Origin of the sequence: Bombella sp. ESL0378 (assembly GCF_009725845.1) — a bacterium.
Classification (GTDB): Bacteria; Pseudomonadota; Alphaproteobacteria; order Acetobacterales; family Acetobacteraceae; genus Bombella; species Bombella pollinis.
In genome coordinates this window covers 1-57,671 of record NZ_WNIF01000001.1, presented here as the reverse complement: position 1 = coordinate 57,671, position 57,671 = coordinate 1, and the positions used below count along the sequence as shown (strand labels likewise).

Genomic DNA, 57,671 nt, shown 5'->3' with positions numbered 1-57,671 from the left:
TCCCTCTGCCCCAGCAATTTCCGCGCCCAAGACCAGCGTCTTGCAACTAGCTTGGAAATGTTATGGCACATGATTGGCGCAGGAGAAGGTTTCTCCCTCATACCGCGCCTTGCTCTTAATAATCGGCATGAGTTTGAGGGGCTTGTTACGATTCGTGAACTTAACGAGGCTGAAGCCCGGCGGACAATTAGCCTTGTCTGGCGTCCATCCGACCCACGAGCAACCTCCTTCCGTGAGTTAGCCAACTTCCTCCGCGTTGCCACGCCAGAAGGATGCCTCCCCCTGCCCAAAACAAAAATCCCTACCACCTAAAAGCAGAACAGGACATATCATCATAAAAAGGGGGGAAAGAGCCATGGCTTCTTCCCCCCTTTTTCTTATCCATACCCTGCATATAGCACGAAGAAGGCCGGGTGGATTATGATTCACCCGGCCTTCTTCATCTATAAAGCGGAAGCCCCTCTTAGCTCAGAGCCATCAGCTCCGCATTACCACCAGCAGCCGCCGTATTAACGCTCACTAGCTTCTCTTGCACCAAAGCTTCCGGCTGAAGGGTGGAGCCATCTGCCCAATAGACCAACGGTACAGGGGCATCAGGGTTTTTGAGCTGGTCCGCCACAATCTGCCACAGCCCCTCATGCGCACTCTCAGCAAGAATGACAGAGCATGCCTCAACATCTTCTAACGAATCAGCAGGATGAATTGCCTCCCGTAGGACATCTGGCATGGTCTCCAACGTCTTAATCACCGCAGGAGCAGCAAGAGCGATGACCTCATTGCCACAGCTAATGGCATAGCTGATCATGCGCTTTAGGCCCTGCTCCGTCTCTGCCACAGCGAGGACGCGGCCCCGTGGCTCCAACGTGTAAGTATTGCTCTCCCCAACCGGGGATGGCAGCGCAAGCTTGCAGGAAAGCAAGCCATGATCCATCCAAGGTGTGACCTCATGGGCTAGGTCGCGATCATTCGTGCCCAGCCATAGCAACCATGAGCGTGCCATAGCCGGCATTGCCCCCGGTTGTGCGAGTGGCGTCCGTGGAGCATCTGCCAACTGGCGGCGCAAGGCCAGCGGACCCCCAGCCTTTGGCCCCGTGCCAGAGAGACCATGCCCACCAAAGGGTTGCACACCTACAATCGCCCCAACAATATTGCGATTAACGTAGATATTCCCTGCTTCCACCCGCTCCACAAGGAAGTCAATGCGAGAGGCAACACGGCTATGCACACCAAAGGTGAGGCCATACCCCCCTGCATTGCTGCGTGTGATAAGGGCTTCTAGCTCATCACGTTTATAGCGTAGGACATGCAGCACAGGGCCGAAAATCTCCCCGCCAACATCAGCGATGGAACTCACCTCAATCAAGGTTGGTGGCACAAACGTCCCCCCTTGTGTTTCCTCCTCCACGGTTGGAGCTTGGAAGACAGGGTGATTCCGGCGGCGTAGAGCCTCGATGTGATCGTTAATCCCTTTGCGAGCGACCTCACTAATGACAGGCCCAACATCAGTTGGCAACTTGGCGGGAATCCCAATCCGTAACTCCTCCATCGCGCCTTTCAGCAAGGAGATGATACGATCCGCAGCATCTTCCTGCACGCATAGCACGCGCAGAGCCGAACAGCGTTGCCCCGCACTATCAAAAGCGGAGGAGACGATATCCTTCACCACCTGCTCTGGCAAAGCGGAGGAATCGACAATCATCGCATTCAACCCGCCAGTTTCCGCCACAAGTGGAACAGGCTGACCATTGCGGCCTAAACGGCCATTCAACTGACGTGCAATAATCTGCGCAACAATGGTAGAGCCCGTAAACATCACACCACCGATGCGCTGGTCTGCCACCATGGCCTCCCCGACATCCCCTTCACCGGGAAGGAACTGCACAACCTCCTCTGGTACACCTGCCTCATGCAGAAGCTTTACAGCTTCCATAGCAATCAATGGGGTTTCCTCAGCCGGTTTGGCGATGACGGTATTCCCCGCAGCCAAAGCAGCGGACACCTGACCAAGGAAGATCGCTAACGGGAAGTTCCACGGGCTAATGCACACCACAGTGCCTAGGGGGCGGTGCGTCTCATTATTAAACTCCCGCCGGACTGCCCCGCCATAATAACGCAAGAAGTCGATCGCCTCACGGACCTCAGCCACAGCATTGGGGTAGGACTTCCCTGCCTCACGCACGGCCAACCCCATATAGGCAATGTAGCGTTCCTCCAGCAAATCAGCAGCGCGCTCCAAAATCGCACCACGTTCCTCGGCTGGACGTGCGGCCCAGCCTGCAAAAGCTGCTTCTGCAACATCTACAGCGTGGCGAATATCCTCAGGCACCGCAAAGGTCACTTGGCCGACCTGATCCTTACGCTCCGCAGGGTTTGTAACGGGATGAACCGGACGCGTCGCCTCACCCAAACCGGGCACTAGCGGATACGCCTCATACTGCTCTGGCAGGCTGTAAAGCACCTCGCCAAGATGGCTCAAAACAGGCTCATGGTTCAGGTCCATACCCTTAGAGTTTTGCCGCTCTGGCGCGAACATATCGAGCGGTTTTTTAATCTCAGGGTGAGGGGCTCCCACAGGGCTGTAAGAGCGCGTAACCTTAACAGGGTCCTCCACCAATTTTTCTAGCGGAATGTTGGGGTCACCAAGCAGATTGATGAAGGAGGAGTTCGCTCCGTTCTCCAATAGGCGGCGGACGAGATAGGCCAACAGCGTGTCATATGTCCCCACCGGGGCGTAAATCCGACAAGGCCGGTTAAGGTTCTTTGCCCCCACAACGCGCTCAAAAAGGGCCTCACCCATGCCATGCAGACATTGGAACTCAAATTGCCCCGGTTGGAAGTCCTGACCAGCCATTGCGTAAATCGTGGCCACTGTCCGCGCATTATGTGTCGCAAATTGTGGGAAAATCGCATCCATTGCCCCTAAGAGCTTACGCGCACATGCAATATAGCTAACATCCGTATGGCATTTACGCGTAAAGACGGGGAAGTCCGAAACACCATCAATTTGAGCCTTCTTCAGCTCGCTATCCCAATACGCCCCTTTTACGAGGCGAATCATCACACGGTGATGCGTCTCACGGCCAAGGGCGATAATGTAATCCAACACAGCTGAAGCGCGCCGCCCATAAGCCTGCACAACAAAGCCGATGCCATCCCAATCCGCCAACTCTGGGTCGCGGCACAAAGCTTCCAGAATATCGAGCGAAATATCCAGCCGTTCGCTTTCTTCAGCATCAATATTCAAGCCGATATTGTAATGCTTCGCCCGCACAGCGAGGGCTTTTACAGTTGGCAGCAGCTCCTCCAACACGCGCTCACGCTTTGCCCGCTCATAACGCGGATGCAGGGCAGAAAGCTTAATGGATAGGCCGGGACGCTCATAGACATTCTCACCCTTAGCCCGGCTACCGATAGCCTCCAACGCTGCATGGTAAGACGCCTGATACCGCTCGGCATCGGCATGGTCCAACGCAGCCTCACCCAGCATATCGTAGGAATAGGTAAAGCCTTGTGCCTCACGCTTGCGGGAATCCTTCAATGCGCCTTCAATAGTCTGGCCAAGGACGAATTGCTGGCCCATCATCTGCATTGCAAATTGCACAGCCCGGCGGACAATCGGCTCCCCACGATCACGCAGCAGACGATGAATCACGCCCATACGCCGCTTAGGCGCAACGAGACGGCCGGTAATGTCCAATCCCCATGAGGCTGCATTGATGATCAAGCCACGATCACGCCCCATATGAGAGAGCCAGTCCCCCACACCAACTTGGTCCCGAATCAACGCATCACGCGTGGCATGGTCTGGTGTACGCAGCAAAGCCTCGGCCATGCTCATCAGAGCCACACCCTCCGATGAGGCAAGGCTGAACTCTTGCACCAAGGTCTCAACAAGGCCTGGCTGGCGATGATCGCGCAGCGCACGCGCTAGAGAAAGCCCAACTTTGCTGGCGATTGCTTCCTCATCAACGCTCATCTCAGCGGCTGGAATCAAAGCCTCAACGCAGGCTTGCTCTGGGTACCGGATTTTCTCGGCAATGGCCTTCCGCAGAGCGGAACGTTCCGGTAATGAACCAAAATGACGTACAAAATAAGCCATACCAAACCCTCAAGCTGATAGCGTGATAATCACTTCCCGTTGTTGGTGGAGAAAGAACTTCTCTACCTCCAGCCAGACCATGAAACATAGGGGGTTGTCCATATCCAAAAGGAAGATTTGTGCAAAATATATTTTAAAATCGAAACATTCCTAAAGCGTGGCCCCCTCTAAGAGGCCAAATAACACCTTCAGAGCCCACTTTTGCGCCCCTCTTTCGCAAAAGCGACTCTTTTCCTCCCATAAAATCAATAAGATGTGATTCATATAGAGAGCGTTTAGGCGAGAATAAACCCACCACCCAGAACACGCTCCCCCTCATACATCACACATGCTTGCCCCGGTGCGGGCAAAGCGGGCTCTTCGAGCTGAACCTCTGCCCGATTCCCCTCTAAGGGGCGTATAAGGGCTTGACGCAACCCCTCACGCGCGCGTAGCTGCACTCCGCAGCGCACGCCGTCTGCTGGGGCATCAATCAGCCAATTCATATCCCTTAGCTGGACGATGCGGCGGCTCTCATCATGAATGACCTTCTGACGCGGGCCAACAATAATGCGGCGGGAAGGCACATCAATCGCCGTGACCATCTGACGTTCCCCCGTACCGGTATGAATATCCCCCAACCGGCGGCTCTGCCCCACAGTGTAACGCGCAATCCCCTCATGCTGGCCCAGCACATTGCCGTGCTCATCTACAATATCGCCCGGCCCACCAATCTCTGGTCGCATCTTCTCCACCAATGTGGCGTAAGAGCCATTCGTCACAAAGCAAATATCCTGACTATCGCGCTTTGTCGCCACATCCAGCCCTAGCTCCTCCGCTAAGGCACGGACATGAGCTTTATCGGGCATCTCACCAAGGGGGAAGCGGAGGAACTCCAACTGTTCCCGCGTTGTGGCAAAGAGAAACCAACTTTGGTCTCTATCCCGATCCACAGGGCGGTGCATCTCCACCCCAGTAGGGCCCTCAACCCGGCGGACATAATGGCCAGTCGCCATAGCCTCGCAGCCTAAATCCCGCGCCATTGTCAGGAGGTCCGTAAACTTAACGCCCTGATTACAAGCCACACAAGGGACAGGGGTTTCTCCCCGGGCGTAAGAATCGGCAAAACTCTCAATAACGCTATCGCGGAAGCGGCTCTCCGCATCAATAACGTAATGAGGAAAACCGATTTTCTCCGCCACTAAACGCGCATCCATAATGTCCCGCCCTGCACAGCAAGCCCCCGGCTTGGCGGGGCCGCTATGGTCGTAAAGCTGTAAGGTGGCCCCGATGACCTCGTGGCCTTGCTGCTTGAGCAACGCTGCCACAACAGAACTATCGACCCCACCAGACATAGCTACAAGGATGCGCATAACGCTTACCTTACCCCGCTTTGGGAAGATGAACGACAAGGCCATCCAGCTCATCTGTCATGATGATTTGGCAGCCAAGGCGCGATGTTTTCTCCAGCCCAAAGGCGAGGTCGAGCATATCTTCTTCATCATCGGTTGGGCTGGTGAGTTTATCGGCCCATGCTGGGTCCACGATAACATGGCATGTCGCACATGCTAGGGAGCCCTCACAGGCTCCTTCAAGGTCGATATTATGCTCATGGGCAATCTCCAAGACGGAGAGACCTGCCTGTGCCTCCACCTCATGGCGGCTACCATCACGCTCAACAAAAACCATCCGTGGCATAAACCCTCACTCCCTCTGAAATCCACGCAGGCGTGGTTAACCACCTGTTAAAACCTGCCTAAATTGAGCCACTGCGCGCTCCACGTCATCTGCTGAGGTAAAGCGTCCGACCGAAAGACGCAAGCTCCTGCGTGCTTCTCTATCGGTCAAGCCCATTGCCTGCAATACATAAGACGGCGCACCAGACGCTGCCGAACATGCTGAACCAGCCGAAAAAGCCAGCCCCGGCAGGGATTTCATCAAGTCTTGAGCCTCCGGCCCATCAGGTAAGCAGCAATTCAGTACACCCGGCAGATGCGGAGCTTGGCCGCCATTAAGCCGCGCTGTTGGGCAAAGCCTCTGCATAGCCTGCCAAAGCTGGCCGCGCAATGCCATAAGGCGCGGCACCTCCTCCGGCTGGGCGGCTAGGGCAAGACGTGCAGCGACAGCCATCCCCACAATGAGCGGGACAGGCAATGTGCCAGAGCGCATACCACGCTCCTGCCCTCCACCAGAGATTAAAGGCAATAGCCGCACACGAGGCCGCCGCCTTATATATAACGCTCCGACCCCTTTAGGGCCGTATAGCTTATGGGCCGAGAATGAGGCGAGGTCGATCCCCTCTAAACTGCATGGTAATTTACCGAACATCTGCGCCATATCAACATGCAGCAACGTCCCTGCTTGCTTGATAAGCGGCATAAGCTGGGGGATGTCGTGGACGATACCTGTCTCGTTATTCGCCGCCATGAGGCTTACAAGCGCAGTTGGTGTTTTTAAGGCCTCGGCTAATCGATTTGGCTCTACACGCCCATCAGGCCCTACGGGGAGGATAATAGGCTCAAACCCTTCATCTGCGAGGGAGCGCACAGCCTCCAACACGCATTTATGTTCCGTTGCGGCTGTAATAACACGCCGTCTTGTATCGCCCTGCGTCTTTAAGAACCGCACCGCCCCTTTAATGGCCAGATTATTGGATTCAGTCGCCCCCGAGGTCCATATCACCTCATGAGGGCTCACCTGCAAAAGCTGCGCCATCTCTTGGCGGGCCTCCTCTACGGCCTCCTCCGCCGCACGGCCAAGCTGATGCACACTCCCAGCATTACCAAAGGACGCCGTAAAATAGGGCAGCATGGCCTCTATAACACGCGGGTCACAGGGGGTTGTCGCGAGGTAATCTAAATAGATAACCTCCTGCTTATCCGCCTTCATGACGTAGTACGATTATTTTGTAAGAGGCCACGCTCGGCAAATCGCTGCGCCATACGGCTATAAGCCTGCCCAAAGGCACGCACATGCTCTGCTTGCACATTCCATGGCAGAGAGATGCGAATCGCCTGCCCCGCGCCTTCGCCTTGCCCCATAGCTTCCAACACATGAGAGCGCGCCACTTTGCCGGACGAACAGGCCGAGCCAGCAGAGACGCAATAACCCTCAATATCCAAGGCCATAAGCTGCACCTGCGCCGCTACACCGGGTAGAAGGGCACTCACCGTATTCGGCAAGCGCGGGACGTCACGGCCCATAATGACCGCCCCTGCATGGCAGCAGATGGCCTCTAGCTCATCACGCAATATCTGCAGGCGACTCCATTCTTGCTGCTGGCTTTCCACCAACGCAGCGGCCATGCTGAGATGCGCTGCAAGGGCGGGGGTACCCCCGCGCCGTCCACGCTCTTGCCCCCCACCGGGAAGAAGGGGGGGTAAGGGCCGGTCCTCTGGCAGAAGAAGAGCCCCCGCCCCCATTACCCCACCCATCTTATGGGCAGATAAAGCAAGGCTCGCCCCTACTAACGCCCCTGACGCCACGGCTTGAGAGAAAGGGTCTGTCCCGCTCATCCGCCCCGCTGCTTGCACCGCATCAATATGCAAATGCGCTCCGTATTGGCGGCATAAAGCGGCAATATCCTCCAACGGTGCATACACACCCGTCTCATTATTCGCCGCCATAATACATACGAGCGCACCTGCCTCTGCTGCATGGGAGGCAAGCTGTGTTTCCAAAGCTGCACATTCTATGAGACCATTTTGATCCACCGGAATCACGCATGCTCCCGGCGCGGCTTTACGAATGGCGTCATGCTCGGTCGCACCGATGAGGATAGGCCGCCCTATCGCATGGCCAAAACCATGCACGGCAAGCGTATTCGCCTCCGTCCCGCCGGAGGTGAACACAAAGCTATCCGCCTCTCGCCCAAAAGCTCCGGCAAGCTGTTTGCGTGCTTGCTCTAACATCACACGGGCCTTACGCCCTGCTGTATGCACAGAGGCAGGATTACCCAGCTGGGCAAGCCCCTCATTCAACGCCTGTTGGGCTATGGGGCGTAACGGCTCTGTCGCATTAGCATCCAAATAAAGCGGGTTATGCTGTGAAGGCGGGGCATGAAGCATGGAGACTCCTCCTCTTTCTGCTGCCTCTGATAAACCTGACCCCTATAAAGAGACAAACATAATCTAATTTACTTTTTTGAAAAAACCGGCATGTGAGAGTCGATTTTACTAGAAATTAGTAAAGCAAAACCGATATACAACGCCGATATACCTCTCCCGGCTTGGTGTCCATCCATCTGCGAGGGGCGCAAAATCATGCCCGGTCCCACAAAGGCCGGGCATAATCGGTTCGTACATCACCTTACCCTCCATATTTTAGGGATGGTCAGGGTGGACAATAAAGATGAGAGACGCATGCCTGAAGTCATGTTCGCTGGCCCTGATGGGCGGCTCGAAGGCCATTATCACCATTCCGAAGACCCTAACGCTCCTCTCGCCCTTGTCATCCACCCCCACCCGCTCCATGGCGGGACGATGAACAACCGCATCACTTACACCATGTATCGGCGTTTTCAGATGATGGGGTTTTCCGTCCTGCGTTATAATTCCCGCGGGGTTGGTCGCTCTCAAGGCCGTTATGATGGCGGTATTGGGGAAATCTCCGATGCAGCAGCTGCTCTGGACTGGATGCAGATGATTAACCCCAACTCCTCGGAGTTGTGGATTGCTGGATATTCCTTCGGGGCCTTTGTAGGGATGCAGCTGCTGATGCGCCGGCCAGAAATCCGCGGTTGGATTAGCGTTGCCCCCCCTGCTGATGATTATGACTTCAACTTCCTCGCCCCCTGCCCCTGTAGCGGGTTAATGATTGCTGGTGGGCGAGATAACATGGCCCCAGAGCCTGTCATCCGTAAACTGGTTGAGAAGCTCAACACACAAAAGAATGTGACGGTGGATTATCGCCTCTTCCCAGAGGCAGACCACATCTTCTCCCAGCAAGCGGAGCTGATTGCCGATGCGTTGGAGGACCATGTCACCACCCGGCAGAAAAACCTCTTTGCACCAGAGCCTGCCTCTATCGCCGCCCCCGCGCTAGAACATGATGCAGAGCCAGAGCATGAGGCAGAAGCCATCGGCTAAGCGATCCCCCTTGCTATAGACTTCAGAAAAGAGCTTTTCCATGACCGACATCACACTTAAAAGCCCCTTCCTGCAAGAAGCTCAGGCCCGTGGGATGATTTTCCAATGCACTGATTATGAGGCGTTGGATGCTCTTATGCAGGAAGGCCCCATTACGGCTTATATCGGCTTTGACCCTACAGCTGATTCCCTGCATGTGGGTAATGCGATGTCGATTATGATGTTGCGGCTCTTACAAAAGCACGGCCATCACCCTATTGCGCTCATCGGTGGGGGGACGGCGAAAATTGGTGACCCGTCCTTCCGCGATGAAGCCCGCTCGCTGATGAGCAACGAGACCATCACCCATAATCTCGCAGGGTTGCGCGCCTCACTGGGGCAATTTTTGGATTTTGATGATGGTAAATGTCGCCTCGTCAATAATGCGGATTGGTTGGATAAGCTCTCTTACATCAGCCTATTGCAAGATGTTGGGGTGCAATTCTCTGTCAGTCGGATGCTCTCTTTTGAGAGTGTGAAGCAACGTCTTGAGCGTGAGCAGGGGCTGACCTTCTTAGAATTCAACTACTCCATTCTTCAAGCATTCGACTTCCGGGAGCTCTATCGCCGTCATGGGGCCATCCTTCAGATGGGGGGCTCTGACCAATGGGGCAATATCGTCTCCGGCATTGACCTCGCTCGCCGTACCGATGGAGCGCGGCTATTTGGGCTGACAACACCGCTTGTTACCACCTCCTCCGGGGCTAAGATGGGCAAGTCCGCCAATGGGGCGGTGTGGGTCCGCAAGGAGCGGCGGCCTGTATTTGATTACTGGCAGTTCTGGCGCAATACGGAAGATGCGGATGTAGGCCGCTTCCTCAAAATGTTTACCGACCTCCCCGTGAAGGAATGTGAACGCCTCGGCGCGCTGGAAGGAGCAGAGATTAACGAAGCTAAGAAGATTCTGGCTACAGAGGCCACAGCCATCTGCCACGGCCGTGCTGCCGCTGAGGAAGCCGCTGCAACTGCCCGCACCGTGTTTGAGCAAGGCAGCACACAAGCCGCCCTGCCAGAAGTCACCCTGCCTGCTAGCCTATTTGCCGAGGGTGTGCCTGCCTTTAAGCTCTTTGCAGAGGCAGGCTTAGCCGCCAGCGGGGGCGAGGCACGCCGCCTCATCCGCGGAGGTGGTGCCCGGCTGAATGATGTCGTCATCAAAGATGAGAATCAAATCATCACATCTGCCGACCTAACAGACGGCACGCTAAAGCTCTCCTCTGGCAAGAAGAAGCATATCCTCATCCGGGTAGGGTAGCAGGGTAGCCCCTAAAGGGGCACATATTCCAGCACCCATTCCACCTTTTGCTGGCGGCGGGGGCGTGTCTCGGCCCCCTCCTTCTCCGTTGTAGGTGACGTTAACGTCCGACCGGGACGGGAATAAACGACAATCTGGCGCGTTTCCTCCGGTGTGCCGCGGCCCATATAAAGGTCGTCCTCCACGGCTATCTCTCCACCTGTTTGATGAAAACGCCATATCTCGGAGGCTGTATGGAGGATAATCTCCTCATCCTCGCGCTCTACCCGCACATCAGGATGAATATGGAAGCGCAACGCAAAAGGCACATCACGCTCCCCTTCCACACGCTCGCAGCCGCGTAACTCCTCCCCTGAAGGGTCTAAGAAGAGCGATCGGGACCATATCACCCCATGAGAGGGATAATAGCCATTATGAGAGAGATGCACGGCGTCTGCTCGGCCCTCTCGCTCTTGCTGGCAGCGCACTTGTGAAGGCCGATGTGTTATATGACCACCCGCCCCAAACCCTGATGAGGACTCTCCTTCAACAATCAGGGCTGTATGGGCAGCAGACGAGCGCAAGGCGCGTTGCCATCCCCCGCCCATAGCAGAACCACAATTTACAAATAATCGCTGCCGATGATGGGAGAACTCAAAAGACAATGTCCCCGCATGGGCCATACGGTCCAACCCGCGCGGTGGGGGTGGGGCTGCATCCACCAATAAAAGGGCCCGCCCTGCTGTAAGCCGCACAAAACCACCTTGGCTCAAACTCGAGGCAACAATGCGGTAACGTTCAGCTTGCTCTAACAAAGCGGTAATGGCTTTTGCGCCATGTTCCTGCGCGCCATTAAAGAGAGCTAGCCCCCCATCGCCATGGCAGAAAGCCCGCAATACTGCACAAGCCCGCCCTAGAGCGACAGAGACGCACTCCGGTGGCAACCATTGCAAAACACCGAACATCCCTTGAATCGCAGTAAGTTCCTGCACACAGCGATATTGGGCCTCCGGGCTGCGCTCTGCCGCAATACCCTCCTCCCCCAACAGGCGGGCCAACACATGGGGGAGTTGTTCCTCAAAGCGTTTGAGAAAGCCATCATAATCAGGCACCGCCATATAGACAGCTAACAACCCACGCAGAGCCGCAAGCTCCTCCCAGCCTAATGAGGAAAGAGGCAACATTGCCGAGAGCCGCCGTCCATCTTTAACCGCAGCCTCTAACACAATATGCTGTGTGTTCGCTGTAGCGGTGGAGAGGCAGAACTCATAATGCCCAAACCAATTTGCTAAACGGCGGCCTATCACCCCACCTTCCCGCGCGATGGGGTCATTAGGAGGACGGTCTGCCCATGAAGTGACCATGGAGCGCGCTAATAACCGCCCTCCATTTGTGCCGAATGTACGAAGGTCTTTCAGCCACTCAAAGCTATACACCCACCGGCGTACATCTTCAGGCCAATTATTCTTTTGCCAAACATCCCGCATTGGCAAGCGATAGGTCTTTTGTGCAAAACGGAACACACCACCCGTCAATAAAGCGGCTTGGTCAATGTCCCCTTCTTCACGGTCTTGATACAAACAAACAGGGCCAACTTCGTCCCGCTGACGGGCTGGCAGAGAGGCACATAATAGCCGAATATACCGCCAGCAGGACCTAAACAAGCCGCTCCCCTTCCATCAAGCGCGGCGTGCGGGGCGGGCTACAGCGCGCATCCCCTCTATAGCGGCTTTGCGGTCACCCTTACCAAAAATAGCAGAGCCTGCCACGAGCATAGTCGCCCCGGCCTCCGTCACCAACGGGGTTGTGGTTTCATCAATCCCACCATCAACGCCTAGTGTAATATCCCGCCCGCTCCTACGGATCATCTCTGCAAGGGTGCGGATTTTAGCAGGCTGACCATGCAGGAACTTCTGCCCCCCAAAACCGGGATTAACCGTCATAACCAAAATAATATCAACCAAATCCATCACTTCGGACAAAGCCTCTGGTGGGGTTGCGGGACAAATCGCCACCCCTGCTTTACAGCCTAAGGCATGAATGGTTTGCAACGTCCGATGCAGGTGAGCATTCCCCTCCACATGCACCGTAATATGGTCTGCTCCCGCTTTGGCTGTGGCTTCTAAATACGGGTCCACAGGGTCAATCATCAAATGAACATCAAACTTGGCCTGACTATGTGGCCGCAAGGCTTTAATGACGGGCATCCCAAAAGAGATATTAGGCACAAAATGCCCATCCATCACATCAAGATGCAACCACGGGGCCTCCACCACCGCGCTCATTTCCTGACGCAGATTAGAGAAATCAGCAGCAAGCAGGCTCGGTGCAATTATGGGCATAAGACCCCCATTATAAAAAGGACAAAACGCATAGGCTTGATATTGGCAGAAATAGGCATTTTTACAAGAGAGCCTTGCACTTGAACAAAAGGGCCTTTCTCTGCTAACGAAGAGCACATGTTCCGAGGGGTGCCTTCATCTGCAAGGCTGAGAGGATGGGTAAGGCCATCCAACCCTTTGAACCTGATCCGGTTCGTACCGGCGAAGGGACAGGAAAATAGCATGGATGGAACACCCCCATCTTCCCCTGAACTAACGCCAGCCCAGCGAACCTTCCCCATCGACCTCTCGAAGGTGAAGATTCTATGCGCTTATCTTTTTCTGGCTTGCGGGCCCTCCTCTTACTCCCCTTATGTTGCCCCAGCTTAGCCTTGGCTGAGGAGCAAACAAAAGGCCAACAGACGCACACGCACACACCAACACATCCCACCTCACACCCCACCACCTCACATCCCCATGATGTGCAGGCAAAAGAGGTGGAATATATCACCACCCATGCCACAACGGAGGTCACCCAACGCGGTGGGGGGTTAATCCGCCCTCAACATGGCACGCAATCCATCAGTGAGGTGGGCCGTAGCTATATGGATGTACAAGCCCCTACGGCTTCGGCTTTTCAGCTTGTCTCCATTTTACCCGGTGCAAATGTTGCTACCTCCGACCCTTTTGGCATTTCCCCTAATACGAATATCAGTGTCCGTGGGCTAAATGGAGATGCTATTGGCTATGTCTTAGAGGGTATGCCCCTCAATGATATTGCCTCTTATGGTGGGTATCCCAACCAATTTGCTGATACAGAGAATTACAGCACCGTTGGGCTGCAACAAGGCTCCTCCGACCTGGATAGCCCCGTCCTCAATGCCGCTGGTGGGTTGATGAAGCTCTCCTTCCTAGACCCGGCCTTTAAACCCGGCGGGTTTGCCTCTTTCTCATATGGCTCTTTTAACACGCGGCGCGGCTTCCTCCGGCTTGAGACAGGCGAGATTGGTCATAGTGGCGTCCGCGGCTTTGCCTCTTACTCCAACACCCATACTGATAATTGGCGCAGCGGCGGGTACGATACCCGCCAGCATATTGACTTCAAGCTCCTTAAAGAATGGGGGCAGGACAATCGCGCAAGCCTTGTTGGGTCATGGAACAGGGCCATCACCAGCTATTATCCCTTCACGTCCCTCAAGGATTGGAAAACATACGGCACCCATAGCGGTGCCCTCACCCATCATTATGAACCCGGCGATAATAGCTATAATTACTGGCGGCTTTCCCGCGACCCAGAGGAAACGCTCTATGTCGGTGCGCCTGTGCATCTGCGCTTTAACCAGCGTTATAGTTTTGACATCACCCCTTATGCTCAAAGTGCTTATGGTAACTTCCCGTACGGCTCCCAGCTCTCTGGTACAGGGAATTATTATGGCACCCAGCCTGTCTCCTCCCTCCCTTTAACCGATAATCAAACCGTCCGTTCCGAATACACGCAGCGTAGCTATCGCGCTGGGGTGAATATGGCCTTCCATGCCCGGTATAAATGGAATGATTTCGTTATGGGGTATTGGTATGACTACTCCGATGATAACCAACGCCAACCCTTTACCACCGTTAATGATGATGGAAGTTCGGCCAATATTTGGGGCGATAAACGGCGTGACCGTGTGCTAATGCCCAATGGTAACCCTTACCTTGCGGGGGCCTTTCATACTATGTCGCAGGTCAATGCGCTGTATATAGGCGACCATATCTCCCTCATGCAGGATAGATTAGCGATGGATATTGGCTTTAAAGAGGTCATGATGCATCGTTGGGGAACAAATGATGTCCCCGGCCCTCAGCGGACCATCTCTAGTAATAAAGCCGAACCACTGCCACGCTTTGGCATGAGGTGGAACTTTACCAAGCAGGACCAGCTCTTCCTCAACGTCAACACCAATTTCCGCGCCCCAACAGCCTCCAGCTATTACAACCAATATGCTGGGACAGATGCGAATGGCAACGCCAATGGCTCCCTCAGCAAAGCGGGGACAAACCATCTTAAAAATGAATATTCCATCGCAGAGGAGTTCGGCTATCGCCGTACGGGGGAATGGATTACTGCGAGCGTGACCTTCTTTAACTACAATTTCCGCAATCGGCAGATTAAAACAGGGGAGCCCAATAACCCCAATATCTCCACCTCCATCAATGCGGGGAAGCAAACCTCACGCGGGGTAGATGTAGAGATTGGCACACGCCCTTGGCATCATCTCAGCCCCTATGCCTCTTTTGAATATCTCCATGCCACCATCGATAGTAACATTGCCGCTAGGGGGGACCTCCTCCCTACAGCAGGCAAAACGGCTATCCGTAGCCCTCATTTCCAAGCGGGAGCGGGGTTACGCTATGATGATGGACACTTCTTCAGCATGGTGACGATGCATTATATGAGCCACCAATATGCCACCTTTATGAATGATGAGCGCATCCCTGCCATCATGACAGCAGACCTTGCTTTGGGGTACCGCTTTAACAATATCGGCGTACTCCAAAAACCCACCTTGCGCCTGAACCTGAGCAATTTAAGCAATCAACGTTACCTCTCTGGTATTAACAGCACCGCTTTTAACGCTCATACGACAACCGGCCTGCATGGGACGCGCATTAAAGGCTCCAGCCCTGATTACTTCATCGGCAGTCCCTTTGCCGCCCTTGCAAGCTTTACAGCGGGGTTTTGAGTATGTCTGCACGCCCCCTTGGCTTAGAGAGCGGCTATAATAGCTGTGTGTGGCCCGCCCTTACGCGCGCTGATGTAGCAACTCTCTTGCCTCATTGGGGCATGCATCCCGCTAACGATCCTATCCTCTGGCATAGCCAGCGGCCCTTTTCTGCCTCGGCCATCATCGCGTTGCAGGATGGCCAGCATATCTTCCTCAAACGGCATGGGCGGGCTTTGCGCTCCGCCCGCACAGTGACAGAGGAACATCGCTTTGCCCAACATCTCGCAGCGCAAGGGCTAGCCGTATGCGCCCCACTCCCTATGGAGGATGGCACCACCGCCAAAGCAGAAGGGCATTATATTTATGAGGCCTTTCCCCTCTTTGCCGAGCACGATGCTTATCGCGGGCTTGAATCATGGCGGCCTTATAAAAGCACGCCCCAAGCGGCCTCTAGCGGGCGGCTCCTTGCCCAATTACATCACGCTAGTGCGGGGTATGATGCGCCCCCGCGCCATAATCCCCCCCTCACCTCCATCCGCCATCCCCTGCTCGGGCCATCCTTAGACGATACACTCCTCCCTTGGGCAGCACAGCAAAAGGGCCTTACATCACTTTACTCCCTTGAGGATGTACGCTCTGACGTTCTGCCCCTTTTAGAGCCATTTCATCAGGCCTTACGCCCCCTCTTACCGCATGACCGCCCCCTTTGGGGACATGGTGATTGGCATGGGGCAAATCTCTTATGGCAGAATGAGGGGCAAGACCTCACCGCCGTGCGTATCTTCGATTTCGGCATGTGTGACCAAACCAGTGCCGCTTTTGACCTCGCTGTAGCGATAGAGCGTAGCTTCATTAGCTGGCTCGCCCCTGACAGCTCCCCCACCGTGCATGAGGAGCAGCTACGCGCCTTCCTCCACGCTTATGATGCCCAGCGTCCAAGAAGCCTCGTAGAACGACACCTCACAGCACGCTGGCTCCCCCTCTGCCATGTGACCTTTGCCCTCTCTGAAACGGCTTATTACGGCCATACGCTCCATAACCAAGCAGCGGCAGAGATTTCTTGGCGGGATTATCTCATCGGCCATGCAGAATGGTTCCATTCCCCCACAGGGCGTACCCTCCTAAGCATGTTGGAGACATGTTAAATGATGGAGCTTATCGCTGCGTGCTTTAGTGCAAGTGGGGTATGGCTAACCGCCCAACGCTGCCTCATCGGCTGGCCAATTTCCCTCCTAGCGACCTTTCTTTATGGCTGGGTCTTTTTCCATGCCCGCCTTTATGCCGATACCATATTGCAAGGGGTGTTTAGCCTCACCATCCTTTATGGCTGGGCTCTATGGGCACGGGATAAAGCACGGCAAAACACCCTCCCGCCCCAGCCGCTGGCCCTCAAAAAAGCCATCATAGAGACGCTTGGCTTTTTTATCCTCTCCACCTTATGGGTTATAGCCCTGCGCTGTTGGAGTGACGACCCAGCCCCCCTCCTTGATGGCGGCCTAAGCGGGGCCAGCTTGCTCGCCCAATTATGGACCGCACGGCGGCACCGCATAAGCTGGCTGCTCTGGGCAGGGATTGATGTAATTTATACAGGGCTTTTCTTCAGCCGTTCGCTCAGCATTACCGCTTTGCTTTACGGGGGCTATACCCTTCTCGGCCTCTATGGCTATTGGCGGTGGAAGGCCTAAAAAGCGACGACCCTTTATTGGGTCATCCGGTCCAGCTCCTCAGGGGTGAGACGCTGAATCCGCACCGCTTTACCTGTGGAATCATAATAGACAATCGCCGCACCGCGCCGCTCGGCATAGCCATCAGGCACGCCACTCTTTTTACGAAAAATCAACCGCCCATGCTCTGGCTGAATCGTCACCTCATCCCCGCGTGGGACAAAATGGAACATGCTGTAATCAGCATGAACACGCGGCAAGCTGGTTTTGGGCATGGGCTTACGCACAACACTATCTAGCCCATCAGCCCCATCATCAGCATAACTAAGCCCCGCACTGCCTATCATCAGAGCCATCAGCCCTAGCCCTAAACCGAGCGTCTTTACCAAACCCATTGCCTCTCTCCTCACCCACCGCAATGCGGCGCGTACGTTACTTCTGCCCTTGGCTCTTACGACTCCACCCCCCACCTAATGCACGATAAAGGGTTACCATATTTTGGAACCGTGCCGCCTCCACAACAATACGGCTCTGCTGGGCTTGGTAAAGCTGACGCTCCTGCACCAAGGTGGTTAGATAATTATCGATCCCCGCACGATAGCGCATCCGGGCGAGGTCGTAAGCCCGTTGGGTTTGTGTCTCTAAAACAACCATATGTTCATCTTGCCGGCGATAAGTCTCCCGCGCTGTCAACGCATCGGATACTTCTCGAAATGCCGATTGCACAGCTTTTTGATATTGCGCCACATTCTGCGCAAGCCGTGCTTTTGCTGTCCGTAAGTTCCCCTGATTCACACCCCATGTGAGCAAGGGGATGCTTATATTAGGGGAGACACCCCATGTTTCGGCCAAATGGCTAAAGAGCTTGCGAAATTGCAGCGAGCTTGTCCCCTCATTCGCTGTAAGGGTTACCCGTGGGAAGAAGGCCGCCCGCGCCGCACCAACGGAGGCATTCGCCCCCAATAACAGATGCTCTGCAGCCATAATATCAGGCCGTTGCTCTAAAAGGTCGGACGGCAAACCCGCCGGTAATTCCGCAATCATCGTTTGTCGGCCCATCGGCAAAGCCGGGGGCAGATTCGCCGGCAAGGGCGTGCCGACTAAAAGTTGTAAGGAATGTTCATCATCAGCAACGGCCCGCGTCTCTTTCTCCTCATCAGAGCGTGCTTGCTCTAACTCCGCCGCACTTTGGGCGAGAGTGAGCGCATCTAACTCATCATGCTTAAACTTAAGGTCATTCAACCGCCATGTATCGGCCCGCGTCCGCGCTGTATTGCGCGCAAGGTCTAGCAATCGCTTATCAGCCAACCATTGAATATATGTACTTGCCACCTGCGAAACTGTCGTCAGCCACAGGTTACGCAGATTCTCAGCCGCACTTAATGTTTGCTCCTGCTGGGCGCGCGCCATATTGCGAATACGCCCCCATAGGTCAATCTCGTAAGATGAGAACCCAATGGATGTCTGATAAAAACGCAATGTAGAAATTGAGCGGCCAGAACCCGGCGCAAAGGCAAAGCCCGCCGTATCCGATGGCCCCACATATTGGGCTCCCCCACCAGCCGAAATGGTCGGGAAAAGGGCGGCATTCTGTACTTGATACTGCCCACGCTCTGCCGCGACTGCCGCCATCTGCGCGGCGAGGTCTCGGTTATTGGTCAAAGCCAGAGTGATAAGGGCCTTTAAGCGGGGGTCTGTAAAGAAATCCTCCCACCCAAGGTCGGAGACACGCTGATGTACCGGCTGGCCAGGCTTTAACTCCGCATCGGCTGGGTATTTCTGCGCAACGGCGGGGTCTGGGCGGTGATATTTCGGGGATAAATTGCACGAGGCAAGCAGCATACTGCCCACAGCCATCACCCCGTAAGTGAGGCTCCGTTTTGTGCTATAAAGGCTCATGCTTGGCCTCCTTCCTGCCCAGCTTCATGCCGCTCTGAAAGACGTTTGACGCGAAAAAGCCGCAACACCACGACAAAAAAGATGGGGACGAAATACACAGCCAACACCGTTGCCGTAATCATCCCCCCGACAACGCAGGTCCCAATCGCTACACGCGCCGCAGCCCCGGCCCCGGTGGCAATCGCCAAAGGAAACACACCGCATACAAAGGCGATAGAGGTCATCAAAATAGGGCGTAAACGCTCTTGCCCCGCTTTCAACACAGCCTCTTCTAACGTATCGCCGCTTTCATAAAAGGCCTTGGCGAATTCAACAATCAGAATGGCGTTTTTGACAGCCAACCCAACAGTGGTCAGCAACCCGACTTGGAAATACACATCATTGCTCAGCCCTCGCCATAGGGTGGAGGCAATCGCCCCTAAGACACCCAAAGGCAGCACCAGCAATACGGAGAAAGGAATCGCCCAACTTTCATACAAAGCAGCTAGGCAGAGCAAAATCACAATCACTGCCAGCGCGTAAAGCGGCCCTGTAGCATTGCCAGAGGCTAATTGCTCAAAAGTGAGACCTGTCCATTCATGCCCGACGCCGGGGGGCAGCGTTTTTAGGATGGCCTCTATCTCCGCAACGGCACGACCAGCACTTACCCCTGCCGCAGGCACACCCTGAATCTCGTAAGAATTAAGGCCGTTATAATTCTCCACCTTCTGCGGCCCTACAATCCAATGGCCAGAGGCAAAAGCGTTAAAGGGCACTAACTCGCCAAGATTATTGCGGATATACCAGCGATTGAGGTCTTCTGGCCTCATGCGGGCAAAAGATTCACCTTGAATATATACCTGTTTTACACGGTCATTCCGGGTGAATTGATTCACATAAATCGAGCCTAAAGCCCCCTGAATGGTCGTATTAATATCCTCGTTGGTAATGCCCTGCGCGTTAGCTTTCTCACGGTTTAAGTCCAACACAAATTGCGGCGCATCTTCCAACCCCATTGGGCGCACAGCCACAAGCAACGGGTTCTTCTTCGCTTCATCAAGCAATTTATTACGCGCCGCAAGGAAGGCTTGATGGCCAATATGACCATTATCCTCAAGCTCTAAGTCAAAGCCAGTCGCATTACCAAGCTCCATCACCGCAGGGGGATTAAGAGCATAAATCTGCGCCGCAGGGTCACCAGCAAAATGCTTCATGATCTCACTAGCAATCGCCATGCTGGAATGTTTATAGCCCGGTCGCTTATCCCATGGCTTCAGCCGGATAAAGAACGCCCCAGCATTTTGCCCCTGCCCTGCAAAGCTAAAGCCATTCATCGTAAAAACAGATTCAACATCATGGCTATATGTTTTTAGTACATAATCGGTGATGCGATGGTTAATTACCCCCATCTGTGCATCAGTAGCCCCTGGTGGTGTACTAATCTGCCCAAAAATAAGGGCTTGGTCTTCATCAGGTAAGAAGCCTGTTGGAACCTTGATGAACATATAGCCCACAAGCAGCGTTAGGCCTAAAAACACTAACATCGCCGGGAGCCGTAAACGCAATAAATGCCGCACCCCGCCTATATAGCGATGCGTTAGCCACTCAAAGCCATTATTAAACCAGATCGCTGGGCGAAAATGGACCTCATGATTGGTTGGCTTTAACATCGTAGCGCAAAGAGAGGGTGTCATAATCATCGCTACGAGGACAGACAACCACATAGCCGCCACAACCGTGATGGAGAATTGCCGGTAAATCACCCCGGTGGACCCACCAAAAGCGGCCATAGGTAAAAAGACCGCTGTAAGGACCAACACAATCCCCACCAACGCGCCGGAGATTTCATCCATCGATTCACGCGCTGCCTCACGCGGGGGGAGATGCTTCTCGCTCATCACACGTTCGACATTCTCCACCACCACGATGGCATCATCCACCAATAGCCCCACTGCGAGGACCATAGCCAACATCGTCAAGGTGTTGATGCTGTACCCCATGATGGACAGCAACCCAAACGTCCCCAGCAACACCACCGGCACGGCGATGGTCGGGATTAATGTCGCGCGGAAATTTTGAAGAAAGACGAGCATCACGACAAAAACCAGAATGATGGCTTCCACCAATGTCTCAATCACTTCCTCAATCGAATGCGTGATGAAAGGCTCTGTATCCAGCGGGTAAACCACCTTCACCCCTTTAGGGAAGAACTGGGAGAGATGATTAATCTCCGCGCGCACGGCATCTTCTGTCACCATCTGGTTCGCCCCGGGGGCGAGCTTGAGGGCTAGGGCTGTGGCGGGTTCATTATTATACCGGGATGTGAAATTATAGCTCTGTGAGCCTAGCTCCACACGCCCAATATCGCGCATCCGCACTTGGCTGCCATCTTGTTGGACCTTCAGCAGCATATCGCTAAATTGCGCCGGGTCTGTCAGGCGGACGGGACCGATGATAGTGGCATCAAACCCTACAGATTTTTGTGCTGGTAGGCCGCCTAGCTCCCCTGAGGCAACCTGAATATTCTGATTCTGCACCGCATGCTGTACATCAGCAACTGTCAGGCCATATTTATACAGCTTATCAGGGTCCATCCAAATACGCATGGCATATTCGGAGCCAAAGAGCGTATGGTCCCCCACCCCAGAAATACGCGAGAGAGGGTCCATCACGTTAGAGGCCACGTAATCGGAAAGGTCCTTCCCGCTCATGCTGCCATCGGTGGAGATAAAGCCAATCACCATCATAAAGTTCTTGGCAGCCTTTGTGACACTCAAACCTTGATTGACCACTTCCGGCGGGAGGCGCGGTTGGGCGAGCTGTAATTTATTTTGCACCTGCACCTGAGCAATATCGGGGTTTGTCCCTTGCTCAAAGGTTAGGTCAATTTCCATATGCCCATTGCCGTAGGACTGTGCCGATAGATACTCCAAATGGTCCAACCCGGACATTTGTTGGAGAATCGGCTGCACCACCGTGTTATTCACCGTATCGGCGGAGGCCCCGGGGTCATCCACCGCAACGGCAATTTGCGGTGGGGCAATCGTAGGATATTGGGCAATCGGCATACGGGTGATGGAGACACCACCCACAAGCATAATAATCAGCCCAACCACCCACGCAAAAACAGGGCGGTCGATAAAGAAACGCGATAAAGACATACGCTCTTACTCCAGCCCCAGTTCGGCTTTATCAGCTTCATGAGGCTTTACTGTACCTTCGGCCCGTATCTTCTGTAGCCCAGAGATAACCACGGCCTCTCCCTCACTCAGCCCATGTAAAACTTGCCAATTAGCCCCTATGGTCTGCCCCACCGTCACCATCCGCAAATGAACATGATTTTGTTTATCCACCACCATGACATAAGGCTCTGCTTTATGGGTCCTCTGCACCGCTAATTGAGGCACAAGGAGCGCATTAGGGTCGCTGCCCTCCTTAATATGGGCATGCACGAACATCCCCGGCAAAAGCAATTTATCAGGGTTAGGCATCACCCCGCGTAAGACCAATGTCCCTGTTGCTGGGTCCACCGTGACTTCAGAAAGTTCTAACTGGCCTGTATGCCCATAAAGAGAGCCATCAGGCAGCTCTACCGTTACAGCAGCATCATTACCTTTACGCTCTAACTGACCAGAGGCCAGCTCCCGCCGCAGACGTATCATATCTTCTGCAGCGAGATTCACATCCACATAGATAGGGTCTAACCGGGTCACAACCGCAATCGCATCGCTCTGATTCGCCGTTACCAGCATCCCTGCTGTGTAAAGCGTCCGACCAATGCGCCCATCAATCGGGGCATAAACATGCGTATAGTTAAGATTAACCTGCGCACTCTCCACCGCAGCTTGGCTCTGCACAACCTCTGCATCCGCTTGCCGTGCTGTCGCCAAGGCATCATCATATTCCTGCCGACTTACCGCCCGCGCGCCCACAAGGGATTTATACCGCCGCAACTGCGCATGAGCACGAATGGCACTCGCCTGCGCTTCCATCAACCGTCCACGCGCTTGGTCATACGCCGCCTGGAAGGGAGCAATGTAAATCTGGAATAATTGCTGCCCAGCTTTAACGTCTTTCCCCTCCTCAAACATACGCTCGACCAACACGCCACCAACCTGCGGGCGAATCTGTGCTTGCTCATAGGCTTCCACACGGCCGGGGAGGGAGGTCTCCATCGGGACATTTTGCTTATGCAAGGTCACCACAGCGACCTCTTGCACGGCAGCCTTATGCGGGGCCTTTTTCTGACAGCCCGCTAAAAAGGTGGTGCCTAGTAACATTGTCCCGCCCAAAAGAGCCATACGAGACAAACAAACAGCCGGAAACACGCGACATATGGACATAAATGACACTGGCTCTCTTAGGATTAGCAAAACCGAAAACTATACCTACAGGCAAATAACGCTACCTGCATCAGGGTCTCTCATACTTTTATACACAAACCATGCAGTGCGAGGAAACTAATAAGTTTCCATCTGTCAGGTCAAGCCCTTTTCCTATAATGAAAGGACCGCTATAGCCTCTATCTCATCTGTCAATAGGAGTATGGTGCCATTTCTACCCCTCAGGATTTAGACCGCCGTAGCACCATCCTCAAAGTGGCCTGCACTCTATTACAGGAGCAAGGCTATCACCATACCACAATGGACCATATTGCCCACCAAGCGGGCATGTCTAAAAAAACACTCTATCTCTTTTTCCCGTCCAAACGGAATCTCATAGAACAACTCATTCTGGAAGAATTATTTCCCCCCTTTACACCTGCCCCTCACCCTCATGAGAGCCTTGAATCCCAATTACGCCTTATGATTTTTCAGATGGCTGATATTTTCCTCTGTGAAAAACGCCTCAGCCTTCTCCGCACGATTATTGGGGAGACAAACCGCTCCCCCTCCATCCAACAACTCATGACAGAGCTTTTTCACCTCGCAGGCAGTAAAACGAACATACAAAACTGGCTACAAGCCCAAAAGGAGGCAGGCACCCTCACCTTCGCTAATGCCACCGATGCCGCCGATCATCTCTTTGGCTTGACCATTGGCGGGCCAATGCTCTCCCGCCTTGCCCATTGCGGAGCAGCACGCAACAAGGCCGATTTGCAGCGTTATTTAGAAGAAGGATTACGCATTTTCCTACATGGCTGCACCCCTCTCCCCCTGTCATAAAAACAGCTTATTATTACGCCTCTGTAATTGGTTATTAAAATCTCGCTTTAAACTCATCATCCATTGGCAAAGTCCCAAGGGTTAGTTATAGAATCTATTCATATAACACATAGCAGACCATACAGGAGCGAAATACTAACCCGCGCCCTTCTCCGCACACAGCCCTATCGCAGGATGAACGCATGACTATACCCTCCTCTGATCAAACCACCCCAGACCCAACCTCCACCAGTGATGAGGGGTATCAAAAAGATTTAAGCCGGCGGCATGTCCAAATGATCGCCATTGGGGGGGCGATTGGTACAGGCTTGTTCCTTGGGGCAGGCTCGCGCCTTCAGGTCGTTGGTCCATCTTTGGCCATCACATATGCTATTTGCGGTCTCTGCGCCTTTATGATTCTCCGCGCTATGGGCGAGCTTGTAATGTACCGCCCAAGCAGTGGGAGTTTTGTCACCTATGCTCGTGAGTTCCTTGGGGAAGGAGCCGCCTATGCTGCGGGGTGGTTCTTCTTCCTCAACTGGGCGATGACGGGCATTGTCGATATTACCGCCATTGCGCTTTACATCCATTACTGGCCCATTTTTGGGGCCATCCCTCAATGGTTGATTGCCCTTGGTGCGCTTGTTGTTGTCGGGGCGGTAAACCTTACCGGTGTACGTTATTTTGGTGAGATTGAGTTCTGGTTCTCTCTTGTTAAAGTTCTCACCTTAGTCATCTTCCTCACAGTAGGCGGCTACATCCTTCTTAGCGGCACCCATGTTGGGCCTTACACCCCGGGGGTTCATCTCATCACACAGTCCGGCGGGTTATTCCCCCATGGGGTTGTCGCCTCATTAATGCTCATCCAAGGTGTGATCTTCGCTTATGCCGCAACGGAGCTCATCGGCATTGCTGCTGGGGAGTGCGATAACCCCCGCAAGGTCGTCCCCAATGCTGTGAACAGCGTCATTTGGCGTATTATTTTCTTCTATGTAGGCTCTGTCACCCTGCTCGTCTGCCTCATGCCTTGGTCAGCCTATCATGGTGGGGAAAGCCCTTTTGTGACCTTCTTCCACAAGCTTGGCCTACCCGCCTCTGACAGCATCATGAACTTTGTGGTCCTTACAGCAGCTCTTTCCAGCCTTAATTCCGGCTTATATTCCACAGGCCGCATTTTACGCGCCTTAGCCCTCGGCGGGTCTGCCCCTAGTGCCATGAGCAAGCTCAACCGTAATGCTGTGCCTTATGTCGGCATTGGTGTGACGCTCTTTATCTATCTCGTGGGTGTTTTGATGAACTACCTATACCCCACGCAAATCTTTGAGATTGTATTGAGCATCTCCTCTCTTGGTATTTTGGGTACATGGGCGACCATTCTGCTCTGCCAACTCCGCCTGCATCGGGCCATTAAACGGGGACGGATTGCCACTACCAGCTTCTCTATGCCCGGTGCCCCTTATACAGGTTGGCTTACGCTCGCCTTTCTCTTGCTCGTGCTAGTGATGATGGCATTTGATTATCCCTCTGGCACCATCACTGTTGGCTCTATCCCCATTCTCGCTCTCATTTTCTATGGCGGGTGGGTCTTGCTCAAACGCAACCAGACAGATGAAGACGAGGAGGATGGCTCTACAGAGCCCTCCTAACGAGGCCATACCATTTTAATTAAAAAATCCCCGGTTAGCCCATAAGCTGACCGGGGATTTTCATAACGTGATACAAAACTTAAAGAGAAAAGCTTACACCTCTTTGCTCACAGCACGGATTGGGTTTTCCCCACGGGGCCGCTCTGGTGGTAAATTCTCCCCTGTGACAGCATAGAAAACACGCTCTGCTACATTGGTTGCGTGGTCACCAATGCGCTCCAGATTTTTAGCAATAAAGAGCAGCTCCGTGCAGGCGCGAATATTGCGCGCATCTTCCATCATATATGTGACAAGCTCACGAAAAAGAGCCACATAATGCTCATCCACCCCACGGTCCGCGTGCCACACCTCCATCGCCATAATCGGGTCATGTTGGATGACAGCCTCTACCGTGCGGCTCAGATTATCCCGCACAAGGCGGCACATACTCCGCAAGCCAGAAAATGAAATCTGCGCCTCACTAGAAGCCGCTTTAATCGCCTTCCGCGCAATAGAGGCCGCATAATCACCAATGCGCTCCAAATCTCCGGTGATTTTCAACGCGGCGACAATCTCGCGCAAATCCGCCCCCATAGGACTACGCAACGCTAAGAGGCGAATCACAAGGCTTTCTACCTCACGCTCTAGCTCATCCACCTCCGGGTCGCGGCGCGTTGCCTCGTCAGCGGCGGCTTCGTCATGCTCGGCTATGGCAGAGAGAGCAAGCGTAACTTGTTCCTCCACAATATGTCCCATCTGCCCCATCATAGTACGCAGCTGGTCTAGCTCCTGCTCGTAGCTTGAAACAATGTGAGAACGCTCATGTGGCATAATCTTTCTCCCTTCCCCGCTCAACCGAATCGACCGGTAATATAATCCTGCGTCTGCTTCTGACGCGGGTTGGTGAAAATACGATCCGCCGTGTCCATCTCAATCAAACGGCCTAGATAAAAGAATGCCACTTGGTCCGCACAACGTGCTGCTTGCTGCATATTGTGCGTCACAATAACAATCGTGAACTCCTCTTTAAGCTCATCCAGCAATTCTTCAATCCGGGCGGTGGAGATAGGGTCCAAGGCAGAGGTTGGCTCATCTAACAAAAGAACCTCAGGCCGGGTGGCAATACTACGCGCAATGCATAAACGCTGCTGCTGCCCGCCTGATAACCCCGTTGCTGGCGCATGGAGGCGATCACGCACCTCATTCCACAAGGCCACGCGTGTAAGAACATCCTGCACGCGCGCATCCATCTCCGTACGGCTCAATTTTTCATGCAGACGCACACCAAAGGCAATGTTCTCGTAAATCGACATCGGAAAAGGCGTGGGTTTTTGAAAGACCATCCCAATACGCGCACGCAACATATCAAGACTAATCGAATCGTCTAAGATATTGCGCCCATCAAACATCACCTCCCCCGTTGCCCGTTGGCCGGGATAGAGATCGTACATCTTGTTAAAAATCCGCAACAAGGTGGATTTTCCGCAGCCGCTAGGGCCTATCATGGCGGTAACGCAACGTGCGGGGAAGTCTAACGAAATATCATGCAAAGCATGGTGGGAGCCGTAATAAAAATTAACCCCCCGCACAGAAAGGGCGACCTCCTGAACAGGCTCATCGCCTGATGACCCGGTGAGATGCTCGGTAAATGGCATCGAAGCAGACATCATGAAACTCTCTCTCCTAGACATCAGTGACGGGATGAAAGCCGCACAGTGATATTGATAAGAAGCACGCCAAAGGTCACCAACAAAGCCCCTGTCCATGCCAGCTGCACCCAGTCCTCATAAGAGGCCCCAGCATATTGGTAGATGGCTATCGGCAAGCTCGCCATAGGGCGATTCATCGCTGTGGACATGGTTTGATTGCCCAAGGATGTAAATAAAAGCGGTGCCGTCTCCCCACCCATCCGCGCAAGTGCGAGAAGAATCCCCGTCAGCACACCCTTCCGCGCGGAGCGTAAACAAAGGAAGATAATAACACGCCACCGTGCCGCCCCTAAGGCCGCTCCAGCTTCCCTCATCGCTGTAGGGACGAGTCGGAGCATATCTTCTGTCGTGCGTACAATCAGGGGCAGAGCCAAAACCGCCAAGGCTAATGCCCCTGCTAGGCCAGAGAAATGGCCCATCGGCACGACCAAGAGCTGGTAGATGAACAAGCCTATCAAAATGGACGGGGCAGACATCAACACATCCGCTACAAACCGCACCCCACTGGCGAAATAATTCCCCTTCCGCCCATATTCGGAGAGGTAAATCCCACACATCAACCCAACAGGGGCCGCCATCAATAAGGCCAAGCCCGTTTGGATCACGCTGCCGATAATCGCATTGGCTAACCCCCCGCCAGATCCGGGCGGTCCCATTGTACGCGTCAATGTCGCCCAAGAGAGACCCTCTAGCCCATGGCGTAAGAGCGTCCATAAAATAGAGACCAACACCAAGAGCAGGATACACCCTGCCATAACACTCGCCCCTGTAGCGAGATTATTACAAACACGCCGCCGCACAGCCTTGCGACTAGGCCGCCAATCATCACGCGCGGGCATAAGAGCGGACTTCCCCGTCTTCATGAGCGTTTCCCCCGTAGCAAGCGCGCCAACACGAGGCTAACACAGGACAAAACCATAAGAATGAATCCCAACGCCATCAGTGAGGAAAGCCGTAAAGACCCCGCCGGACTTTCTGGGAACTGTAGGGCAATCAAAGAGGCCACCGTACTGCGTGGGGCAAAGAGCGACCAGCCAACACTCGTCACATTACCGATGATGAAGGTCACCGCCATCGTTTCACCTAAGGCACGCCCCATCCCCAGCACAATCGCGCCAATCATCCCATTACGCGACCATGGCACGACAATCTTGCGCATCATCTCCCAGCGTGTGGCCCCAAGACCATAAGCACTCTCCCGCAGCATGGGCGGTACAGCCCCAAACACATCCACCATCACAGCGGTGATGAAAGGCGCAATCATCATCGCAAGGATAATACCCGCTGTGACAAGCCCCGTCCCCACGGGCGGGCCTGAGAGAATCGGCCCTAATATGGATGTATGGCGAAAATGATGATTTAAAAAAGGCTGAACATCACGCGCAATGAAGGGGACAATCGTCTGGAAGCCCCACATGCCGAAGATAATAGATGGCACAGCCGCCAAAAGCTGGATGGTTGTCCCAACAATTGAGGCAAAACGTGAGGAGGCAATATAAACCAACCAAAAAGCCGTCCCAAACGCCAGAGGGACGGCAATTAACATCGCAATGACTGTACTAACAACAGTGCCCAATAACGGGGCTAGAACCCCATATATATCCTTAACGGGATTCCAAGACGTTCGTGTAAAGAAATCAAGCCCAAAAGCGGTGAAAGCCTGCCATCCCCCTGTTGCCATCAACAGGATGAGACCCCCTAGCGAGGCTAATACAAGCATCGCACATAGCCAGAGCAACCCGTGGAAGACCGTGTCAAACCCAACTCTATGGTGAGAGGAACGCGTTACAGGCGTCATGCGCATCTATCTGAAGCCTTGGCCATTTTAACATCAACGGCGACCACCACCATTAGTGCCGCCCCATTTCGTGCATTAACGCCCTCATTGGCAAAGAACAACCGCTCTGAGCAGCAATTAAGCCAGTTTCACGCATCATGGCTGGTTTTTTTATTAACTTCCCTATAATTTAGGTGAGACGGTCATCCATCTGCCACACTTATATTGCAACTTGATGACAAACTTTGTGTTTTACACCTTTAAATAGGAGGGGTCTTTGCCTGTCAGCCAATTCCGAGGTTATGTTGACGTCATAGACACCCATAGCGGCATTATCCGCGGATGGGCCATCAATTTACGCAACCCATTCCGACCTGCTCAGATCCATGTCATCATGGATGGTCAGGAAGTCATGCAAGTATTATGCGACCTCCCGCGCGAAGATGTCCGCATGACATTACACACACCGAGCGAGAAGCTGGGCTTTCAATTCACACTCCCTCAGGCCGCTTTTGATGAAGAGCCGCATGAAATCTCTATCCGCTTTGAGGACCGCTCGGCTCTGCCCTTCCCTAATGAGGAGGACCCCCTAACCCCTCATGAGGTCATCACCTTTACCCAATGCCCCCGTACAGATTACAAAAGTTGTGTTGATGGGCTGCATGAAGGGTTTTTGCGCGGCTGGGTCATTGCCCAACATCGCCCCACTGAAGCATGGGAGGGCAATGTTGTTATCTCTGTTCAGGCAGATGGCATCTCCCTAGGAACATTCCGCGCCAATCATTATCGTGGCGATGTTACAGAAGCCCTTCATTGTGAGCCAAATTGCGGTTTTGAGGTACCCATCCCTCAACAATTCCACGATGGTATCCCCCACACATTCACCGTTACCACCCTGCCAGACCACACCCCCCTTGCAGGCAGCCCCTTTATCACAGCCTTAGTGGATGACCAGCTCACCGCCAAGTTGGTACAGATTGAGAACACCATCGCTAACCTCCATCGCCAACTCACTACCTTACGGCGAGAGACACATAACCTCATCCCCAAACGGCCTCTCAACCTCCAACATTATGACCGTTGGGCGCGCCGTTATTATGCCCATCTTAGCGAGCAAACCGCCCTCCAACGGCAAGCTCATCCCCTCAAAGAAACTCCTCTTATCTCCGTCCTCTGCCCCACATGGCGGCCTGATGAAGATGATTTCCGGGCTGCGGTAGAGTCCGTTATTGGGCAAACCTACCCCCATTGGGAACTCATCCTTGTTGATGATGGCAGCGAATGCCCCCGCACGACAAAGCTCATCCAAGATTATTGCAAGAGCGATAAACGCATTCGCTCTGTCGTCCTGCCGAAGAATCAAGGCATTGCTGGGGCTACCAATGCGGCCATCAAAGCGGCCCGTGGGGCATATATCGCCTTTTTTGACCATGACGACCTCCTTGTTGATGTCGCTTTGGAGCGCATGGTCCGCGCTGCCCTAACAACAGGGGCTAAACTGCTTTATTGTGATGAAGATAAAGTGGATGCCGCAGGCCATTTCCTAGAGCCTAACCTCAAGCCCGATTACGATTACCGCTATTTGTTAGGCTGTAACTATATTTGCCATCTCACTGTTATGGAGGCCGATCTTGTCCGCAAAATTGGCCCGCTAGAGGGGCAGTATAATGGCGCACAAGACCATGACTTCCTCCTCCGCGCGGTGGAACTCATCTCGCGCGAGGCCATCCATCATGTACCGGAGATTTTGTATCATTGGCGCAAAACGCCTAACTCCACCGCCAGCAATATCGGCAATAAGAGCTATGCTGTAAAAGCGGGGGTTGAGTGTGTGACAGCCCATCTCCACCGCCAAAAGATTAAAGCCACTGTTAGCTCTATCGATCGGCTAAGCCTATATGCCATCCAATGGCCCTTCCGCAAGCAGCCCTCTGTGAGCATCATCATCCCCTTCCGTGATCAGCTAGAGATGACGCGTAATTGTGTCGAGTCTTTGCTCGCCTCGCAAAAATATCGGCAATTTGAAATTATTTTGGTCGATAATTTCTCTGTAGAAAAAGATACACTCGCTTGGTTGGAGAGCGTCCAGAATCATAAAAAGGTCTCTGTCCTGCGGGTGGAGGAACCTTTCAATTATGCACGTCTCAACAACCGTGCAGCCTCTCAAAGCACAAGTGACCAGCTCCTTTTCCTCAATAATGATGTTATCATCACCCAGCCAGACTTCCTCACAAATATGGTTCATGAGGCCCTCGCCTCACCAAAAATTGGGGCTGTAGGGGCACGGCTTTTATACCCTAACGGAACAATTCAACATGCTGGGGTCGCTGTCGGGCCGGAGGTCATTGGGGTACATGTTCATCGCCTCCAACCCAATACGGATTTCGGCTATATTGGGCGTATTCGCCTCACCCATGAGGTCACAGCGGTAACCGGTGCAGCTCTCATGGTCCCACGGACCCTGTTTGATGAAATCGGCGGGTTTGATGAAACCTCCCTCGCTGTGGCTTATAATGATGTCGATCTCTGCTTAAAAATCCGCTCAAGTGGACATACCATCATCTATTGTGCCACAGCCGAAGCCATCCATCATGAGAGTTACTCCCGCGGGAGCGATGACCGCCCCGAACATGAGGCGCGCTTCTTTCACGAAAAACAAGTCATGCTTGAACGATGGAAAGAAAATTTACTCTTTAAAAATGATCCAGCATACCCACATTACTTCAGACAGGACCTGCGGACCTTCTTTGACCTCCGCAACCCTGAGGATATATAATCCAAGGGCGTGAGGAAGAAGCCTGGGAGACGTCCCGCCCGGTTTCTGAGTGCCTTCCCCCATTTAAGGGGGGAGGCCAATATCATAGAGGAGCGATATAATGAGCAAGATTCACCATTTTCACACAAGCAACAACACCCCAGACAACACAAAGAGCGTCTCTATCGAGACACTTAATGCCCGTCTGGCAGACCTGATCGACCTCGCGTTGGTCACCAAGCAGGCCCATTGGAACCTCAAGGGGACAAACTTCATCGGCGTACATGAAATGCTCGATGGCTTCCGTGGCGGGCTTGATGGCTTTATCGACACCGCTGCTGAACGTGCGGTACAGCTTGGTGGGGTTGCCCTCGGCACAGTGCAGACAGTGCATGACCACACAAACTGCGCCCCTTACCCCACAAACATCTTCACTGTTCTCGACCACATCAAAGCCTTGGCAGAACGCTATGGCGTAGTGGCCAACAAAATCCGTGAGGCCATTAAAACAACGGCCGAGGCTGGCGATGATGATACAGCGGACCTCTTTACAGAGATTTCCCGCGGTTTGGATAAGAACCTCTGGTTCCTAGAGGCTCATCTTCAAGCTGAAGCTGGCCCGCGCTCCTAAGGCGTATAAAAAGAGGGAGCCGCTCATCAAGCTAGCTCCCTCTTTTATAAAAAAGGCGTGCCCCCCACGGAGGACACGCCTTTTTCTTTACCTTCCGCTTTACAACGATAACGCTAAATGGAGTCGCGCAAAATAGAAGGGATCTTCCTGCAAAACATCCCGCACACGCCGGCCATCAGGCAACACCTCATTCTCCTGCACCGAATCCGCGGGCATGAAATCCTTACGCCATTCACTCACCGTTGTCTCGGCTAATAAGCTTGGGAAAAGTGGCTCTGGCTCTGGCTCTGGCTCTGGCTCTGGCTCTGGCTCTGGCTCTGGCTCTGGCTCTGGCTCTGGCTCTGGCTCTGGCTCTGGCTCTGGGGAAGCAGCTTGAGGAGAGGCTTTTGGCTTATCAAGCCCTAGAGACGCCATAATCGCGCGAAAATCATTCTCTAACAAACGGCCGGGAACGGTCCCACGCTCACGCTGTGCAATCCACTCTCGCGTTAGCTCCCTAAGAGTATCTTTCCCCGGCCCATGTGCATCTGACCAACTCGCATAAGCGGCCTCTGCTAATTGGGTACAATCATCCTCAGTAAGTTTCTGCGGCGGGGATGATGGCGATTTTTTAACAATCCATCCCCCTACCAACCCTATTAAAGCCGCTTTATCCATCTCTGGCATCTTATATCGCCTCCCGGCCTGTCATTTTACTTATCAGGGCCTCATATTGGGCCAGATACTGCTGCATATCCAAGGTCTTCTCGGCTCTTTGGCGCACATTATGGCTCAACTGCGCCCCTAATGTACGATGTTCCAAAAGATTCAAAATAGCCTCGCTTAAAGCATGCGGTTTTAAAAAAGGTACCATCAGAGCCGTTTCCCCATGGGTAAGATATTCTTGCACGGGGGCTGTATCACTCACAACCAGAGGGCACCCTAACGCCATAGCCTCTCGCAAAGACCATGATAGAACAAAAGGATATGTTAGATAAATATGAGCATCAGAGCGTTGCAACACACGAATCATCTGCTCACGCTCCAACCACCCTACAAAATGAATCCGTGAGAGGTCTAGCTGGCCCTCAAGCTCCTTTAACATCTGCTCACGCCACGTCCCGCCACCTACAGGGGGCACACCATAACTTACATCATCCCCCCCCATGAGGATGACCCGGCAATCAGGCCGAGCCTTTAACAAAGCAGGCAAGGCGCGCATCATACTATGAAAGCCACGATAAGGCTCCAAATTGCGCGCGGCGTACGTCACCAATGTTTCATAAGGCGCGACCACTATCTCACCAAGCTGAAAAGGCTCCCGCTTTATCATAGGGTCCGGACGATAGCGCGTAAGGTCCACCCCTTCATCTAACAAAGTAAGCTTATCATGCGCCCATTGCGGATAAGTATCCCGCTGAAAACGCGTTGGCGTTTGCCCTAATCCTGGCCCTGCTAAAGCCTGAAGATTGACCGTATTCTTACAGCGAATCAGCAGCTCTACATTCTCTGGAGGAGGGAACTCAGGGTCAAACCCCGTATCCCGCCCTGTCAGACCATAATAGAACTCAAAATATCCCAACAAGGGCACGTCTGGAAACACAGACTCTAGATTCAACAACTCACCCCAGCCATGATGACCGATGATAATATCAGGCTGGAAACCAAGCGTCTTTAAGGAGCGTGCTACCGCCGCCACTGCCTCAGCACGGCGAATCGCGTAATCAAACTCCCCTACAAAAGGATGGCTCTTACCGCGCTCCAACTCCGGTAGGCGGTACAAAACCCGCCTGACACCGGGAATGTCTGGCCCTTTACCAGCGGTAAGAAACACGACATCATGCTCAGGGTTACGCCCTAGCCGTGCGACAATATGAGCATATTGCGCGGGGAAACTCTGATGAACAAAAAGAAAACGCACCCGTTCCCCCAGCCAACCTTAGGCCATCACGCTTTAGCAGACCGCGCCCGACCCTGCGTACCGCTTGCTTTAGCAGACCGCCGCCGCGCAGGCACCAACTTGACACAAAAAGCCTCCAGCGGAGCAAGGCTCTCTGCCTGGAGGGCATCATCATCACTATCTGCGAGGCTTACTTCTGTTCCATCGGTAAAGCACGCTACAAGATCAAGCGACCATTTTTGTGCAGCCTCACCCTTTAAGCGTACACGCAACCCTAGAATCGGCAAGGACATCCCACGAGAGCCACAAAACTGCCCGCCTTCAGCCCATGGCGACAACCAGCCACGCCCAAGAACAGCCTGATATTCTATATCTTCTGCAGCAACCCCTTCCTCAGATGGAGTGATGGAGAAGCCCTCAATCCACCGTTTGCTGCCTTTTTTACCAACCCATTCCCCCACGGCACAGCCAACATCACCATGCCGCTGCACATGAGCTACAACCTCATGCTTACTCGCCCCGGCTGCACCAGAGACAGACGCTTGGCTCTGCCCCCCTTCCCCAGCAACGGGAGCAACAGCCTCACCACTCACTTGCCCAGCTGGTACACCACCAATCAAACGAATCACCTGCAAGCGCGGGGCCTCCCCACCTGCCTGACCATCTTGATATGTTGTGACCATAATCCCCGCTGGACCACGGCGGATGCGCACCAATGCCGCACTATTAGCCGCTCCCATCCAGCCATCCTCTGCAAAGGTGACAACCTCTACAGCATCAGCCGGGGAGCCCGGCGCACGGGAGATGCGAATCCCCGGCAGACCGCTTGGTCCGGCCTCTGTCTGCCCCGGCGCATGGAACACGCAAAACACCCCCGCATCCAACGTCATCACATGCGCACCGGCCTTGAGGTCCGTAATATGATGACGGGGTTGGTCTTTCTCTTTGTCGGGCATGTTTTCTCCAATAGGCCGAGACTACAAAATACGAAATCTTTATTCGCACAGAACAAGCTGGTATGTCACCTTCAGAATACCTTATTTTAACCCTTTCTGCAAAATCATTATATTTCAAAAGGTTGTTATGCTATCCGTGCGTCATAAAAAACGCTGCTAACCGCTCCACTGGCATCCCCAAAGGGATGATCTGCCCCCATTGCGGCCCAGCTTGCTTAATCCGCGCAGCAGAAGCCCCAATATCAAACCCCACCACAGCCAAACCAGCCTGCCATAACCATCCCAACGTATAACACCATGTTTCTGGCGCGATTGAGGCAATAAAGCCGATATCTGCATCCGCATCTCGCAACAACGCCATTGTATCAGCTTCCTCATACGCACCTGTCACGCTTACCCCCGCTTGCAAAAGAGCATCGTCATCATGTGTGCCCCCAATCAATATCAAATGCAGAGGCAAAGCATGCTTTTGGATATACTGCCCTAGTGTCAAAATAACGTCATATCCTTTCCACCGGCTAATACCGCCGAGAATCACAATCCGTCTTGGCCGCCCCCGTACTAAAAAGTAATCCTTTACTAACAGCGCGGAGCGAGCATGTATCGTTTGGTCATCCTCCAAAGCTTCACAGATAATGGACCTTGTAAGCGACACATGACGTGCCAAACGTTTTGCTGCATCCTCACTAGGGGCTACAATCCGGCGCGCTGCGTTTAATTCCTTTGTTGAGCGAGCAATTAAAGCGGGCAGACTTATCGCCTCATCCAACGGGACATTGCCCTCTGCCAAGCACGCCTCACACCCGGTGAGAGACGGCTCCCCACAATAACGCCCTTCCTCATTACACAAAGCGATACGGGGGCAGAACCATATATGATCATGCACATAGACCTCATATGGCACACCCAATTTATGATGCAGCTGCCGCATCCCCGGCTCATGCCCTAATAAATGATGCCAAATGACACATTCCACCCCCATCTCCTGCAAAAAGGCCACCAAAATGGGATAGTCCTCTGGCAAAGCGAAACGAAGATTAGGGACCACAAGCCCCTCAACCGGGCTTACAACCCGGCACCCCTCCATCGTGGGCTCGATGATGAACGGTAAAAGCCCCGCTTTACATAGACGCACCGCATGTTCACGCACGGCGCGCGCGACACCCCCACCGCCCCGATGTTGGAGCAACACCACCGCGCTGGAAAAACGCGCCCGATGCTGGGCCATGCGCTGCCAATCCAACTGCCGCCAGAAAACACGCAGCGGCTCCGCCTGCTTCCACCGCTGGATCGCGGCATCATAACCGGGATAAAGGCGATTCAGAATCGTAAGATTCCGCTGCAAAAGCGGGCTGCCTTCGGCCCCGAAAGAGCCATGACCATAATGCAGAACATACACATCCGCCCCCACAAGATGCGTAAAACCTGCCTCACTAGCCCTTAGGCAGAAATCATTTTCCTCCCCATAACCTTGCGCAAAATACGCCCCTCGTAATCGTCCTACCGCTTTAAGACACGCAGCCGAAACAGCCATGCAAAACCCATTTGCTGTCGGTAAGCTCACATGAAGTGGCATGGCCTCCGCTTGTTGTTGGCACAGCGCATCTAGCGCGGCGGCTTCTTGCACAGATGGAGCGGGATTGTCACGATTCGGCACCGGGTAAGAGGTCAACCCGCCTGCATTAGAGAGCGGCGTGACCGTCCCCACCCCCGCTTGGCCCAACCAACGGCGCAATCGTTCTACCCACGGGCCAAAGACAAGCGTATCGCTATTAAGCCAAATGACATCCCACCCCTCTGGCACCAAAGCAAGGCCGGTATTAATGCTCTCCACAAACCCTTGATTACGCTCATGACGCTTAATCCGCACACGCCCCTCTTGTGCGAGAGAGAGGAGATACGTACGCAAAGCTACCTCTGGGGACGCATCATCAATAATAATAACCCGGCATGAAGGGGGAATGGTCGCTAACACGCTTTCTACACAAGCTTGCACCATAGCTTTATCCCGATAAACAGGGATAATCACCGCGCATCCCGCTGCTACCGTGCTTTGCTGCCCCTTGCCCACATACTTACGCGCCTTCCGGCAACCTTCCCGCGTCCAGCCTTTCCGCTTATTCCCGGTAGATGAGGGCGATTGCATCAACTGCACAAGGGCCGAGTCTAACGGCGCGCCCTGTAACAACCTGCCATAACCATCATAAAAGCCCGTCCGCTTTACCGCTAAGTCTGGCCATGCTTCATAGGGAAGGTAAAACCCATAAGGACGCTGCAAAAGAGCCGTGCTGCTAAAGCCCTCCGCTAGCCCCTCTATCTTTATCGGTACTTCATGACCATCCACCCTAATAGTGGGCACAGCCCCCGGCTCTCCGGGGTACCATAACCATCCGCGTACCCCTTGGGCCTCTGGCGTGATGAGGGAATGGCAGCGTATCACGGCCTGAAGGTCAATCTGGCCTCCTAACATAGTATGGCCATCACAAATAATATGGAGGCGTTCCCCACGCCACCACGGGCCTTTCTGTTGAGGGACATGCTCTGCGAGGTCATACATACCACTAGAGAACGGCCCTAAAGGGACATCATCTAAAAACACCGTCACCAGTTTTCTAACGCGCAGCCATAACACCCCCGCGCACGACAATGATGCCCATCCAACAGCCTTTATAGAGGCTACAATGCCATCCATGAGCACATCATGCCCGTCCCCAAGGCTATTACGCGCTAAAAGCTGCGCCATAACGCGCGCAGCATCCACCGCACGTCCTTGCTGCGATAACACGCCTGCAAGGGCCAATCCCGTTTCTCTCACCCCAGATTGACCCCATAAATCCTCTAACCGAGGAAGGGCCTTGGCCAAAAACCCTCCCTCCCATAACGCCATAGCGTATGTGAAGCTAAGCGTAGCAGCCCGACCAGAGAGACGCTCAGCCCGCCCTAGCCAGAATAACCCATCCTCCAACTCCCCCTGCTTGATGCACGCCATCCCTTTGGTGAACATCTTGTGCAACTCTTGGAGATGCTGCGCCTCCCAACGCGCTTCCTCCTGCGGGGTACAAAACCGCCCATAACCGGGAATAAACGTAACAGGTGTCTTCACGATACCGCGGGGGCAGAAGACGATGACGGCATCTCCTCCAACAAGGCTTTCGCACGTTCAACCCCTTGTTGAGCGGCCTGTGTCAACCAGTAGCGGGCTTGCTCTACATCTTGCTCACCGCCTAGGCCTTTAAGCCAATAACGCCCCAACATCATCTGCCCTAAACCATGACCCCGTTGTGCGGCTTCCTCAAAATAATACCGCGCACGGGGCAGGTCGGCAGGGACATTATGCCCACCCCCATACATCGCCCCAAGGGAGAAATACGCCTCTACCAAGCCACCCTCTGCCGCTTGATGATACAGCTCCAACGCACGGGCATGATCCTTTATGCCATTCACCTGCCCCGTCACAAAAATCTGCGCCACACTCGCGCAAGCTTCTGGCATACCCTGCCGCGCGGCTTTCTCCATCCACATCAGCCCATAACGCTGATTTTTGGTTACACCGCGCCCCTCAAATAACATACGGCCATACCAATATTGAGCATTCACCACACCTTCCCGCGCAAGCCCAAACCAATGGAAGGCATGCCGCTCATCCGCTGTCGCCCCAATCCCTTGGGCTAAACAGACGCCCAAATTAAACGCCCCTAAAAGGTCACCCCCCTCTGCTTGCTGCCGCAACCGTTTATGAAGGTCCGCTCGCTCCTCATCAGGACGCACAACACCTGCGAGTACAAGATTCCCAAAATCTGCATCGGCATGCTTATCACCCCGCATGGCCGCAAAATTAAACCAATGCGCCGCTTTGGCCTCATCCCGCACAACACCTGTCCCGGTAAGATATAACACCGCTAGAACACGCGCCGCTGATGTATGATTTTGCTCAGCAGCAAGCTCATACCACCGGGCGGCCTCCATAGGGCGATGAAGAAAATCCTCCCCACGGATATATAAATCCCCTAATAAGGCCGCGGCCTCCGGGTCTCCCCCATAAGCAGCCCGGCGCAACCATGTTTCCGCTTGCACAGGGTTAGGCGTAACCCCAACACCTTTCAGCAACATCAAGCCATAACGTGCTTGGGCTGACGGAATCTCTAACTCTGCGGCTTGCTTATAATAGGCTGCTGCTTTTTCGGCATCACGCTTCTGCCCGCCAACACCATGCTCATACAGCCAGCCCATCGCCGCATTGGCGATTCCCACACCACCATCTGCTGCCCGCTGCACCAAAGCCATCGCATAAGCACGCTGAGCATCATCTACAGCTTCATCCAGCAGGATAAGCCCTAGCCCCAAAGCTGCTTGTAAGGACCCGCCCCGCACAGCTTGCCCATACCAATGCCGTGCAGCCTCATTATCCCGCACATCTTCAGGGCCATGATTAAAAATATGCCCTAATAAAGCTTGGGATTCGACATGCCCTGCCTCAGCCCCACGCTCCGCCCAAAAACGGGCCTGCGTAAAGTTAGGCGCGTATCCTTCCTCCTCACCTTCCTGAGCGGGGTCATAAAGCCCTCTCTCCACAGCAGCAGGGGTTGTAGGGTCAAAATCAGACGGTAACCCCATGGCGCATAAGGTCGCCAAGGTAAAGCAGGCCTCTACCAACCCTGCTGCTGCCGCGCGATACGTCCATCGGGCTCCTTCCTCCAACGAAGGCGGCGTGCCTTGCCCAGCAAGATAGCATTGCCCGACCTTATACGCTGCCTCTGGCACACCAGAGCCTGCCAGCCGCGCTAGGAGGGAGAAGGCTTGCGTGGCCTTCCCCCGCTCTTGCAACCGCTGAGCACGATTCAGCTTACGGGGAACGGAGTTAAAAAATTCAAAACGGCCCGCCATGACTATACCCTCCCTTTATGAGGGTTCCTTCATACCATCTGTTGCAATCGGCACAGCACGACTAAACAGATATTCCAGAATCGTCCGCTTACCAACATCAATATCCGCCGTAATGGGCATACCAGGGCTTGGATGGAAGAAGGACGGCTGACCATGCAACGTATATTTATCAATCTTCAACCGAACACGATAGAAAATCGCTGCTCCGCCTGACTTCATCAACGCAGATGGGTCTATCCCTGCGCGGATATTCCCCTCCACCATCTCCGGCGGCAAGAACGTATCGGCACTAATAAGCCGAACCGTCCCTTTAGCCCCGCCATATTGCACATAAGGAAAGCTCGCGAATTTAATAATCGCATGATGCCCCTCCCGCACATAGGCACTATCCTGCGGGCTCATAATCGCCTCAACTTCCATCCCTGTATCGGTTGGCTCCAACGTCATCACCCGCACAGTGGGCGAAACCATAGACCCAACAGAAATCGGCGCAATGGTAAGGACAATTCCATTTGCTGGCGCACGAAGGTCAATATCCTTTTGGGCTTCACGGCCCTTACGATATTGGCTTCTCAACTGGTCCAGTTTTCGCTCATCTGTCACAAGCTGGTTATAAATGCTCACCATCCATGAGTGGACATAGCTATCACGCTGAGCTTGGAGAGCTATAAGGCGGTTTTGTGTTCCCCCCACTTCCTGCTGAGCAGCAATGAGAAGCCGCTCTGTATCCATCACAGCATCTTGCGCCCCAAGGGTAGATAAGCGAGAGCCTACAGCCTCCTTCTGTTCACGTTGGCGCATATCCAGCACAGCACGCGTTACACGCAGCTTGCTGCTATACATCGCGACATTGCCCTTAGCGGCCTGCAAATCATTCTGCATCCCTGCAATGCGGCGATCATAATCCTGCAAATGCGCTTGATAATCAGCCTGCATTTTAAGGAAGACTTCCTGCTGCTGGAGGGAGGCAGGGACATTCATATCCACATGATATGTCTGATTGCTCGCCTGCGCTTTAAGCCGTACCACCTCTGCTTGGAGAGAGAGCATCTGAGCGGAAAGATTCTCCATATCCGCATCGCTCAATGTAGGGTCCAGCCGCGCCATAACCTGCCCTTTACGGACATATTGCCCCACACTGACATTGATCGTCTTTACACGCCCCATAGCTGAGGGCTGAATAATCGCAATAGGCTCTGTCGAAATAAGCCGCCCAGTCGCCGTGACCACCTTATTAACCGGAAACAACCCCATCGCTGCAATAGAGGCTAAGACCAACGAACCAACAATCCAAATGATATAACGAGCCGAAGCCGTCATAGGCATATTAACAAGCCCTAGCGTTGGGGAGTGGAACTCCAACAACGCAACGGGCATGTCATGCGGAGCGTACGGATCATCTGCCTTACGCGGGCCCTTTACGCTTACTGCCTCCATAGAGGTATCAGACACATCTTCCCGCGTGCCTCCATCGCGCTGGGGGGCGGGGCTGGTCGATTTATGATTACTCATCAGTCCTGCCCTCCTGCGGGGTGATTATCGTCTCGCGCCGCCCCGCGTGAGGGGGACGATTCTGCTGCTTCTAAATGCCGATTTTGCTGTAACCAGAGTGTTCGATACACATCACAACGCTCCAACAAGGTTTCATGTGGAGCAATATCCACAACACGCCCTTGGTCAAGAACAGCAATTTGGTCACATTTCACCAAAGAGGAGAGGCGATGGGAAACAATCACCATCGTCCGCCCCTTTGCCAGATTTTGCAAATTCGCATTCACCAAAGCTTCTGATTCCGGGTCCAGAGCGGAGGTTGCTTCATCCAAAATCATCAATTTAGGGTCGGAAATCACAGCACGCGCAATCGCCAAACGCTGCCGCTGCCCACCGGAAATATTGGTAGAGCCTTCCTCAATCCACGTCTCATAGCCCGCAGGCATACGCTCAATAAACTCCTCCGCTCCAGCCAGGCGGGCTGCACGGATAACATCATCCAACGTCAAACCCGGTCGCCCGGCGGTGATATTATCGTGAATCGTGCCGCGAAAGAGGAAGTTATCCTGCAACACAACACCAAAAGACCGCCGCAAATAATGCAAGTTAATCTCGCGCAAATCGACCCCATCGAGACGGAGATACCCTTGATAATTACGACTCACCCCCTGCAACAGGCGCGTAATGGTAGATTTACCGGATCCAGACCGCCCCACAAGGCCGAGCATCGTCCCCGCAGGAACCTCAAAATTAACATCAGACAGGGCCTTATTAGCCGCCCCCGGATAGGTAAAGTTGATGCTATCAAAACTAAGAGCCCCTTTGATAACAGGGCGCATCCCATGAGTAAGAGCGTATGTTTCTGTCGGCTGGTTCAATACCGCTCCCGCTTCCCCAAGCGAAACCGTAACTTCATTGATGGATTCCATCAATTTAGCCAAACTCACCAGCGGGGCGGCGACACGTCCGCCCAGCATCATAAAGGCCATAAGTGCACCGCCCTGCATCGTGTCAGAATCGGTAAGAACCAAATAAGCCCCCACTAGGATAATCCCACGATTAATGAACATATTGAGCGGCTGCACCAACGTATTCACCCAATTAGACAAACGCTGGGAGGCTAACCGCCAATGAATCACCGTGGCCGTGCGCTCATCCCACTCTGCCCGCCTTGTGGCCTCTAAAGCGAGCGTCTTAACCGTCCGAATCCCCGCAACAGTCTCATATAAAGTCGCCCCGCGCTGCATCTCTGCCCGCACCATCTTCCCAGCAACGCGGCTAACAACGGGGAGCATGATAACAACAATCAACCCGATGCCCCCAGCACAAAGCAGGGTCAACCACGCCATAGTGGAGCTCATATAAAAGAGAACGGGCATCACAACCATTAGCATGAACATATCAAGCAGGGTGTTCATCACCTGCCCGGTCATAAAGTCACGTACTTTGAAGATGGAATGAAAGCGGCCTAGCACCTCACCAGCCTGCTGCCGCTCGTAGAACTCCAACGGCAGAGCCAACAGACGGTTAAACGCATGAAGGGAGATACGCGCATCAATTCGCGTTGTGACAATGAGCATCAGCTCTTGCCGAGCATAAGTCAGCAAAATCTCATACAAGCTGAGAATCAACACAAAACCACTCAAAGAGACCAATGTCGCCATAGAGTGATAATTGATAACCCTATCAACCACCTGCATGACAATCATCGCTGGGAAAAGCCCCAACACACTGACAATCATAGAGGCAAAGATAATATCCCGCAGGCCTTTCTTCTCCCGCAGGACCATCTTGGCAAACCAATAGAAGTCGAACACCGCATCGGATTCCGACTCATCAGACCGCCGTTTGATGAGAACAACATCGCCCGTCCAAAGCTGCATCAACCGCAGCTCATCGACAGGGACAGGCGGCTCTCCTTCCCCCTTCAACGGGTCGCGCAGCCAAACAATCCCTTTCTCTGGGTCCGTACGGACTAGCAGGCCCGCAGAGCCATCACGAAAGAGAAGCACCACTGGCGGCGTATAGCCTAACTTGACAAGGTACCGCCACCGCAGGCGCATCCCCTTGGCAACCGCCCCATAATCCCGCAACCAACGCACCAATGTCGCTGGAGAGGGGGACGATTCCCCCGGCTCTGCCGCGAAGTCGCGTAGATCCAGCTCTATACCATGGTAACGCGCTGCGGCCATAACAGCCCGTAGGCGAATATAGACCGGATTTACCCGCTCGGCCTTCTGCCCAGAAGCCTGCTTGCCAGTTGGGGGCTGGTTCTCCACAGAATATCCTTACCTTATCTCGTCTACTATGATGGGGTTTATACGTACACACCCCTAGTTCATACTCTATTAAGCGCGAAATCTATAATGTGTCACCCCAGACAGCAAGGGCACAAAACCATTCCTACCCCTTTTTAGCCTATATGACCCTCCTTTCATTTTACAAACAGCCTCCCTATGTGACAAAAAACGGCCTCTAGGCCTTCATCCCTCCCTCAACTCCTCGCCGCTCAGCTATCCAAAGGTAGCCGTCATGCTCACAACCCCACTTTATACACGCCATTTATCAGACTTCTTCCATAAGCCCATCACTCCATTACCGCCGCCTGCCCCACAGATTATCGCCCTTAATGAGACCTTAGCCCATGATTTAGGGTTGGATGTGGCCTGGCTACACTCCCCTGCGGGAATTGCCTTTCTCAGCCAAGGGCTTTTGCCCACCCCATCCCCCCAAAGCCCCGTTGCGACCGCTTATGCTGGGCATCAGTTCGGCCAATTTGTACCCTCTCTGGGCGATGGCCGCGCCGCCCTCATTGCCGATTGCCAAGACCAAAACGGCACTATGATGGAACTCCAAATTAAAGGAAGCGGGCGGACCCCCTTCTCCCGTGGAGGGGACGGTAAAAACACACTCGGCCCTGCCCTGCGTGAATATATCGTCAGCGAGGCTATGCATGCCCTTAACATCCCCACAACACGCGCCCTAGCAGTCCTCACCACGGGAGAAACAATAGAGCGCAATAGTGGCCCTGTCCCCGGTGCGCTCATCGTCCGAGTAGCACGCAGCCATATCCGGGTAGGCAGCTTCCAATATGCTGCTGCTCATGGCGGGTTAGAGCGTGTGCGTGACGTAGCGGATTTTACAATCCAACGGCTTTTCCCCCATCTTGCTGAGGAGGATGGACCAACACGTTATTATAATCTGCTGAAACTGGTTATCCAAAAACACGCAGCCCTCACTGCCCGCTGGATGGAGGTCGGCTTCATCCATGGGGTGATGAATACCGATAATTGCGCCCTCTCTGGCGAAACTCTCGATTACGGTCCTTGCGCCTTTATGGACCGTTTCGACCCGATGAAGCATTTCAGCTTTATTGATAAAGATGGCCGCTACGCTTATGGCCGCCAACCAGCTCTTGCCCTCTGGAATCTTAGCCGCTTAGCAGAATGTCTCTTTCCTTTGTTCGATGAAGATGAACACCGCGCTATTGAGCAAGCACAAGAGGCCCTGCATGAGTTTGATCACCTCTTTCATCATAACTGGCTCTCAGGCTTTCGCCGTAAACTAGGTCTTGAGAAGCAAGACGAGCACGATATTCGCCTATTAGAACATCTGTTAGAAACCATGCATACTGGCCAAGCAGACTTCACCAATATATTCCGTATGCTTAGCTCTACATCCGTGGCGGTGGAAGGACACTATCATGATGTACGAGACTTATTCCCCACTAATAAAGGCCATTTTGACCTCTGCCGAACAGAGCTGCTCCACCGCCTTACGCTAGAAGAACGCTCCCCCAAGGCACGGCAAGAGGCCATGCAGGCCACTAATCCGCGCATTATCCCGCGTAATCATCAAATAGAAAACGCACTTTCCCAAGCTCTCAAAGGGGACTATCAACCCTTCCATCGCCTGCATGAGGCCCTCAAAACCCCCTTTGCCGAGGCAGACGATGCCCTTACTGTCACCCCCTCACCAGAGGAGGAAGTGCGTTACACATTCTGCGGCACATAAGTAAGGTATGGGTCAGCGCAACCGAGATTTATTGCGTTAAATCCCGCGCACGCCGCATAGCTTGCTCTAACCCTCGCGTAGAGAAAAGCAGCTTGACCGGCTGACCAGAAAAACTCAACGCCGTAAATGTCCCGATATTATCTTTTAAAAGCGTGCGCCATTGCCCATCATCAAATGTAAGAGGCACAAGGCAACCTGTCGGCAAACAGGTCGAGAAGGAATAAATATCCCCTACCGGCTGAGAGGCGTTGGTTAGGGTTAACCCATGCAATAAATCCAACCCAAAGGAGACCGTCACCACACCACGCACTTGCTCGCCATCAGGCTCTAGCCGTAAACTCATCACACTCTTATGAGTATGAACATCAATCGCCCTTTGCGTCGCCACACATTTGACCTCACCGCTTTTATTAGTCCCACCCGGTGCTTGGCAGGCAAGCTGCCAATCTTGATAGGTCTCTCGTAGAAATGGCACCTTATCAGGCAAGCTTGTTGCTGCATGAGATACCGAGGCAACCCCCAGCACTAACAGGCTAAACACGCCATATTTTATAAGCTGCCTCATCATCATGCCCTCTCCCATCGCTATCTTTCCAATGTTCTTATTGTTCCCACCAATGGCGTTGCGCCATTTTTGCGGCCTGCCCAAGGTCTGTCTTCAAAGCAACATCGCCCTGCGCCGCTTGGCGTAATTGCTCCGTCTGCGCTTGTTTCTGCGCTAAATCCGCTTTGACGAACTCATCCTCATGGCTCACACGGCTCTCCAACATTTTGAGCTCAAGCTGCTGTTTCTGCAACGCAATAGCACGGCTTGCCTCACGATATTGCCGGTCATCCTGCCAATCCGTCTCAGCACGCGCACGTTGTGCGGCAGCAATACGCGCTGCATAAGCCTCATCCTGTTGCCGCTGACGCACTCGTGCTTGGGCCGCCCGTTGTGCGGCTTGCTGCTGCGCAACCTCCAAAGAGACGCGGCGTTGGTCTTGGCTATCCTGAATCTGGCCTAAATGCTCTAACTGTGTGGGGTCCATCGCTTGTGCATAAACCGCCCCACCATAAAGAGCCAGAATAAGGCTAAAAGCACAGCCTACAGCCCATCTATTATGCCGCATCATTCACCCTCCTTCACACAGCTTTACCGGCGCGGACATGCCGCATTAGGCTGAACACGCGTCCCCGTCCCCCCTGTGGAGACCAATAACGCCGTACCGGGCTTATATTCGCATGTCCGTCCCACTTGGGTGGAAAGAAGCACCTCCCCACCTGCACGGTCCTGATAGGCAATCGTCACACCTTTAACGAGTGTATGATCACCTACAACCTGCCCGCCAACAAGGGACCCACCAATAGCCCCACCAGCACCAGCAGCCAAACCGCCACCCCAGCCAGAATGACCCGCACCAACGGCCAAACCGCTCCCTAAAGCTGCCCCTACAAGGCCACCTACAATCTTAGCGGTACGCCGATTACGCGCATTATCAACATTAACACGCGCCACAGAGACAGAGATAATCTGCACAACACGGCCCCGCTGCACGGTATTGACTTGGGATTGATCATACACATCAGGCCGTGATTCCTGCCCCGGTGTCTCACATGCCGTTAAAGCCAAAAACGGCACAACCAGAACCGCCAACAAAGCACGCATCTTCACCATGATATCTTTCTCAATCCTCATACAATGCCCACATTAGCCGTTCTCCATTTATTTAGGTGAGAATAGCCCTATAGATAACCATCCCTTTAGATACAGGTAACTTAACGTCAAGTGAGTTTTTTGCAATCTTCCCAATAAGATAGCCTGCCCCCTTGTCTCCCTTCCTCCTTTAAGGGACATTACCAGCTCATCATGTTCATCCTCTTATCCTAACGGCCCTATCACCCTTAACCTATGAACACTGCCAGCACCCTCCCTCATCTCTGGCTACCTTATAGCCAAATGCATACCGCTCCCTTCCCGGTTGAAGCACAAGCAACCTCTGGTAGTACCATCACCCTTGCTGATGGGCGCACCCTTATAGATGGCATTGCCTCTTGGTGGACAGCCTGCCACGGCTATAACCACCCTTCCATACGCCGCGCGCTTATCGCACAAGCTGAGCGCATGCCCCATGTCATGTTTGGCGGTATGGTCCATCAACCAGCCATAACCCTTGCCCAACGGCTCGCCGCCCGCTTACCAGGCGACTTAGAGCGCGTCTTTTTTACGGATTCCGGCTCTGTCGCGATGGAAGTCGCAGCGAAAATAGCCATTCAATATCACCTCAATAAAGGCCATACAGGACGGCATAAGCTACTCTCCTTCCGCGGGGGCTATCATGGCGATACCCTAGCGATGATGGCCATTTGTGACCCTGAAGAAGGAATGCACCGCCTCTTTGGCGCAGCTTTACCGCAGCAAATCCTTGCAGACCTCCCCACCACGCTCGCACATTCCGCCGCTTTGGAGGCCCTCCTCGCCCGACAAGGCCATGAAATCGCTGCTCTCATTGTTGAGCCTCTCGTCCAAGGGGCGGGAGGGATGCTCTTTCACACCGCAGAAACCCTTCGCCAGCTCCGCCGCCTCTGCGATTCTTACGGAATTTTGCTGATTTTGGATGAAGTCTTTACCGGTTTTGGCCGCACAGGTACCTTCTTTGCCTGCGAGCAAGCCGACATCACACCAGACATCATCGCCCTCTCCAAAGCCCTCACAGCAGGGACCATGCCACTCGCCGCAACGGTGGCCCGCAAAACAGTTTTTGAGGCTTTTCTCTCGGACAATCCCCTCCACGCCCTCATGCACGGCCCCACCTTTATGGCCAATCCACTCGCCTGCGCGGTTGCTAATGCCTCGCTTGATCTTTTCGACCAAGAACCCCGGCTAGAGCAAGTCCGCGCCATTCATACCCAAATGACCCATGAGCTAGAGCCATGCCGTCACCTACCCGGCGTGCGCGATGTCCGCACTCTTGGGGCCATTGGCGTTGTAGAGCTTGAAAGATTAGATGACCCTGAAGCCCTAAAACGCGCCTTCCTTAAAGAGGGCGTATGGATACGGCCCTTCCGGCGCATTATTTACCTTACCCCCGCCTTTACCATCACCTCAGATGAACTCACCCACCTCACTGGGGCTATAAAGCGTGTCCTAAAAGAGCATCTAGGATGAATCACCTTCAAAACGCTCTCCATGCCGCTCTCCAAGAGCGTGACAAGCACCATACACGCCGCCATCTCACCCCCATGATGCGGCAAGGGGAACGGCTCATCCACCAAGGGCGCGCCCTGATTGATGTCACCTCCAACGATTATCTCGGCCTCGCCCATCACCCCCTATTACGCCACCGCGCCGCAGAGTGGGCGGAGCGTTACGGCACTGGAGCACGGGCCTCCCGCCTTGTCAGCGGGACCTTGCCCCTCCACACAGAGCTAGAGGCTAAACTTGCGGCTTTTAAAAAGAGCGAAGCGGCTTTGCTCTTTGCCAGCGGATGGCAAGCCAATGCCTCCCTCCTGCCAGCCCTCAACCAGCTATCGCTTCGCCAGATGGGCCATCCTGCGCTCTTTTTTATGGATAAGCTTAACCATGCCAGCCTTCATCAGGGCTGTTTAGCAGCAGGGGTACGGCAAATCCGCTTCCGCCATAATGACCTCACCCATTTGGAAACCCTCCTCCACCGCCATGCCTCCCAACCGGGCTTAAAGTTCATCATCACGGAGAGTGTTTTCTCCATGGATGGCGACCGAGCCGATATTGCCGCCCTACGCGCCCTCGCTAAACGTTACGAAGCCTTTCTTTATGTAGATGAAGCCCACGCAACCGCTGTACTAGGGCCAGAAGGGCGCGGCCTTACCCAAGGCATGGCCGATATTACCATGAGTACAGCCAGCAAAGCCCTCGGGGGGATGGGGGCCTTTGTTACAGGCAGCCGCGCCTTATGTGATTATCTGCTCAATCACGCTTCCGGCTTTATTTACAGCACGGCCCTGCCTCCCGCTTGCCTTGGTGCTTTAGACGCAGCGTTAGAGCTCGCGCCCCACTTAGAGCATGAGCGTTGCCACCTCCAAAAACAAGCCGACCGTCTCCGCTCTCACCTTCAAGACGCAGGCTGGGATACGAGGGCCTCTAGCACGCACATCATCCCCATTATGGTTGGGGAAAGCCACACCGCTTTACAGATAGCCCACGCTTTGGAGGCACGCGGCTTTCTCAGCGTGGCTATCCGCCCGCCAACGGTTCCCCCCGGCACAGCCCGCCTCCGCATCGCTTTAACAAGCCAGCTCTCTACCTCAATGATTGACCAGCTCGGCGAGGCCCTCCTCTCTAGCTTGAGGAGCCATGCCGCCTGATGACCACTCTCTATTATCTTCATGGCTGGGGGTATGATGCCCATTTTTGGGAGGGGCTGCACACGCATCTCCCCTCATGGCAGCATATCTGTACTGATGCAGGCTATTTTGGCTCCCCTGCTCACCCCCCATTACCAGAGGTTCCCTTTTGGGCCGTTGGTCACTCCGCAGGGGCCTGCGCTTTGCTCACGTTACGCTCCCCTCTCTGCCGTGGGCTTATCAGCTTTAACGGCTTTGCTCGCTTTACCGCAGCCCCCGATTACCCAGAGGGCCTCCCCCCACGCATTATGCACCGCATGATACGGCAATTTGAACGCCAGCCTGCAACCGTCCTGCGGCAATTCCGCCATATGTGTGGGGAGCCAGACCCCACCCTACCCTCAACACTCAATCTCCCCGCTTTAACGGACGGTCTCACCATGCTCGAGACGGTCGATCACCGCGACCATTTGCCTTATTGGCAGGGGCGGCTTTATAGCCTCCATTGTGTGGATGACCCCCTCATCCCCGCGCGTTCCGGCATGGGAGCTGCGGCGTGGGGAGTAGAACGCACAGGCGGCCATCGCCTCCCCCTCACGCACCCACAAGAGTGTGCAGCCTTTCTCACACGCATCATCAACGCTTCCTTATGACAAACCACCGCAAAGCCACCATCGCCGCCCGCTTTGATGCCGCCCATCATTATGAGCAAGCCGCTTCCATCCAAAAACGCTGCGCCACAACACTTGCCTCATGGATTAAGAAAGAACATCGCACGGAAAAACCCAAACATATTTTAGAGTTCGGCTGTGGGACAGGCTTACTCAGCCGCGCCCTCATTGAGGCCTTTCCACAAGGTCATTACCACCTCACCGACATCGCCCCCGCTATGGTAGAGCGCACCCGCTACCACTGCGCCGCCCTACCCGCGCACATACGCTGCTATGTCATGGATGGTGAGGCCCCCCTCCCCCACCAAACCCCGCCAGAAGGGTTCGACCTCATCACCTCTAATCTTTGCCTCCAATGGTTTGAGGACCGCGCTCGCGCTTTCCAAGCCCTTACACAGCTTTTACGCCCCGGCGGACGGCTTATGGTCAGCACCTTACAGGCAGGCAGCTTGCACCAATGGCGGGAAAGCTGCCACGCCACCGCGACCGCTTGCGGTGTGCCAGACTACCCTACCCTCACCCAGCTAGAGCAAGACTGGCCCGCTCATGGCCGGGGTGTCTGGCGTGGTGAAGCCATGCACGACCCTATCCCATCTGCGCGGGACTTCCTCCAAGGCTTGCGCCGCATTGGGGCCTCCCTGCCACGTCACACCCATCGCCCTGCCGCCCAGCTCCGCAAAGCGATGCGGTATTTTGATGCCCATTACGACCATGTGACCTATCATGCCGCCTTCGGCCTCTTCCAAAAGGGAGTGTAACCCATGCTCTATGCCCCTCCTCCCCCACTGCCATCCCACCCGCCAAAAGGCGTCTTTGTCACCGGGACGGATACAGGAATCGGCAAAACGCTCATCAGTGCCGCCCTAACACGCGCGTGGCATGGAACCTATTGGAAGCCCTTCCAAACCGGCCTTGCTGAGGAGCCCGGCGATACTGAGACCGTCCAACAACTTACAGAGCTCTCCCAAGACCATATCCTCCCCCCAGCTTACGCGCTGCAAGCCCCGCTCGCCCCCGCTGCTGCCAGCGCGCTTGAGAGCATAACCCTCCACCCCGAACAGCTTACCCTACCAGAAGCCCCCCACGCCCCCTTGATTATAGAAGGCGCAGGCGGCCTTATGGTGCCACTGACGAAGACTATGTTGATGATTGACTTCATCGCCCAACTTGGTGTGCCCGTCATCCTCGTCACCCGCAGCAATTTAGGCACGCTTAATCACACCCTTTTAAGCCTTGAGGCCCTGTATCAACGTGGGATTCCCGTCCTTGGCTTCATCACTAATGGGGTCGAATCCCCACAAAACACCCAGATATTGGAGGATGTAAGCCATTGTCGGCCTCTCCTCCATGTCTCCCCACTAACGACCACACCTACCGCTACCACACTCCGCCACATAGCCGCTCAACTGCCCCCTTGGGAGCATTACTGGCAACCTAGAACGGCTTAGCCCTTAAAAAGCTACATTTTTTTAATATATCTATCCGTGCAATGCCCATTCCCTCCCCCTTCCATATCAGGGTAAAGAGGAGCAAATTGTAGAGATATAGATAGGGTTTGTCAGTATCATCATGAAAATCACACGGCGAACAATAGTTAAAACAGGCGTAGGCTTAGGGGCAGGGCTTGCTCTTGGTGCAAGCTCCGCACGCCATGCTCATGCTGATGATGGCTCCGCTACCCCATTTGATGACAGCACCGTCCGCACATTAGCGCGCGACCTTGCCTCTAAAAGCTACAAGCCCCCGCGCAAGGACCTCCCCGATGCGCTGGCTCATATGAGTTTTGACCAATTCTCTGCCGTTCAGTTCAATTCAGAAAAAGCATTATGGAAGCAAGACAACCTCGCTTTTGATGTTGAGTTCTTCCCGCGCGGGTATCTCTATAAGCAGCTTATTGATGTTTATGAGGTCCATGACGGTACAGCACGCCCTGTTAACTACACGGCCGATATGTTCACCAGTAAAGACCCTTCCCTAAACCTGACCGGGGGGGAAGGCTTCTCTGGCTTACGCATCCGTTATGCCCTCAATCATCCCGGTGTGATGGAAGAATGTGCCGTATTCCTCGGGGCATCCTATTTCCGCGCGGTTGCTAAGGGGCAAACTTACGGCCTCTCCGCCCGTGGCTTTGCAAAAGATACTGGCACCCCAACGGGGGAGGAGTTCCCCACATTCCGCAGCTTTTGGTTGGAGAAACCCGTCCCCGGTAGCCAATCTCTCATCCTCCATGCGTTAATGGATAGCCCCTCCCTTACGGGGGCCTTTCGTTTCACTATTCGCCCCGGTGAGACGACCCTCTTTGATGTCCAATCCTCCTTCTTCCCCCGCACGGACATCACAGCGGGAGGAATCGCGCCCCTAACAGGCATGTATTATTTTGACGCAAATGACCGGACCCACATTAATGACTGGCGGCCTGCTGCGCATGATAGTGAGGCCCTCCAAATATGGACAGGGGCAGGCCAAAACATCTACCGCCCACTCACAAACCCAACCGACCTTCAACTCTCCTCCTTTAGTGATGCAGGGCCTTACGGCTATGGGCTGATGCAGCGCAAACGTAATTTTCACGATTATGAAGACCTCGCCCTCCATTACGAAAAACGTCCCTCTTTATGGGTCGAACCTATTGGAAATTGGGGGGAAGGCGGCGTTCAACTTGTCGAAATCCCCACCCCTAGTGAGGTCAATGATAATATCGTCTCCTTCTGGCGGCCTAACCAACCGCTAAAAGCAGGGCAGATCTATAACTTCACCTATCGGATGTATTGGGGGTGGGATACGCCTTGGCCAACACATCTTGCGCGCATTCATGATACACGCGTCGGTGCTGTAACCGACCATCCAGAGAAAGTGCAATTCGTCCTCGATTTTGACGGCGAACCCTTCCGCACCCTCCCCGGTGACACAGCTTATCATCTCCTCGCCCAGAGCTCTGCGGGGGAGATTTCTGCCATCACCATTATGCCTAATCCGGAAATTAATGGCGTGCGCGCCTTCTTCCAACTAGACCCCGGAGCCGCCAAATTATGCGAGCTGCATGTCCAACTCGCCAGTGCCCAAGGCCCCCTTTCTGAAACATGGCTCTACCGCTGGACCGCTTAATTACCCCATGACCAGCCCTCACATCACTACCTTCCTGCCACCTGAATCCCCCCTGTCCATGCCGGTGCAATCCCTCCATAAAGCACCGGAGCGACATGGGCGGGCCTTCTGGCGGCTACCGACCACACCCACCCTCCTCTGGCTACGCCGCCTCTTTGTGTTTGGGATGGCCTTTGCGCTGACAGCCTATAGTGTTGTCAAAATCAATGCCGTTTTTAACTCACTCGGCACAAGCCTCCTCGGGATGGTGATGCTAGGGCTATTTACCATCCTCAGCTTTTGGATCTCCCTCTCCTGCGCATCAGCCTTAGGCGGGTTCTGGTCCATGCTGCGCCATGGTGGGCTAGGCCTTGGCATCCGCCGCACCGGCCCCCTGCCGGAGCTAAAAAGCCGCACCGCCATCTTGCTCCCCACTTATAACGAGCCACCTCAACGCGTGATGCTCAATCTCCGCGCTATGCTGAAAAGCTTGCAAGAGACAGGCCGTGGCGAGCATTTCGACATCTTTATCCTCTCCGATACGACCAACCCTGATATTTGGGTGCAAGAAGAACAAGCCGTGCTGGACCTCCACCAACACGCTTACGCACGCCAGCATCTTTTCTATCGCCGCCGCTTTAAAAATACGGACCGCAAAGCCGGCAACATTGCGGACTGGGTCACACGCTTTGGTGGGGCTTACCCAGCTATGCTCACCCTTGATGCTGATAGCCTCATGGATGGCAGTCTCATTGTCCGTATGGCTGCTGCAATGGAGCAGCATGAGCAAGTCGGGCTCATCCAAAGTCTCCCCGTCATTGTGGGAGGGCAGACCCTTTTTGCCCGCCTACAACAATTCGCCGGGCGCGTTTATGGTCCGCTCATTGCTCAGGGCATTGCCTGGTGGCATGGCTCAGAGGGCAATTATTGGGGCCATAACGCCATTATCCGCACTCAAGCCTTTGCCGAGCAAGCTGGCCTCCCCCATCTGCGCGGCAAGCCCCCCTTTGGTGGGCACATCCTTAGTCACGACTTCATCGAGGCCGCTTTGATGCGCCGTGGCGGCTGGGCCATCCATATGGTCCCCGGCCTTATGGGGTCTTATGAGGAAAGCCCCCCCTCCCTTACCGACATCGCCGTGCGGGACCGCCGTTGGTGCCAAGGCAATCTCCAACATGCGCGCATCCTTTTTACAAAGGGTATGCACTGGGTCAGCCGCTCGCACATGTTGGTAGGGATAGGCTCTTACATCATGTCCCCGCTTTGGCTGCTCTTTCTCCTTTTTGGGATTTTGATTGCTTTACAAGCGCATTTCTACCACCCCGAATATTTCAGCACCCAACGCAGCCTCTACCCACATTGGCCCCATGTGGACCCCATCCTGGCGCGGCTGGTTTTCATCCAAACCATGGTTGTGCTGCTCGCCCCCAAGGCCCTCGCCTTCCTCGCTATTTGCTTTGATAAGCAAGAACGTCAACAAGCGGGCGGGGTCATACGCCTTTCTATCTCCATTATTTTGGAGACCCTTCTTGGTGCGCTCATTGCCCCCATCGCTATGCTCATCCAAACCTCGGCCATTCTCTCCATTCTCTTAGGCCGCGATTCTGGCTGGTCTGCCCAAAATCGTGATGATGGTAGCCTGCCTTGGGGCGATACAATCCGTAAATATTGGCTCTATAGCCTCTTTGGCCTCGTCCTCAGTGCGGCCGCTTGGTCGGTCTCTCTCGCACTTTTCCTTTGGATGCTCCCGGTCTTGGTTGGCCTGCTCATTGCTATTCCTCTTGTCGGGCTAACCGGTAGTCGCTTTTGGGGGACATGGGCCCGCAAAGCGGGGTTACTCCTCATCCCAGAAGAAACAACCCCTCCGTCCATCCTCCAACGCGCCGCTGAAGAGCGCAACCACCCTCACCCTATTATTTTAGAGGCCTTTCACGCTCTGCGGAGCAATACAGCCCTACGGCACGCCCACCTCGCCACGCTGCCCCCACCGCGTAAAGCTGGGGAGCCTATCTCTGTTCCCTTGCTCACTGGTTCCCTCAAATTGCAGGAAAGCCCAACGCTCGAAATCGCCCTCGCCCGCCTTACCCCTGCAGAGAAGGCCGCCGTCCTCAGCTGCCAAAGCAACATCGCCATCCTCGCAGACCTCCCCGTCTCCTCGCCCAACCTCACTGACGGGCCTTATGGCTCTTAGCCCCTATTATTTTCCTCTTCCCCCATTGTCTTACTCTCAAAAAGGCCCATCTCTGGGGGGAAGGCATACTCGTTGCTACGAGCTAGGCCTTGTCAGACAACCCTAGAAGGCCCGCAACCGGTCGGGCCGGGAGCTATGTTGATGTCCGTTAATGTCGTTTACAAAACCACAGCCCGCGCTACCGGTGGCCGTGATGGCTCTGCCGAAACAACCGATAAGAGCTTCCACGTCAAGCTTGGCGTCCCCAAAGAGATGGGCGGCGATGGCAAGGGGAACAACCCAGAGCAGCTTTTTGCCGCTGGCTACGCAGCTTGCTTCCTCGGTGCTATGAAGTTCGTTGCTGGTGAGGAGAAAATCGACATCCCAGCCGATACCCATGTGCAAGCCACCGTTGGCATCGGCCCCCGTGGCGATGGCGGTTTCGGTCTTGAGGTCGCTATCGAGGCCTCCATCCCCGGCATGGATCGCTCCAAAGCGGTTGAGCTACTGAAGAAAACCGAGTTCGTCTGCCCCTACGCCAACGCCACCAAAGGCAACATCAAAACAACTGTCACGCTGGTCTAAGTAATCAGGATTGCTGTGATACACAAAGGCGCATCCACCTAGGTGCGCCTTTTTATTGAGCTAATCTTCTACATTTCTCGGTCTATTATACCCAATAATATCCCAAATCCATACTAATAATGCTGCATCAGTACTGCAACGCACACTGGAATTATAAAGAATTGCATAAAAATAGTTAACAAATAAATATTTATATATTTTCTATCATGATTGCTAATGCAATTATAATCATCTTTCCAATAAGATTTTAAACACCTAAAAAATAATGCATACATATATATATTAACAATAGGACAAAAGATTGCTCGTGTTACATCTTTCGCTATATAAGAAAAACCTTTTTGATAAGTCCAAGCTATTATATCAAATGCACTCACCGACATAAGAATAGGCAATATTGGTATCATCAAAGATAATATAAGCGTAGACCCTACTTTAAAAAAGAAAAGCATAAACAAATGTAATATGTATATTAATAAAATTAACCTTCCCCCATATTTATAAACCTTACGCTCTGGAAAATATAACCCTACCCTCCGAAAAAAGATAAACAAAATTACTATTTCTATAGAGATATAAAGTGCTGTAAAAAACAGATTTCTATAAAAAATCTCAATTAGTAGATTGAACAATAAAATAAAAACATTAGTATATGCAATCTTTTTAAATGAAATCATCTCTTATACATCCTTTTCCCTAGTGTAAGCTTATCTGCCTCTAATCCTACAGAACTCTCACCCATAAAGCTCATAAACTATTTGCAGCCCCCCTCCAGACCTATACCATATAGACTTTCTTCTTCTTTTTTAATAACTCTTAAAAAGTAAACGGCAGAAACTCTTAGTATATTCATATAATTTAGTCCAAATGGAGCTATTGTAGGTTGTCCATAATCAAAACTTTTCTTCCGTTTTAAATAAAAATGCCAAGTAAAAGCTTCGTTTTGATGCCAAAATACCATCGCCATATAGACACCTATATTAAT

The 57,671-nt window shown here is 53.8% G+C and carries 45 protein-coding genes and 1 riboswitch (1 of these 46 running past the window's edge); of the genes, 19 read left to right on the top strand and 26 right to left on the bottom strand.

Going from position 1 to position 57,671, the window contains the following annotated elements; genetic code table 11:
* Positions 1–312: the final stretch of a hydrogen peroxide-inducible genes activator gene (locus tag GM556_RS00225; RefSeq protein ID WP_155578917.1), read on the top strand. 639 nt of this gene lie to the left of the window's left edge; the window shows 312 of its 951 coding nt (coding positions 640–951); its start codon lies beyond the left edge, outside the window; it ends in the stop codon at positions 310–312.
* 151 nt (positions 313–463) lie between these two features.
* Here GM556_RS00225 and putA read toward each other — a convergent pair whose 3' ends face one another.
* The 5 genes from putA to GM556_RS00200 form a co-directional block, all read right to left on the bottom strand.
* On the bottom strand, positions 464–4,099 hold the full coding sequence (gene putA / locus GM556_RS00220; RefSeq protein ID WP_155578916.1) for a bifunctional proline dehydrogenase/L-glutamate gamma-semialdehyde dehydrogenase PutA: 3,636 nt from the start codon (positions 4,097–4,099) through the stop codon (positions 464–466).
* A gap of 275 nt (positions 4,100–4,374) precedes the next feature.
* A complete protein-coding gene (gene mnmA / locus GM556_RS00215) occupies positions 4,375–5,451 on the bottom strand; it encodes a tRNA 2-thiouridine(34) synthase MnmA (protein ID WP_155573938.1) in 1,077 nt (358 codons plus the stop codon).
* A gap of 10 nt (positions 5,452–5,461) precedes the next feature.
* Positions 5,462–5,776 (bottom strand): ferredoxin family 2Fe-2S iron-sulfur cluster binding protein, encoded by a 315-nt coding sequence (locus GM556_RS00210; protein ID WP_099027482.1) that lies wholly within the window; start codon positions 5,774–5,776, stop codon positions 5,462–5,464.
* Positions 5,777–5,812: 36 nt separating this feature from the next.
* On the bottom strand, positions 5,813–6,967 hold the full coding sequence (locus GM556_RS00205; RefSeq protein WP_155578915.1) for a cysteine desulfurase family protein: 1,155 nt from the start codon (positions 6,965–6,967) through the stop codon (positions 5,813–5,815).
* Positions 6,964–8,145: a cysteine desulfurase family protein gene (locus GM556_RS00200; protein WP_155578914.1), complete on the bottom strand. Its 1,182-nt coding sequence runs from the start codon at positions 8,143–8,145 to the stop codon at positions 6,964–6,966. Before GM556_RS00200 ends, GM556_RS00205 begins: the two co-directional genes overlap by 4 nt.
* Positions 8,146–8,439: 294 nt before the next feature.
* Between GM556_RS00200 and GM556_RS00195 the strand changes: the two genes are divergently transcribed.
* Together GM556_RS00195 and tyrS are read left to right on the top strand one after the other, a co-directional pair.
* A complete protein-coding gene (locus GM556_RS00195; RefSeq protein WP_155578924.1) occupies positions 8,440–9,165 on the top strand; it encodes an alpha/beta hydrolase in 726 nt (241 codons plus the stop codon).
* A 40-nt stretch (positions 9,166–9,205) separates the two neighbouring features.
* Entirely contained in the window at positions 9,206–10,456 is a 1,251-nt protein-coding gene (tyrS, locus tag GM556_RS00190) for a tyrosine--tRNA ligase (RefSeq protein WP_155578913.1), read from the top strand.
* Between the two features lie 11 nt (positions 10,457–10,467).
* On the opposite strand, the gene GM556_RS00185 is transcribed toward tyrS, so the two are convergent.
* Both GM556_RS00185 and rpe read right to left on the bottom strand, forming a co-directional pair.
* Complete coding sequence (locus GM556_RS00185; protein WP_155578912.1) at positions 10,468–12,099, bottom strand: heparinase II/III family protein; 1,632 nt, start codon at positions 12,097–12,099, stop codon at positions 10,468–10,470.
* Positions 12,100–12,114: 15 nt separating this feature from the next.
* Positions 12,115–12,777, bottom strand: coding sequence for a ribulose-phosphate 3-epimerase (gene rpe / locus GM556_RS00180; protein ID WP_155578911.1), 663 nt, complete (start codon positions 12,775–12,777; stop codon positions 12,115–12,117).
* 115 nt (positions 12,778–12,892) lie between these two features.
* A riboswitch (TPP riboswitch) is annotated at positions 12,893–13,005 on the top strand.
* A 77-nt stretch (positions 13,006–13,082) separates the two neighbouring features.
* Here rpe and GM556_RS00175 point away from each other — a divergent pair.
* The 3 genes from GM556_RS00175 to pnuC are packed head-to-tail and all read left to right on the top strand — an operon-like array spanning position 13,083 to position 17,149.
* On the top strand, positions 13,083–15,482 hold the full coding sequence (locus GM556_RS00175; protein WP_155578910.1) for a TonB-dependent receptor: 2,400 nt from the start codon (positions 13,083–13,085) through the stop codon (positions 15,480–15,482).
* Positions 15,483–15,484: 2 nt separating this feature from the next.
* On the top strand, positions 15,485–16,609 hold the full coding sequence (locus tag GM556_RS00170; RefSeq protein ID WP_155578909.1) for a phosphotransferase enzyme family protein: 1,125 nt from the start codon (positions 15,485–15,487) through the stop codon (positions 16,607–16,609).
* Positions 16,610–17,149: a nicotinamide riboside transporter PnuC gene (pnuC, locus tag GM556_RS00165; protein WP_155573946.1), complete on the top strand. Its 540-nt coding sequence runs from the start codon at positions 16,610–16,612 to the stop codon at positions 17,147–17,149.
* Between the two features lie 14 nt (positions 17,150–17,163).
* On the opposite strand, the gene GM556_RS00160 is transcribed toward pnuC, so the two are convergent.
* From GM556_RS00160 to GM556_RS00145, 4 genes are read right to left on the bottom strand one after another with little or no spacing between them, the layout of a single operon-like run.
* Complete coding sequence (locus GM556_RS00160) at positions 17,164–17,523, bottom strand: hypothetical protein (RefSeq protein WP_099027492.1); 360 nt, start codon at positions 17,521–17,523, stop codon at positions 17,164–17,166.
* 37 nt (positions 17,524–17,560) lie between these two features.
* Positions 17,561–19,027, bottom strand: a complete 1,467-nt coding sequence (locus GM556_RS00155; RefSeq protein WP_196424740.1) for an efflux transporter outer membrane subunit — start codon at positions 19,025–19,027, stop codon at positions 17,561–17,563.
* Entirely contained in the window at positions 19,024–22,167 is a 3,144-nt protein-coding gene (locus tag GM556_RS00150) for an efflux RND transporter permease subunit (protein WP_155578908.1), read from the bottom strand. Before GM556_RS00150 ends, GM556_RS00155 begins: the two co-directional genes overlap by 4 nt.
* A 6-nt stretch (positions 22,168–22,173) precedes the next feature.
* Complete coding sequence (locus tag GM556_RS00145) at positions 22,174–23,307, bottom strand: efflux RND transporter periplasmic adaptor subunit (RefSeq protein WP_230873218.1); 1,134 nt, start codon at positions 23,305–23,307, stop codon at positions 22,174–22,176.
* A 297-nt stretch (positions 23,308–23,604) separates the two neighbouring features.
* Here GM556_RS00145 and GM556_RS08785 point away from each other — a divergent pair, with 297 nt between their 5' ends.
* Both GM556_RS08785 and GM556_RS00135 read left to right on the top strand, forming a co-directional pair.
* The gene (locus tag GM556_RS08785; protein ID WP_155578906.1) at positions 23,605–24,171 is read left to right on the top strand and encodes a TetR/AcrR family transcriptional regulator; all 567 of its coding nucleotides are present in this window, start codon (positions 23,605–23,607) and stop codon (positions 24,169–24,171) included.
* A 182-nt stretch (positions 24,172–24,353) separates the two neighbouring features.
* Complete coding sequence (locus tag GM556_RS00135) at positions 24,354–25,796, top strand: amino acid permease (RefSeq protein WP_155578905.1); 1,443 nt, start codon at positions 24,354–24,356, stop codon at positions 25,794–25,796.
* A gap of 93 nt (positions 25,797–25,889) precedes the next feature.
* Here GM556_RS00135 and phoU read toward each other — a convergent pair whose 3' ends face one another.
* Genes phoU through pstC form a run of 4 tightly spaced genes read right to left on the bottom strand, consistent with a single transcriptional unit; the run spans position 25,890 to position 29,288 of the window.
* The gene (gene phoU / locus GM556_RS00130; protein ID WP_155573951.1) at positions 25,890–26,606 is read right to left on the bottom strand and encodes a phosphate signaling complex protein PhoU; all 717 of its coding nucleotides are present in this window, start codon (positions 26,604–26,606) and stop codon (positions 25,890–25,892) included.
* Positions 26,607–26,626: 20 nt separating this feature from the next.
* On the bottom strand, positions 26,627–27,430 hold the full coding sequence (pstB, locus tag GM556_RS00125; protein ID WP_155578922.1) for a phosphate ABC transporter ATP-binding protein PstB: 804 nt from the start codon (positions 27,428–27,430) through the stop codon (positions 26,627–26,629).
* A 35-nt stretch (positions 27,431–27,465) separates the two neighbouring features.
* Positions 27,466–28,323, bottom strand: a complete 858-nt coding sequence (gene pstA, locus GM556_RS00120; protein ID WP_155573979.1) for a phosphate ABC transporter permease PstA — start codon at positions 28,321–28,323, stop codon at positions 27,466–27,468.
* Between the two features lie 20 nt (positions 28,324–28,343).
* Positions 28,344–29,288 carry a phosphate ABC transporter permease subunit PstC gene (gene pstC / locus GM556_RS00115; protein ID WP_155573952.1) on the bottom strand — a complete coding sequence of 315 codons (945 nt, stop codon included), beginning with the start codon at positions 29,286–29,288 and terminating at the stop codon, positions 28,344–28,346.
* A gap of 250 nt (positions 29,289–29,538) precedes the next feature.
* Between pstC and GM556_RS00110 the strand changes: the two genes are divergently transcribed.
* Both GM556_RS00110 and dps read left to right on the top strand, forming a co-directional pair.
* Positions 29,539–32,037, top strand: coding sequence for a glycosyltransferase (locus GM556_RS00110; protein ID WP_155578904.1), 2,499 nt, complete (start codon positions 29,539–29,541; stop codon positions 32,035–32,037).
* 100 nt (positions 32,038–32,137) lie between these two features.
* Positions 32,138–32,647, top strand: coding sequence for a DNA starvation/stationary phase protection protein Dps (dps, locus tag GM556_RS00105; protein WP_155573954.1), 510 nt, complete (start codon positions 32,138–32,140; stop codon positions 32,645–32,647).
* Positions 32,648–32,746: 99 nt separating this feature from the next.
* Here dps and GM556_RS08570 read toward each other — a convergent pair whose 3' ends face one another.
* From GM556_RS08570 to GM556_RS00070, 7 genes are all read right to left on the bottom strand, one after another.
* Positions 32,747–33,313: a hypothetical protein gene (locus GM556_RS08570; RefSeq protein WP_196424739.1), complete on the bottom strand. Its 567-nt coding sequence runs from the start codon at positions 33,311–33,313 to the stop codon at positions 32,747–32,749.
* A gap of 1 nt (position 33,314) precedes the next feature.
* Complete coding sequence (locus tag GM556_RS00095) at positions 33,315–34,547, bottom strand: glycosyltransferase (RefSeq protein ID WP_266137945.1); 1,233 nt, start codon at positions 34,545–34,547, stop codon at positions 33,315–33,317.
* A gap of 26 nt (positions 34,548–34,573) precedes the next feature.
* Positions 34,574–35,482, bottom strand: coding sequence for a hypothetical protein (locus GM556_RS00090; protein ID WP_155573957.1), 909 nt, complete (start codon positions 35,480–35,482; stop codon positions 34,574–34,576).
* A gap of 130 nt (positions 35,483–35,612) precedes the next feature.
* A complete protein-coding gene (locus tag GM556_RS08650) occupies positions 35,613–38,585 on the bottom strand; it encodes a glycosyltransferase (protein WP_155578903.1) in 2,973 nt (990 codons plus the stop codon).
* Positions 38,582–40,366 carry a tetratricopeptide repeat protein gene (locus tag GM556_RS00080; protein ID WP_155578902.1) on the bottom strand — a complete coding sequence of 595 codons (1,785 nt, stop codon included), beginning with the start codon at positions 40,364–40,366 and terminating at the stop codon, positions 38,582–38,584. Before GM556_RS00080 ends, GM556_RS08650 begins: the two co-directional genes overlap by 4 nt.
* A 15-nt stretch (positions 40,367–40,381) precedes the next feature.
* Positions 40,382–41,878: an HlyD family type I secretion periplasmic adaptor subunit gene (locus GM556_RS00075; RefSeq protein WP_155573960.1), complete on the bottom strand. Its 1,497-nt coding sequence runs from the start codon at positions 41,876–41,878 to the stop codon at positions 40,382–40,384.
* Positions 41,878–44,049, bottom strand: coding sequence for a peptidase domain-containing ABC transporter (locus tag GM556_RS00070; protein WP_155573980.1), 2,172 nt, complete (start codon positions 44,047–44,049; stop codon positions 41,878–41,880). Before GM556_RS00070 ends, GM556_RS00075 begins: the two co-directional genes overlap by 1 nt.
* Positions 44,050–44,389: 340 nt before the next feature.
* On the opposite strand from GM556_RS00070, the gene GM556_RS00065 reads away from it, so the two are divergent.
* The gene (locus tag GM556_RS00065; protein ID WP_155578901.1) at positions 44,390–45,871 is read left to right on the top strand and encodes a YdiU family protein; all 1,482 of its coding nucleotides are present in this window, start codon (positions 44,390–44,392) and stop codon (positions 45,869–45,871) included.
* 28 nt (positions 45,872–45,899) lie between these two features.
* On the opposite strand, the gene GM556_RS00060 is transcribed toward GM556_RS00065, so the two are convergent.
* Genes GM556_RS00060 through GM556_RS00050 form a run of 3 tightly spaced genes read right to left on the bottom strand, consistent with a single transcriptional unit; the run spans position 45,900 to position 47,528 of the window.
* Positions 45,900–46,442: an invasion associated locus B family protein gene (locus GM556_RS00060; protein ID WP_196424634.1), complete on the bottom strand. Its 543-nt coding sequence runs from the start codon at positions 46,440–46,442 to the stop codon at positions 45,900–45,902.
* Positions 46,443–46,473: 31 nt separating this feature from the next.
* On the bottom strand, positions 46,474–46,986 hold the full coding sequence (locus tag GM556_RS00055) for a DUF5384 family protein (RefSeq protein ID WP_155573963.1): 513 nt from the start codon (positions 46,984–46,986) through the stop codon (positions 46,474–46,476).
* A gap of 20 nt (positions 46,987–47,006) precedes the next feature.
* Positions 47,007–47,528, bottom strand: a complete 522-nt coding sequence (locus GM556_RS00050) for a hypothetical protein (protein ID WP_155573964.1) — start codon at positions 47,526–47,528, stop codon at positions 47,007–47,009.
* Positions 47,529–47,762: 234 nt separating this feature from the next.
* On the opposite strand from GM556_RS00050, the gene GM556_RS00045 reads away from it, so the two are divergent.
* The 8 genes from GM556_RS00045 to GM556_RS00010 all read left to right on the top strand — a co-directional run bounded on the left by GM556_RS00045 (position 47,763) and on the right by GM556_RS00010 (position 56,686).
* Positions 47,763–49,019: an adenosylmethionine--8-amino-7-oxononanoate transaminase gene (locus GM556_RS00045; RefSeq protein WP_155578900.1), complete on the top strand. Its 1,257-nt coding sequence runs from the start codon at positions 47,763–47,765 to the stop codon at positions 49,017–49,019.
* Entirely contained in the window at positions 49,016–50,197 is a 1,182-nt protein-coding gene (locus tag GM556_RS00040; RefSeq protein ID WP_155578899.1) for an 8-amino-7-oxononanoate synthase, read from the top strand. The genes GM556_RS00045 and GM556_RS00040 overlap by 4 nt, the downstream gene beginning before the upstream one ends.
* A complete protein-coding gene (locus GM556_RS00035; protein WP_155578898.1) occupies positions 50,197–50,829 on the top strand; it encodes an alpha/beta fold hydrolase in 633 nt (210 codons plus the stop codon). Before GM556_RS00040 ends, GM556_RS00035 begins: the two co-directional genes overlap by 1 nt.
* Complete coding sequence (locus tag GM556_RS00030; RefSeq protein WP_155578897.1) at positions 50,826–51,605, top strand: methyltransferase; 780 nt, start codon at positions 50,826–50,828, stop codon at positions 51,603–51,605. The genes GM556_RS00035 and GM556_RS00030 overlap by 4 nt, the downstream gene beginning before the upstream one ends.
* A gap of 3 nt (positions 51,606–51,608) precedes the next feature.
* Complete coding sequence (gene bioD, locus GM556_RS00025; RefSeq protein WP_155578896.1) at positions 51,609–52,295, top strand: dethiobiotin synthase; 687 nt, start codon at positions 51,609–51,611, stop codon at positions 52,293–52,295.
* 121 nt (positions 52,296–52,416) lie between these two features.
* A complete protein-coding gene (locus GM556_RS00020) occupies positions 52,417–53,952 on the top strand; it encodes a glucan biosynthesis protein (RefSeq protein ID WP_155578895.1) in 1,536 nt (511 codons plus the stop codon).
* 7 nt (positions 53,953–53,959) lie between these two features.
* Entirely contained in the window at positions 53,960–56,122 is a 2,163-nt protein-coding gene (mdoH, locus tag GM556_RS00015) for a glucans biosynthesis glucosyltransferase MdoH (RefSeq protein WP_155578894.1), read from the top strand.
* Positions 56,123–56,263: 141 nt separating this feature from the next.
* Positions 56,264–56,686 (top strand): organic hydroperoxide resistance protein, encoded by a 423-nt coding sequence (locus GM556_RS00010; RefSeq protein WP_099027531.1) that lies wholly within the window; start codon positions 56,264–56,266, stop codon positions 56,684–56,686.
* Between the two features lie 754 nt (positions 56,687–57,440).
* Here GM556_RS00010 and GM556_RS00005 read toward each other — a convergent pair.
* Positions 57,441–57,671: hypothetical protein (locus GM556_RS00005; RefSeq protein WP_230873213.1), on the bottom strand; the 231-nt coding region annotated here is incomplete at its 5' end.

Coding starts and splice junctions, on each gene's coding strand:
- GM556_RS00075 (WP_155573960.1), bottom strand. CDS start 41,878: ATGAGTAATCATAAATCGACCAGCCCCGCCCCCCAGCGCGATGGAGGC.
- pstA (WP_155573979.1), bottom strand. CDS start 28,323: ATGCCCGCGCGTGATGATTGGCGGCCTAGTCGCAAGGCTGTGCGGCGG.
- GM556_RS00155 (WP_196424740.1), bottom strand. CDS start 19,027: ATGAGCCTTTATAGCACAAAACGGAGCCTCACTTACGGGGTGATGGCT.
- GM556_RS00065 (WP_155578901.1), top strand. CDS start 44,390: ATGCTCACAACCCCACTTTATACACGCCATTTATCAGACTTCTTCCAT.
- GM556_RS00195 (WP_155578924.1), top strand. CDS start 8,440: ATGCCTGAAGTCATGTTCGCTGGCCCTGATGGGCGGCTCGAAGGCCAT.
- GM556_RS00160 (WP_099027492.1), bottom strand. CDS start 17,523: ATGGGTTTGGTAAAGACGCTCGGTTTAGGGCTAGGGCTGATGGCTCTG.
- GM556_RS00170 (WP_155578909.1), top strand. CDS start 15,485: ATGTCTGCACGCCCCCTTGGCTTAGAGAGCGGCTATAATAGCTGTGTG.
- GM556_RS00175 (WP_155578910.1), top strand. CDS start 13,083: ATGCGCTTATCTTTTTCTGGCTTGCGGGCCCTCCTCTTACTCCCCTTA.
- bioD (WP_155578896.1), top strand. CDS start 51,609: ATGCTCTATGCCCCTCCTCCCCCACTGCCATCCCACCCGCCAAAAGGC.
- GM556_RS00200 (WP_155578914.1), bottom strand. CDS start 8,145: ATGCTTCATGCCCCGCCTTCACAGCATAACCCGCTTTATTTGGATGCT.
- rpe (WP_155578911.1), bottom strand. CDS start 12,777: ATGCCCATAATTGCACCGAGCCTGCTTGCTGCTGATTTCTCTAATCTG.
- GM556_RS00030 (WP_155578897.1), top strand. CDS start 50,826: ATGACAAACCACCGCAAAGCCACCATCGCCGCCCGCTTTGATGCCGCC.
- GM556_RS00210 (WP_099027482.1), bottom strand. CDS start 5,776: ATGCCACGGATGGTTTTTGTTGAGCGTGATGGTAGCCGCCATGAGGTG.
- putA (WP_155578916.1), bottom strand. CDS start 4,099: ATGGCTTATTTTGTACGTCATTTTGGTTCATTACCGGAACGTTCCGCT.
- GM556_RS00080 (WP_155578902.1), bottom strand. CDS start 40,366: ATGGCGGGCCGTTTTGAATTTTTTAACTCCGTTCCCCGTAAGCTGAAT.
- pstB (WP_155578922.1), bottom strand. CDS start 27,430: ATGCCATTTACCGAGCATCTCACCGGGTCATCAGGCGATGAGCCTGTT.
- GM556_RS00205 (WP_155578915.1), bottom strand. CDS start 6,967: ATGAAGGCGGATAAGCAGGAGGTTATCTATTTAGATTACCTCGCGACA.
- GM556_RS00010 (WP_099027531.1), top strand. CDS start 56,264: ATGTCCGTTAATGTCGTTTACAAAACCACAGCCCGCGCTACCGGTGGC.
- GM556_RS00040 (WP_155578899.1), top strand. CDS start 49,016: ATGAATCACCTTCAAAACGCTCTCCATGCCGCTCTCCAAGAGCGTGAC.
- GM556_RS00035 (WP_155578898.1), top strand. CDS start 50,197: ATGACCACTCTCTATTATCTTCATGGCTGGGGGTATGATGCCCATTTT.
- GM556_RS00145 (WP_230873218.1), bottom strand. CDS start 23,307: ATGGCTCTTTTGGGCGGGACAATGTTACTAGGCACCACCTTTTTAGCG.
- dps (WP_155573954.1), top strand. CDS start 32,138: ATGAGCAAGATTCACCATTTTCACACAAGCAACAACACCCCAGACAAC.
- pnuC (WP_155573946.1), top strand. CDS start 16,610: ATGATGGAGCTTATCGCTGCGTGCTTTAGTGCAAGTGGGGTATGGCTA.
- GM556_RS00020 (WP_155578895.1), top strand. CDS start 52,417: ATGAAAATCACACGGCGAACAATAGTTAAAACAGGCGTAGGCTTAGGG.
- mdoH (WP_155578894.1), top strand. CDS start 53,960: ATGACCAGCCCTCACATCACTACCTTCCTGCCACCTGAATCCCCCCTG.
- mnmA (WP_155573938.1), bottom strand. CDS start 5,451: ATGCGCATCCTTGTAGCTATGTCTGGTGGGGTCGATAGTTCTGTTGTG.
- GM556_RS08570 (WP_196424739.1), bottom strand. CDS start 33,313: ATGCCAGAGATGGATAAAGCGGCTTTAATAGGGTTGGTAGGGGGATGG.
- GM556_RS00055 (WP_155573963.1), bottom strand. CDS start 46,986: ATGATGCGGCATAATAGATGGGCTGTAGGCTGTGCTTTTAGCCTTATT.
- GM556_RS00060 (WP_196424634.1), bottom strand. CDS start 46,442: ATGATGATGAGGCAGCTTATAAAATATGGCGTGTTTAGCCTGTTAGTG.
- GM556_RS00070 (WP_155573980.1), bottom strand. CDS start 44,049: ATGGCCGCAGCGCGTTACCATGGTATAGAGCTGGATCTACGCGACTTC.
- tyrS (WP_155578913.1), top strand. CDS start 9,206: ATGACCGACATCACACTTAAAAGCCCCTTCCTGCAAGAAGCTCAGGCC.
- pstC (WP_155573952.1), bottom strand. CDS start 29,288: ATGCGCATGACGCCTGTAACGCGTTCCTCTCACCATAGAGTTGGGTTT.
- GM556_RS00150 (WP_155578908.1), bottom strand. CDS start 22,167: ATGTCTTTATCGCGTTTCTTTATCGACCGCCCTGTTTTTGCGTGGGTG.
- GM556_RS00045 (WP_155578900.1), top strand. CDS start 47,763: ATGAACACTGCCAGCACCCTCCCTCATCTCTGGCTACCTTATAGCCAA.
- GM556_RS00090 (WP_155573957.1), bottom strand. CDS start 35,482: ATGCCCGACAAAGAGAAAGACCAACCCCGTCATCATATTACGGACCTC.
- GM556_RS00050 (WP_155573964.1), bottom strand. CDS start 47,528: ATGGTGAAGATGCGTGCTTTGTTGGCGGTTCTGGTTGTGCCGTTTTTG.
- GM556_RS00135 (WP_155578905.1), top strand. CDS start 24,354: ATGACTATACCCTCCTCTGATCAAACCACCCCAGACCCAACCTCCACC.
- phoU (WP_155573951.1), bottom strand. CDS start 26,606: ATGCCACATGAGCGTTCTCACATTGTTTCAAGCTACGAGCAGGAGCTA.